Raw genomic sequence first — 54311 nt, forward strand, 5'->3', positions numbered from 1 at the left:
GCGATGGCATTCATAGGAAATCATCCTCAAGACGGCGGAGACGTTGAAACAGCGGCGCGAGGCGGCGAGGCGGCGCGACGCCAACCAGAGCGCCAAGCCGGGCGCGGCACTTGCGGAGCTGGCCCGGCGTGGGCTGTTCGCGCAGGCGCTTGATTTGAAGGCGGCACAGGTCGGCCAGCACATCGTCAAAGGGACCGGGCATCACTTCAGCCGAATAATCTCGGTCGGACGCAGGGCCATCAGCCTGGCTTGAGCCTTGCCGGCCTGTTCGTCGGTCAGCTTGCCGGCGCGGTGCAGATGGTTCAGCGTCAGTTGTGCCTTGACCAGATCAAGCGGCTGATCCTGTCTGCCAAAGTCCGGCCGGCGGGTGCGGCCCGTGTAGCGGCCAGCGGAAAGACTTTTCACCAGGGCGCGGCCCTCGCGGCGTTGGCGGTTAACGGTGGCTTCGAGCTCGGCTAAAAGCCTTTCTGACTCAGTCATGGGGTCATCCTCAGTTGCAGGTACCGGTGGAGGGGCAGCCCAGCCGCACGCGCACGGGTTTTGAGCGCGGCATGCAAGGGCTTGGGAATCTGGATGGTTCGGAACTCGCCCTGGTGGGCCTTGCGAAACCGGGCCTGGCGCTCGCGGCCCTGTTGGCGGCGGCGGGCTTGGCGGTCGTCAGTCACGGGGGGCACCCGTAAAAAAAGGGGCCGCCGACTCCGCGTCAGCCGGCGGCGAGGTTTCCACGGAGATGGCAGGAAGAGCGTGAACCATGCCCCCATTGGGCCGTCACGACATTCGCGTTACTACAGTGATGCTTACAAATCTACGGCAATGACGTATGATTGCCGCACAGGCACACCTTTATCGAACTGCCCGTGTTCACGCGGTTTGCCGCCGACTGTCTGGACGAGGATGAATTGATGGATTTGCAGCGGCATCTTGACGCCAATCCTCACGCGGGGCCGGTTGTGCCCGGTACGGGGGGTGTACGCAAACTGCGATGGTCACGCCCAGGCATGGGTAAACGGGGCGGCCTACGGATTCTTTACTACGTGCAGGATCAACATGGGCGCATCTGGCTCTTGACGGTGCATGGCAAAAGCGCCCAGGAAAACATCAGCCCAACCACCTTGAGGACACTACGGGAGATAGCCGACCATGCCGAAATTATCTGAAGCCGAACTCATGGCCCAAGATGCCCAGCGCGACCTCAACGGGGAGTTGCTACAGGCGATTGAAGAACTGAAAGCCGGTCAGATTGGCCGGGTCAGCGTGATTACCGATGACGGGCGCATTGTGGAATCGCCCGTCGCCAAAATCAGATTCAGGACACGGTTATCGCAGGCCAAATTTGCCGGTCTGCTGGGGGTCTCGACGCGGACGCTTCAGGAATGGGAGCAGGGGCGGCGCAACCCATCAGGCGCGGCCAAGACATTGCTTCGCGTGGCGGAGAAGCATCCCGAAATCTTGCGCGAACTGGCATGATCGGCGACAAGGCTGAAGCAAAAACCGGGCGCATGATCCACATGCCGAGAACGTCATTCATGCCGGCACCACCTTGAACACCGCTTGGACCATATCATTGGGCGAGAACTTCGGCGTCCACCGATTGAGTGCCCGCAGCGTCGCCATATCACTCGGCCCCTCTGCCGCGAGGGCTCGCTCAAGCTGGCGGATGTGCTGGTCATGGATACCCCGCTGCCGCGCCATGGCCTTCAGTTGGCCCCACCAGACGCGGGCCTTGGGAAAGGGGTCTCGGCCAGACAGCTCGCCGGAGATTCGCTGGACCAGAAGTAGGGCGGAAAGCTCCGGAGAGATGCCGAGGACTTCCGTTCCGTCCGAGTCGTAAGTGCCCGTGGGAACAACGTGAAACTGTCGCCCGGCGAAGTAGGCTTTTGCCGGATCGTCGGCAGGGTGTAGTCGTGTGATGCTCATGTGTTGCCTCAAAATGACGGGTCATCGTTGAAATCCTGGCCCCAATGCCCACTCGCAGGAATGAGCATCGAGCCGGGTATTAATGGCGCTACCCCGTTGATTGATTCGAGTCGGTCGGAATACTTTTCCACCAAGATTTCCCGCAACTCGGCCTCGGATTTCCCAACCTCGCCCAACAGACTGCCTCCCCCGCCTGAGTTTCGGAGCTTGAACCGCACCGACGCCCGCGCCACGAAGGCGGCGACATGCTCGGTGGGAACGTCCATGTCGAATTGATAAGCGCCCGCCTGGAGCGTGATCCGCTCTCTGCCCGGTTCGGGCGGCGGCGGCAGCTGGCTCGCGAAGTGGTCCGCCAGGCTGTCCCAGTCGTCGGCCGGATAGTGCGCGAGGCCATCGAGCATCCGCGCCACCTGGTCGTCGCCGTCACCGTGCACCTCTCGACAGACACGTTCGGCGGCGATGGCCAGGCGGGCGGGAAGGGGGTTTTGTAGGTTTCGATGGTAGCCCCCCGCCACGCTTTCAGAATTGGCAGGAGAGGGGGTAGCCGTGGATGAAGCATCAAAAATGCTCCCAGGCGCGGCCTTTGGATGTCTCCAAGCGGTGAATCGGTGTGGCGGTGGTGGGCTTACCTCGCGCAACCTCGCGGGAGGTTTTTGCCGTTTCCGCGAAGTGCCGGGAAATCCTGAAGCGAGAACCCCCGCGTAAACCTCGCGGGTTCGCGGTTCCTATAGGGCCGCGCGGTAGATTCCGCGAAGTGAGAACGCGGCCAAATCCGTTAAATTTGGCGCTGAAATGACGGTACTGCGCGGGCATCTATGCGTCCTCCCGCGAAGTAGGCACTTTGCCAGCCGGGTGCAGATAGGTCTGCCTGCCGCCATGCTTGCCAGATGGCAAAGGCATATCAACCACGCGCATCTGCGCCCGAAGCACGGCTATGGTTTCGCGTATGCGGTCGCGAGACATACCCAGCTTCTGCTTCTGCGCTTCAATGGTTGCGCCGGTGTGATACTCAGGCGGCGAAGATTTCAGGCATGACGCGAGGAAGTTCTCCACCTGGTCACACAGCGCCCGCTTCTCGGCTTCGGGGTCATAGCGCGGACGGTGAGCCTCGGTCACATAGCACGATGACTTGGCGTTGCCCCACTGATTGATACGGACCTCTTGCGGCTTGAGGCCGAATGGATGCTCAGCACCATCAGCAGCATCCTTCACCTTGGCGGTCGTCCATTTCTTGGCGTCTCCATCGGCCCATACGAATAGTGAAGCGTCTAAGCTGCCCCTGAGGCTGGAATGCCCCAATTCCGTGGCGTTGGTGCCGTTGGTCTTGCTGGTCGAGTGATAGATGCTCACGACCAAGCAACTCCCGGCGCGACGAATCCGGTCAATGCCCGCGATGGCCTTGCCCATGTCGGCGCTGTTGTTCAGGTCCATTCCCGCCGTGGCGCGGGTCAGGGTGTCGATGATGACGACCGGGAACGCGTGCCCCGCCGTAAGCGTCAGCAGGTGGTCGATGTCGTCGGGGTTGGCAAGCTCAAAGGGTTCGTTATCGATGACGACCAGCGAGTCCGGTATGGGCTTACCTGAGCCATCGGCGTGCGCCTTGAGTCGGTCGCGGATATGGGCCTCGCCTTCGAGACACACATAGATGACATGCCGCTGTGCCACGCGATAGCCAAACCATGTGCGGTCGCCTCGGGCAATCGCCAGCGCCAAATCCAGCGCCAGAAAGGTTTTACCCGCGCCCGACTGTCCATAGATGCAGGCGCTGCCGGTGGCCGGCAATACGTCCTCCACGGTCTCCTTGGGCGGATCGCGCTGCAGAAGTTCACGATAGGTGCGCGGAATGTATTTGCAGTCCGGCCGCTTGGCCGCGCCGATGGGGTCAATGGTCGACATGGCCAGACCTCCATGCTGCAAGGTCATTCCAATCCGAACCGGCCACGCCCTCGGGAAATTCCGGGATTGACAGTTCCGCCCGTGCGGCCCGTGCGGCGGCTTCGGCCTTGGGCCTGCCTACCGGATCGGAATCGCCCGCGATGATGATGCGGCGATGCGGAAAGATGGCCCTAAGCTCTACCGCTACGTCCATCAGGTTGCCAGCCGAGAACGCCACATATGCGGCTTGCCCGGTCTGCCCCGCGATGGTGGCGGCGGTGGCGTAGCCTTCGCAGACGAACAGCAGATGCCCGTGTGTGTCGCCAGTCCAGTGCATCAGCCCCTTGACACGGCCTCCGGTCATGAACCGTTTCGAGAAACCATCCTCGTGCGATTCGATGCGCTGCAAGCTCCATAGCCGGCCCCAGGAATCGCGCAAGGGAATCAAGAGGTCATTACCCTTCACTCGCAAACCCCACGCTCTGACGCGCTTCCTGTCCAGATACGGATGCCCCTCGCAATCGGTGGCCTGTTCCCATATCCGTGCGGCACGGCTTGCCGCTTCCATGTGGCGAGCGTGTTCCTCGGCCTTGCGTTGGGCCTTGGCCTGCTCCATGCGCTGCTTTGCGCCGGGGTCTGGCTTCCAATTGCCATCGGCTTTCCAGGTGGCCCTGGTGCCGGCCACAAAGTCTTGAAACCACCCAGCGGCCCGACCATCACCATGAAGGACGTAGGCCGCATTTTTGGTTCCGCGCCGATGCCCTTCCACATGGATTCGGTGAAGCTGGCCATCGGCCAATATTGGGTCATGCGTGACAATACCGGCCTCTGCCATTGCTGCGGCGAATGAGCTTTCCGCATCGGCTGTCGGTACGGTAAACTGTCCTTGCACACATTGAAGATTGGCCCTCTCCCCGTCAGCAGCGGGGCGGGGGCTTTGCATATCAGTGGGCATGAGATTCGCCCTCCTTCCGCTTGCGTCCCACCGGGCTTTCGCCCATAGCGGCCAGCGGCATGTCTCGATTCAGGAATTTCTCGACCGACTCCTTGCGCCAGTGGACGCCCCTCTTGCCCGTGCGTATCGGGGTATCCAGCGTGCCCTCACGGACATGCGCCCACAGCTTCGAGTCTGATATTCCTGCCAAGGCCATGATGACCGGACGCGGGACTAGGGCATTACCGGGCAGCAGGGGATACGCCCGCAGCAGGATTTGCATCATTGCGCTGTCTTGAATTCCCGACATTGTTGAACACCTCTTGGGTTGTTGAACTACGTCGAAAACCTTCCCGTCACGACAAGCCACCCGCAAAGCGGAGTCGCCCAAACCATTGATTTTGCTGGGTTTCGCGCTCATAACAGCCCACCCTCAGACTCGACCGGCGCGGCGTACCTCTCGCGTGCTTCGGCCACGTCGGCAACTTCCTGTAGGTACATCGCCAGGCTGCGGAACTCGTGGGCTGCAAGGCGCAACGCCTTTGGCGTAATGGCCTCGCCGTTCAGGTCCTCTATGAGCCGGCGCATGGTCGCGGTGACGTTGTTGGCGGCTTCCTCTAGCTCATGGTCACGCGACATGGGCATCCTCCCGCCGGGTGGAGGCGTCGAAGCTGCAAATCACCAATCCCTCACGGTCGTCCAGGTGCTCAACGGCCCGGCGGGCTGCGGCTTCGGATGCGTACGTGCGGGTGATTGGGCGGGCATAGCTGGCCTCCACGCCATCAACGATGACGGTCTCGACCTTGCCGACGTAGTGCCTCCACCCCTGAAAGCCGCGCGGCTCGATGCGTTCGTGCGTGGCCAGCACGCCCAAGAATCGGGCCAGTGCGGCCAGGTCGGCGTCCCTTTGCAGCACTTCGCCAGCGCCATCGAGGACGGCGTACCGACCCAACCGGCGGCGGGCGGGGGCGTGCTCGCGGGTGATCAGAAGGGAGTGATTTCTCTTCGCCAGTGCGCGGCGAAGTCTTTTGATGACGGTCGATTCCTTGACCCAGTGAAGATCGGACGTGGGGGTATTTGGGCGGATTTCGCCCGTAGATGTGGCGTTGATTGCCATTGTGGTGACTCCTGAGTTAGGGGAGTAACCGCCACGATCTCTTTCCACGGAGATTGGGTGGCGGACTGACGCGGGGTGGAAAACCGGACTCAGGGACCGGCCAGCCGTGAGGCTGCCCGCGCCAGCCGCCATAGACTGACGACCGGACACGAAAAAGCGCCCACGGGTGGCGCTGTTCAATGCGCCTGAGTGTACAGGGTTTCCACGCCCTGCCCAGTTTGCGAACTGGGACAATTCATTCTGTCCCTCGGCGCGGCGGACTGTCAAGCGCGGCGCGTTCATGCCGCACCCCGGCTTTGTTTCACCCGGGCGTCCAGCCAGGCGTCAATTTCTGATTCGATCCAGCCCACGGACCTATTACCCACCAGGATCGGCTTAGGGAATGTGGGGTCGTACTCGGACGGACGTTTGGGATTGGGTCGGGTTTTTGCGTAGATCGAGCTGCGGGACAAGCCGGTCCTAGCCTCGACCTGACGGCGGCGCAGGATGGTGACGCGGGCCTGGGCGTCGCGAATTTGATTTGCAGCCATTGTGTACTTCCTCGGAAGCCGCCGGAAAATGCCGGCATGGCTGCGTATTTTTTACATCGCGGGCCGCCTGAACAGGGGGCGGATGATGGAAAACCCACCCCCTGGTTATGCCGCTATTGGGGGGGGGATTCAGACATTAAAGGGTGGGTGGATCATCGTTCCTAACCCGATGAACCCCAGCAATGTCGCCGGTTTAGAGGGGGGGGGTGGTTTACTTGCCGGGTGTCTTGGCGGCGCCTCCAGTCAACTGCCAGTTCGCTACTTTCGCAACTTCCTCGATGCCGGTCTCATTGGGCTTGCCCTCACCATCGGTCATTTCAAACTCTGCCGCATGCCCGCGTAGCCACTTGACCAGGGCTTGCTTGGGATGTTTCCCAACTGGGTCGGTCACGGCCTGCCATGCGCTCACTGCCGCTGCCAGCTTGGGAGCATAACGGGGATTATTGCAATCCATGAAGCCAAGTGCCTCAGTGGAATCATTTCGGCCAGGCGGCGGTTTGATGGCTAGGCCATCTAGCCAGCGCAAAAAGGAATCCACATATACCGATGAATCATAATAGTGACTCCTGTTCTCATCGCCAGGAGAATAAAACCCCTTTATCTCTCGCCTATGCAATGCGCAGTAAATTGCATTTATTTTCCCAATAATCCCATAGTGTGCAATTCTTGGGCGCTTATGAAACGGCAGCTTTAAGTCTTCTGGAAACCAAAAAAGCTCTGGGTCATCAAGATCAAAGTCAGGGGCAAGTAACGCAGCCTCAATGATAGTCAAGGTTTCGATAGTGCCAGCAGCTTCTAACTCCTTCAGAATATCCATAGCGCCCCTTATCACGCATCTCCCCTGAATCAGATGCCGCGCCAGCCGGGCAAGGGTTTCCCGGTTTTCGTCCCGTCGAACTAGGCGCGGCTAATCGTTATGCCGCCTGGAATGATTTCCCAAACCGGCCAATAATTACTTTCCGCTCATCCTCGATTTGGGCGTCCACAAAATCGGCCCACTATTGCAACATTTCCCGCCGCTGGTCGGCGTACTGCGCCCGGTTGTAGACGCCCCGGATGCCCTTGGTTTCATGGGCCAGGCTTTTCTCGATCCAGTCCGAATTGAAGCCGGCTTCATGCAGATGCGTGGATGCCGTGCGCCGGAAATCGTGGATCACAAAGTCCCGCACATCAGCCTCCAGCGCCCGCACGGCAACATTCAGCGTGCTCTTGGCGATAGGCTGTTTCAGGCTGCGTGAGCTGGGGAATACCCATTCAGAACCGCTCGCCAGCCCCTTCAATTCCTCGAACATGGCCACCGCCTGCCGGGACAGTGAAACAAGGTGCGGTTTGTCTTTCTTCATGCGCTCGCCGGGGATCGCCCATTCCGCTTTCTCAAGGTCAAGTTCTTCCCATCTGGCTTCGATCAGTTCCGATTTCCGCACCATGCACAGAATCAGCAGGTGTAGCGCCAGCTTGTGCGCCCGCTTCATGCTCGACTGGTAGATAGCCCGTAACAGCTTTCCGATTTCCTCCTGGGTCAGGGCTACGTCGCGGCTCTTAGCTTGGGCAATGAATTTCGCCTCGATTGCCGCCGCCGGGTTGAATTGGGTTTTCTCCCGCGCAATGGCATAGGCGAAAAGCCGTTTCAGTACATTGCGGGTTTGCAGCGCCATTTGATCGGCCCCGCGATTCTTTATCTTGTCGGTAATCGCCAGAATGTCGGTCACGGTCACGTCGGCAATCTGTTTGCTGCCAATCGCCGGGATCACGTCTTTTTCCAGCGCACGCAGGATGTTGCGGGGGTTGCTGTTCGCCGGGGTCACAATCTCGGCATACCAGCGCCGGGCAAAGGCTTCCACCGTGTCGGCTTCCTTCGCCGCCTCTTCCTTGATTCTGGCTTTCTCGCGGGTTTTCAAACACCATTCACGGATGAAGGCTTGCGCCAGTTCCTTGACGGCGGGGGCGGCATCCTCGGGGATCGCATCGCCGCGCTTCATTGCCATTGGCGATAGCCCCCGGCCCGCCAGTGCCTTGCAGTCGTCGCGCCAGGTCCGCGCCTCGGCCAGTGAGTAGGTCGGGTAGTCGCCCAGGGTCACTTTCTCTTGCTTGGACTCTCGCCCGCCCAGGCGATAGCGATACCTGAATGTCTTGGCGCCGCCCGGCTGGACCTCGACGTAGAGGCCTTTCTCATCGGCCACCTGGTATCTGGCTTCTGCGGGCTTGAGATTCCGCAGTTTGGTATCCGACAGCGACATCGTGTTTCTCCGTCATCCCATGCGTGCGCCACGAAAATCGGACGATGCCCGTGGCGCACCGTAATTCCGTGGCGCACATGATGAAATCCATGTGGGTTGCGGCCTTCAGCCGGTTTCTGGGGGCAATTCCGTCCATTGGAATGTGATATCACCGCCCCAGAAACAGCCCGCGTGGCACACATTTCAGAACTCCGTGGCGCACACCCTGTTGCCGTGGCGCACATGTGGGCACACATTTTCACGGATTCCACCGGAACACACAAGACAGCTTCGGAACAGGAATTCAGGAACGACAAGGGTTTGACAGCCTTTTCCCGGAACACAACGGACGCCCCGGAACTAAAGCTATTTTCCGATGCAGAAGCTGGAAAAAATGCGGCCCAGCAGGTCGTCGCTGGTGAATTCGCCGGTGATCCCGGAGAGGGATTGCTGAGCCTGGCGCAGCTCTTCCGCGACCAGTTCGGCAGCGCCGTCGTCGAGCCGGGCACGTGCCTGGTCGAGGGCGAGGCGCGCCTGGTCGAGGGCATCTAGGTGGCGGCGGCGAGCGGTGAAGATACCCTCGGCTTCGCTGTCGTAGCCGACGCTGGCCTTGAGATGCGCTAGCAGGCTGTCCAGGCCTTGGCCGGTCTTGAGCGAGACATGCGCCACCATGCCATCCGCTGTGCGGGTCAGGCCCGGTGCCCGGCCGGTCAGGTCGATCTTGTTGTGAACTCGGGTGACAGGGAGATGCGACGGCAGGGTGCCGAGCAGGCCTTCGCTGCTCTCGGGATCGCTGTCGTTGATGAGCAGCAGTACGTGGTCGGCGGATTCGATTTCGGCGCGGGCGCGACGCATGCCCTCCCGTTCGACCGGATCGTCGCTGTCCTCGCGCAGGCCGGCGGTGTCGATGACATGCAGGGGCAGGCCGTCGATCTGGATGAATGCCCGCAGGGTGTCGCGGGTGGTGCCGGCAATGTCGGTGACGATGGCGGTGTCACGGCCGGTGAGGTGATTGAGCAGGCTGGATTTGCCGGCATTGGGACGGCCGGCGATGACGATGCTCATGCCTTCGCGCAGCAGGCAGCCCTGGCGGGCCTGGGTCCGCAGCGTCGCCAGCCGTTGAGTCAGGCCATCGAGCTGTTCGCCGAGGCGCGCTTCGGCGAGGACATCGATGTCCTCGTCGCTGAAGTCGATGGCGGCTTCGACATGCAGGCGCAGCTCGATCAAGGCTTCGACCAGGCCGTCAATCTGACGCGAGAATTCTCCCTGCAGCGAGCGTTGGGCTGATCGGGCGGCGCTGGCGGTGGTGCTGTCAATTAGGTCGGCGATGGCCTCGGCCTGGGCGAGATCGATCTTGTCGTTGAGGAAGGCACGTTCGCTGAATTCGCCGGGTCGCGCCAACCGCCCACCGAGGGCCAGAATCCGCTGCAGCAGCATATCCAGCACCACCGGGCTGCCATGGGCGTGGAGCTCCAGTACGTCTTCGCCGGTGAAGGAACGCGGCGCAGGGAAATACAGGGCCAGGCCCTGATCCAGGCTCTGCCCGTCCGTGTCCAGGAAGTGGCCGAAGTGCGCCTGCCGGGGCGGGATGGTTGTTCCCAGCAGGGCTTCGAGGATCGCGGGTACCTCGCTACCCGAGACACGAATGATGCCGATGCCGCCCCGGCCGGCCGGGGTGGCGATGGCTGCGATGGTCTCCGCGGTGGGCGTCATGCGAGGAGCCCATGGGCGGCGCGCGGCGCCGCCCGGGTTGGTCACGCCCTCAGGCCTTGGCGGCCACGCCGGCGACGATGGTCTTGTTGATGTACCACTGCTGCAGGATGGACAGGAGGTTGTTCACCACCCAGTACAGCACCAGGCCGGACGGGAAGAAGGCGAAGAAGCCGGTGAACATGATCGGGAAGAACTGCATGATCTTCGCCTGCAGCGGATCGGACGGCGGCGGGCTGAGCTTTTGCTGGATGAACATGGATACGCCCATGATCACCGGCAGGATGAAGTAGGGATCCTTGGCGGACAGATCGGTCAACCAGCCGATGAAGGGCGCCTGGCGCATCTCCACGGCTTCGATCAGCACCCAGTAGAGGGAGATGAACACTGGGATCTGCACCAGGATCGGCAGGCAGCCGCCCAGCGGATTGACCTTCTCCTTCCTGTACATCTCCATCATGGCGTGATTGAGCTTCTGCTTGTCGCCGGCGTATTTTTCCTTCAGCTCGGCGAGCTTGGGTTGCAGCTTGCGCATGTTGGCCATGGAGCGGTAGCTGGAGGCCGAGAGGCGGAAGAACAGGGCCTTGAGGGTGATGGTGACGAAGATGATGGCCCACCCCCAGTTGCTGAAGATCTTGTGGAACTGCTCCAGCAGCCAGAAGATCGGCTTGGCGATCAGGGTCAGGGCACCGTAGTCCACGGTCAGGTCCAGGCCCGGCGCGGTGGTTTCCAGCACGCGTTGCAGTTTGGGGCCGGCGAACAGCTGGGCCTGGGCGCTCTTGCTCTCGCCCGGGTTCACGGTCAAGGGCGGCGCGTAGGCGCCGATGACGAAATGATGGTCGGACAGCGCCTTGGTGTAGAAGTTGTTTTCCTGTCCGGTGGCAGGTACCCAGGCGGCGAGGAAGTAATGCTGGATCATGGCAATCCAGCCCTCCTGGGACTTGCGGCTCAGATTGTCGCTGGCCATGTCCTTGAAGGAGATCTTTTCGTATTTTTCCTCGGGGGTATACAGCACGCCGCCGGTATAGGTGCGAACGAACTGGTCCTTGTTCTTGTCGCCCGGATCCTTGCGCTGCAGCTGGACATACTGGCGCGCGCTCCATGAATTCTGCCCGTTGTTGGCAACCTGTTGCTCCAGGCCGATGTCGTAGCTGCCGCGCTTGAAGACATAGGTCTTGGTGACGGTTACACCGGTCGGACCCACCCAGGTCAGCGGGACCCGCAGCTCGCCCTGGCCGTCGGCCAGGCGGTATTGGCCTGCGCTGGCCTGCCAGAGCGTGTGGTGGTTGGGGGAGTTGGCCTCGTCGCCGATGAAGCCGCTCTGGGCGACAAACACCAGATCCTCGTCGGTCAGCAGCCGCACCGGTTTGTCCGGCGTGTCCTTCGCTTGCGGATATTGCAGCAGATCCAGCAGGCGCAGATCGCCGCCCTCGGTGTCGATCTCCACCCGCATGACATCGGTCTCCACCTGCACCCGCTGCTTGCGGATCAGCTCGGCGCCGCCGCCGGCAACGGCCGAACCGGTGGTGCCGGCTGCTTCCCCTGCCGTACCCGGAACATCCGGTCTGGCCGCAGACGCGCCGGTTCCGCTCTGGCCAGCGGGCGCAACCGGCTTGGGTCCGTAATCCAGTTGCCATTGCTGGTACAGCATGACACTCAGGAAGAAGAAGAACACGATCAGTACGAACCTTGCGTTATCCATGGGAGGGGTTTCCGTTTACTTGTCGGGTACGGGATCGATGCCGCCTTCGTGCCAGGGGTGGCACCTGGCAAGGCGCTTGACGGCCAGAACGGTGCCGCGCCAGGCGCCGTAACGCTGGATCGCGGTCAGCGCATAGGCCGAACAGGACGGCTCAAAACGACAATGATGCCCCAACCAGGGGCTGATCAGATAGCGGTAGAGCTGGATGAGGCCGACCAGGAGGTACCGCATTGCTTCACCAGACGTTGCCAGTGTTTCCGCAATGAGCGATGGAGGTGTTCATGATCTGCCTGGGATGCGGGGGAGCGCGCCATGACGACAAAGTCGAAACCGGCCAGCTGTCGCTGATGCAGTCGAAAGGACTCTCGGCTGACGCGCTTGATCCGGTTGCGGTCTGCGGCCTTCCTCACTTGCCGCTTGGAGATGGCCAGGCCCAGCCGCGGGAAGTTGCGTCCATTGGCGCGCGCCATGACGCTGAGGTAGTGATCGGCGGACCGGGTGGCTTCCGCGAAGACCTGCTGGTAATCCTTGGCCTGGGTAAGTCGCAGCGTGCGCGGGAAGCCGAAAGGCGCCGGCAAGATCGTCAGACGGTCAGCCGCTTGCGGCCCTTGGCCCGGCGGGCGTTGATGACCAGACGGCCACCGCGGGTCTTCATCCGGGCGCGGAAACCGTGGGTCCGCACACGCTTGATCTTGCTGGGCTGATACGTTCTTTTCATGATGGAAACCTTGGAAACCGACGATGCAAAAGAGGCAAAATGCTAAAACAGGGAAGAATGGCGTGTCAATCCTGCGGCCGGGCCGATGCTTGGGTTATATTAGCTGGCCTGCCGTGAGACCGATCTGCTCCCCATGCCGATGCCCCTGTTGCTTCCCTCGTTCGTTTCCGCCATCCCGTCATGAGTCAGCTCTGGTCCCAGTGCATGAGTCGCCTGGAAGGTGAGCTGCCGCCGCAGCAGTTCAACACCTGGATTCGCCCGCTGCAACCGGTCGAGAATGGTTCCGAACTCAAGCTGCTGGCGCCCAACAAGTTCGTGCTGGACTGGGTGCGCCAGCATTTCTTCAGCCGTATCGAAGAGGTGCTGAGCGCACAGAATGATCCGGCACCGACCGTATCGCTGGAAATCGGCACCCGTGCCAGCGAGCCCTTGCTGGCGCGCCCTGTCCCTGCGCGCAAGCCGGGCAGTGCCAAGAAGGTGCCCAACAACCTGAATCCCGCGTTCACCTTCGCCGACTTCGTCGAGGGCAAGTCGAACCAGCTGGCCAAAGCGGCCTCCCTGCAGGTGGCGCAGAACGTCGGCCGCGCCTACAACCCCCTGTTCATCTATGGCGGCGTGGGGCTCGGCAAGACCCACCTGATGCATGCCATCGGCAACGAGATTCTCAACGGCAATCCTGGCGCCAACATCGTCTACCTGCATTCCGAGCGCTTCGTGTCGGACATGGTCAAGGCGCTGCAACACAATGCCATCAACGCTTTCAAGGATTACTACCGCAGTGTCGATGCCCTGCTCATCGACGATATCCAGTTCTTTGCCGGCAAGGAGCGTTCGCAGGAGGAGTTTTTTCATACCTTCAACACGCTGCTGGAGAACAAGCACCAGGTTGTCCTGACCTGCGATCGCTATCCCAAGGAAATCAAGGGACTCGAGGAGCGGCTGAAGTCGCGCTTCGGCTGGGGCCTGCCGGTAGCAGTGGAGCCACCCGACCTGGAGACGCGGGTGGCGATCCTGATGAGCAAGGCCCAGCATGCCGGCGTGGACCTGCCCGACGAGGTGGCGTTCTTCATCGGCAAGCGCATACGCTCCAACATCCGTGAACTCGAAGGCGCCCTCCGGCGCGTGATTGCCAATTCCCATTTCACCGGCAAGCCGATCACGCTGGATTTCGCCCGTGACGCGTTGCGCGACCTGATCGCGCTGCAGGACCGGCTGGTCAACGTCGAGAACATCCAGAAGACGGTTGCCGAGTACTACAAGATTCGCGTCGCCGATCTCCTGTCCGCCAAGCGGACCCGCTCGGTGACACGCCCGCGGCAGGCCGCCATGGCGCTGGCCAAGGAGCTGACCAACCACAGCCTGCCGGAAATCGGCCAGCTGTTCGGCGGCCGCGATCACACCACCGTGCTGCATGCTTGCCGCAAGGTGCAGGAATTGAAGGAAAGCGACAGCAAGTTCGCCGAGGACTACAGCAACCTCAAGCGCACGCTCTCGGCGTGATCCCGAGGTTTTTGCCCCGCCGTCGTCGCTCCCGACCGTTCAACCCCAACAGGATCCATGCATGAAGTTCGCCATCGCCCGTGAGACTTTGCTTACCCCGCTCTCGCAGGTCATCGGTGTGGTCGAGAAACGCCAGACCCTGCCGATCCTGTCGAACGTGCTGATGCGGCTCAGCGATGGACGGGTGGAACTGACCGGTACCGATCTCGAGGTGCAGCTGGTGGCCAGTGTGGAGGCTGGCTCAGGCGAGGAGGGCGCGGTCACCGTGCCGGCCCGCAAGCTGCTGGACATCTTCCGTCTGTTGCCGGACCACAGCGAAGTCAGGGTCGAGCAGCGCGACGATCGCCTGGGTATCCGTTGTGGCAGCAGCCGTTTCAGCCTGGCTACGCTGCCGGTGGAAAACTATCCGGCCTTTGATTCGGGCACGACCGAACTCGAAGTCTCGCTGCCGGGCGAGACGCTGCGACAGGCGCTGGACAAGACCCTCTTTGCCATGGCACAGCAGGATGTGCGCTACTACCTTAATGGTCTGCTGCTGGATTTCGAGGGTAGCACGCTCAGGGCCGTCGCCTCGGATGGCCATCGTCTGGCGCTGTTCCAGGAAACGTTGCCCGCCCCCTTCGCCAACAACCGCCAGATCATCGTGCCGCGCAAGGGCGTGCTGGAATTGGTGCGGCTCTTGGGCGATGCCGACGATACGGTGATCCTCCAGATCTCGCCCAATACCGTGCGTGTCAATCTGGGGTCGGTGGTGTTCTCCGCCAAGCTGATCGAGGGCCGCTTCCCCGACTATCAACGCGTCATGCCGCGCGATCTCGACCGCCATTACCGCGTTGAGCGCGATCTCTTCCGCGGGGCGCTGAGCCGGGTTTCGGTGCTCAGTCTGGAAAAGCAGAAGAGCATCAGCCTGGAAGTCCCCGAAGGCGAGGGCGTCATGATCCTGAAAAGCCAGAATATCGAGCACGAGGAAGCCGAGGAGCGCGTGGCGCTGGAGGCCGAGGGTGGCGGTGTGTCGGTCGGCTTCAATGCCGGCTACCTGCTGGATGCGATCGGCCATGCCGATGCCGAGCATGTCCGCCTGTCCTTCACGCCGGCGGCCAACAGCTGCCTGATCGAGGATACGGTCGACACGCGGTACAAGTACGTCGTCATGCCCATGCGGCTCTGAGCCGGGTCGCCCGCGTCCACGGATGAGCCTGGTCAGGCTGGACGTCGTCGGGTTGCGCAACCTTGCGCCGATCAGTGTCGAGCCCCATCCGCGGCTGAATCTTCTGGTCGGCGCCAATGCCAGTGGCAAGACCTCGCTGCTGGAGGCGGTCTACCTGCTGGCCCGGGCGCGTTCCTTTCGCACCAGCCAGATCGGCCAGCTCATCCGGTTCGGTGCCAGCGAGCTGACCGTGGCCGGCCGCGTGGCCGCCGATGCCGATGCCGGCGGCGGCTCCATGCCCATCGGCATCCGTATCGGTCGGCGCGAGCGCGAACTCCAGATCGGCGGTCGCCCGGCGCAGTCCAGCGCCGAGCTGTTGCAGGTGTTGCCCCTGCTGGTCATCCAGCCCGCCGGCATTGCGCTGATCGACGGCGCGCCCAAACTCCGGCGCCAGTTCCTGGATTTCGGCGTCTTTCATCGGCAACCCGGCTATCTCGACGTCTGTCGCCGTTACGCCAAGGCGCTGCATCAGCGCAACGCCCTCCTGCGTGCCGGGCAGGCGGCAGCCCTCAAGCCGTGGGATCGGGAGCTGGCCCGGTACGGTATAATGATGCATGAGGCACGCGGGGACTATCTCGAGCGCCTCACGCCTTTTTTCAACGAAATAGGGGGGCGCTTCTTTTCCGGATCGCATTTCGCCCTGCGTATGCAGCCGGGCTGGGATCTTTCCCTCCCGCTGGCGATGGCGCTGGAAAATGATGTCGCGACGGACCTTCGCCATGGCCATACCCAGTCAGGTCCACACAAGGGGGACTTCTCCGTCCTCCTCGATCAGCGCCCCGTCAGGGCATACGTATCCCGCGGGCAGATGAAGCTGCTGGTGTACGCGCTGCTACTGGCGCAGTCGCGCCTGATGGAAGAACGGATCGGCACTGCAGGTTGCGTTCTGATCGATGACGTCGCCTCGGAGCTAGACGAGAACAACAAGAACATTCTGCTGGAGCTCCTGCGCGGCCGCCCCACCCAGTTTTTCATTACGGCCACTTCGCGCGAGGCCATCGCCGACCGGCTGCCGACGGAATCGGCCGTGTTCGAGATGGCGCAGGGCCGGCTCAGCCAGGCATGACCAACCCATGACCAATCAGATATCCCCCTCCGAATACGACAGTTCATCCATCAAGGTGCTCAAGGGGCTGGACGCCGTGCGCAAGCGTCCGGGCATGTATATCGGCGATACCGACGACGGCACCGGTTTGCACCACATGGTGTTCGAGGTGGTCGACAATGCCATCGACGAGGCGCTGGCGGGCTACTGCAGGAAGATCAAGGTCACCATCCATGCGGATGAGTCGATTACCGTCAGCGACGATGGCCGCGGCATTCCGGTGGACATCCACGCCGAGGAGGGGCGCTCGGCGGCCGAGGTCATCATGACCGTGCTGCATGCCGGCGGCAAGTTCGACGACAATTCCTACAAGGTTTCGGGCGGTCTGCATGGGGTGGGGGTTTCGGTCGTGAACGCCCTTTCCGAAATCCTCACGCTGGAAATCCATCGTGGCGGCAAGATCTACCGGCAGCATTACGCACACGGCGTACCGCAGGCGCCGCTGTCGCCCGTGGGCGACAGCGATGTCACCGGCACCACGGTCCATTTCAAGCCCAGCGCGGAGACTTTCAGCAACATCGAATTCCACTACGACGTTCTCGCCAAGCGCCTGCGCGAGCTGTCGTTCCTCAATTCCGGTGTCCGCATCGTGCTCAGGGACGAGCGCTCGGACAAGACCGACATCTTCGAATTCGAGGGCGGCATCCGCGCCTTCGTCGAGCACCTCAACAAGAACAAGACCCCGCTGTTCGAGAAGGTCTTCTACTTCCAGACCGAGAAGGATGGCATCACGGTGGAGGCGGCCTTGCAGTGGAACGATTCCTACCAGGAGAACATTTACTGCTTCACCAACAATATCCCCCAGCGCGATGGCGGTACCCATCTCGCCGGTTTCCGCGCCGCGCTGACCCGCACCCTGAACCAGTACATCGAGGAGCAGGGCCTGCTGAAGAAACAGAAGGTCGACACGTCCGGCGACGATGCCCGCGAGGGCCTGACCGCGATCCTTTCGGTCAAGGTGCCCGACCCCAAGTTTTCCTCGCAGACCAAGGACAAGCTGGTGTCTTCCGAGGTCAAGCCGGTGGTGGAATCGGCCATGGGCGAGAAATTCCAGGAATTCATGCTGGAGAATCCCGCCATTGGCAGGACCATCGCCAACAAGATGATCGATGCCGCCAGAGCCCGCGAAGCCGCCCGCAAGGCGCGCGAGATGACCCGGCGCAAGACGGCGCTGGATATCGCGGGTCTCCCCGGCAAGCTGGCCGATTGCCAGGAAAAGGACCCCGCGCTGTCCGAACTGTTCATCGTCGAGGGCGATTCCGCCGGTGGTTCCGCCAAGCAGGGCCGTGACCGCCGCACCCAGGCCATCCTGCCGCTCAAGGGCAAGATCCTCAACGTGGAGCGGGCGCGCTTCGACCGCATGATTTCCTCGGAAGAGGTCGGCACCCTGATCACCGCCATGGGCTGCGGCATCGGGCGCGATGAATACAACCCCGACAGGTTGCGTTACCACCGCATCATCATCATGACCGATGCCGACGTGGACGGCTCGCACATCCGCACCCTGCTCCTGACCTTCTTTTACCGGCAGATGCCGGAGCTGATCGAGCGCGGCCACATCTACATCGCCCAGCCGCCGTTGTACAAGGTCAAGAAGGGCAGGCAGGAGCAGTACGTCAAGGATGACAACGAACTCAACGACTACCTGCTGCAGCTGGCGCTGGAAAAGACCCGCCTGCACCCGGACGAGGCCACCCCGCCCATCCAGGGACCGGGTCTGGAAAAACTGGCGCGGGATTACCTGGCCGTGCGCGCCGTCGTCGACCGGCTGGCCCACCGCTATGACGAGACCCTGCTGAACGCCTTCAGCGAGCTGCCCGCCATTGACCCCGCCCGGCTCGCCGACCCGGCCGTCGTCTCGGTCTGGGTGGGGCAGCTGCGCGAGCGGCTCGGTCGCATGGAGGCGGGCGCGCGCTTCGCCCTAGAACCGGAATGTGGCGAGCAGCCGGAGTCCTTCCGGCTGCGCGTCAGCAAGCGCCTGCATGGTGTCTACAAGCATTTCGACCTCTCCGCGAGCTTCTTCCATTCCGGTGACTATCGGCGCCTGGCCGGTTTTGCCGGCATCACGGATGGCCTGTTCGGCCCGGACACGTGCGTGGCCGCCGACGAGCGCCGCGAGCCGGTGACCAACTTTCGCGCCGCTTTCGACTGGATGATGTCGGAAGCCAAGCGCGGCCAGCACATCCAGCGCTACAAGGGGCTGGGCGAGATGAACCCCGAGCAGCTGTTCGAGACCACGCTGGATGCCAGCACCCGACGCCTGCTTCAGGTGCGCATCGAGGATGCCATCGCTGCCGACGAGATCTTCACTACGCTGATGGGCGATCAGGTCGAGCCGCGCCGCGACTTCATCGAACGCAACGCCCTGGAAGTGACGAACCTGGATATCTGACGCATGGCCCATCGGCAACGGCGCGCGGTCATGCCCGATCCGGGGGAAGGTCTCCCGTTTGATGCTCCTTCTGGCCGCCCTTGTGAGCCTGGCGGTTGACGCTGGGCAGCTGCTGGTGGGCTTGCCGGGCCACGGCGCGGTCTATCACCTGCAAACGGGCCTGAAAGGCTGGCTGGCAGAGGGCAGGGCCACCAGCGTATGCCGCGGCTGTTAGGGGGAGGATGCCAGCATCCGGCCATCGGGGGGCTGGCGGCATTCTTGTTGCCCGGCCCTGCCGGCGCAACACCGGGATCGAGCGGCATATGCAGATTATTAGGTTTTGTTTATATTCTTGCGCTAGAATGGAGGCCTGTCGCAAGGTAGCTCCGCGTCATGAATACAGCCCTGATTTATCTGTTCGCATCGCTCCATATCGCCGATGGAGCGCTTACCTACCTCGGCTTGCAGCTCTATGGCCTGGCTGAAGCCAACCCGCTGTTGTCCGGGCTCGCCGCCGAGGTGGGGCTGGGGACGGCCATCATCGGCGGCAAGTCGCTGGAGACGGTCCTTGCCTACCGCCTCTACAAGCGCCGTGTCATCTTCAAGAAACACCCTTCGCTGGTGGCAACGCTGGCACTGGCGGTCCTGTTCTATACGGGTGTGGTCATCAACAATGCCTGGCTGGTCTTCGACGCACCCCCCGTCGCAGCGTCGGTATCGAACGAGATCTGAACAAGGCTTGCCGCCCCGGATGCTCGTCTCCGGCAAGGTCGTGATGCATCATCGCATGGGGTGCCCGGAAATCAGGCCTGTGTCATCCGCCCGGGACAGCCTTGGTCGCGCAATATATTCCGAAAGCGGCCATCCTGCCGGTTGCCCGGGCATCCTTGCCGGGATGATCACCGCAGCGTAGCCGGCGCAAGTCTTCGTGCAGGGAGGAAGGCCAAATCATTAGCTACAACCCCAAATCCTGGTGGGGTCTCATCTTCAAGTTCCACAGGAGCGACACCTTCCGGCGGTTGTTGCCCATCATGCTGACCATCGCGCTGTTCGCGGCCAGCGTGAGATACCTGGACGCCAACATTCTGCCTGGCTATTTCCACACGACCAGTGTGGTCCATTCGCTGTTTGGCTTCGTGATCTCGCTGCTGCTGGTGTTCCGCACCAACACCGCCTACGAACGCTGGTGGGAAGGGCGCAAGCTGTGGGGCCAGCTGGTCAACACCTCGCGCAATCTGGCCCTCAAGCTCGATGCCTGGCTGCCCGAGCGACATGCCGCGCGCACCCTGCTGGCCAATCAGCTGACGCGTTTCCCGGTGGCCCTGAAGGATCACCTGCGCGACCAGCCGTGGGACGAACCGGGGCATATCGTGCACGGGCCCAACGCGGTGTCGGCCGTTCTGTTCGCACAGATCGAGACCTTGTGTCGCCAGGGCGAGCTGACATCCTGGCAGCTGCTTTGCCTCAATCAGGAACTCAGCGCCCTCGCCGACATCTGTGGCGGCTGCGAGCGCATCAAGCGGACGCCCATCCCGTATTCCTACAACCTGTTCATCAAGAAGTTCATCTTCGCCTACATCCTGGCGATGCCCTTCGTCTTCGCGCCGGAGTTCGGCTACTGGACCTGCCTGTTCACGACCTTCATGTTCTATGTCCTGGGCAGCCTGGAAGTCCTCGCCGAGGAAGTGGAAAATCCCTTTGGTACCGACGCGAACGACCTGCCGATGGACGAAATCGCCGCCACCATCGCGCGCAACGTCCGGGAAATTCTGCAGCACCCCCGCGACTGACGGCCGGGCGGGTGCGCGTCGGCGGGATTGCTATAATCGCCGCCCTCTTTCGGTCCCGTGACGCCATCCTAGCCATGCCCGAGCACATCCTCTTTCTCACCGGCAAGCTGGCCGAAAAGCAGTTGCGCCGGACACTGGAGGAGATGGAGCCGGATTTTCTCTGGAAGGTGCAGCCCTTGGGCATCACCGTGGCCGCCCTGATGACGGCCGACATGATCCGTCGCCGGCTGAAGGATACCCAGGGCGCCGACCGCATCCTGGTGCCGGGCCGCTGCCGCGGCGACCTGGTGTCGCTGTCCGCCGACTTCGGCCTGCCGATCGAGCGCGGCCCCGACGAGTTGCACGATCTGCCCGAGTTCTTTGGCAAGCAGGCGCGGCGCCCCGATCTCGGCCGCTACGAGCTGCGCATCTTCGCTGAGATTGTCGAGGCGCCGCAGCTGGACGTGGACGGCATTCTCCGCCGGGCGCGCGACTATCGCCGCGACGGCGCCGACGTCATCGACCTCGGCTGCCTGCCGGCGACCCCGTTTCCGCATCTGACCGCCGCCGTCCAGGCGCTCAAGGCCGAGGGTTTCGGGGTCAGCGTCGATTCCCTGGAGCCGGAAGACCTGGTCCAGGGCGGCCGTGCCGGGGCAGACTTCCTGCTCAGCCTCAGGGAGGACACGTTGTGGGTCGCGGACGAGGTGGCGGCGACGCCGATCCTGATCCCGTCACCGCACGGCGATCTCGACTCGCTCGACCGGGCCATGGCTGTCCTGCAGGCCAAGGGACGGGATTTCATCGTCGATCCGATTCTCGATCCGATCCATTTCGGTTTCACCGACTCCATCCTCCGCTATCACGAGGTTCGCCGCCGCCACCCGCAGGCCGACATCATGATGGGGGTCGGCAACCTGACCGAGCTTACCCACTGCGATACCGCCGGCATCAATGCGACCCTGCTTGGCATCTGTTCGGAGCTGCATATCAGGTCGATCCTGGCGACTCAGGTCAGCAAGCACGCCCGCCGGGCGGTGCGCGAAGCCGATCTGGCGCGGCGCATTCTCTACGCGGCGCGCGAGCTGAACCGCCTGCCCAAGCATATCGACGATCGCCTGATGGCCCTGCACGAACGTTCACCCTTTCCGCTCAGTCGCGGGGAAATCCAGGAGCTGTACGAGGCCATCAAGGATCCCAGCTACCGGATACTGGTAAGCCCCGAGGGCATGCATATCTTCAACCGTGACGGCTTGCACACGGCCGAGGACCCCTTCGCGCTGTACCCGAAACTCGGCGTCGAAACCGACGGTGGCCACGCCTTCTACCTGGGCGTGGAGCTGGCCCGGGCGCAGATTGCCTGGCAACTCGGCAAGCGCTACACCCAGGATCAGCCGCTGGAATGGGGCTGCCAGGTCGATCTGAAGGAGGATCCCACCATCAATCCGCATGCCTACAAGCCATCCGGCCCCACCCTGCACCAGCGGCGCGAACGCGAGGCGCCGGACGGGGACATCCTCCTGCCGGAGGGCAATCCATGATTCGCGAGGTCATCGTCACGTCCCGCTCGCCCGATGGCGAAAGCCATATCGCCCCGATGGGCATTCATGTGACCGGCGAGGACAGGTTGCTGATGCCTTTCAAGCCCTCGCGGACCCTGGACAACGTGCTGGCGACCGGCGTGGCGGTGATGAATTTCACCGACGATGTGCGCGTTTTTGCCGGCTGTCTGACCGGTCGCCGCGCCTGGCCGCTGGTGCCGGCGGTCACGACCGATTGCCCGCGCCTGGCCGGCGCGCTGGCGCATGCCGAGCTGCGACTGCTGCGGCATGAGGACGACCCATTGCGCCCGCGGCTGCATTGCCGCGTCGTGCACGAGGGCAACCATGCGCCGTTCCGGGGCTTCAACCGTGCCCAGTTCGCGGTGCTGGAGGCGGCAATCCTGGTCAGCCGCTTGCACATGCTGCCGACTGAAAAAATCGAGGCGGAGCTGGCCTATCTGCGCATCGGCCTCGACAAGACCGCCGGAGCCGCCGAGCGCAAAGCCTGGGGATGGTTGATGGAACGGATCGAGCAGCATCGGCGGGGTTCGCCATGATCACAGGCATGCTGGCCAGCGTCGCCAACCTGGCCGAGGCGCGGTTGGCGGCAGCCGGCGGTGCCGACATCGTCGATCTCAAGAATCCCGTGGCCGGCGCCCTCGGTGCCCTGCCGATCGCCGATGTGGCGACCATCGTCCGGGTCTTGGGCGGCATGCGGCCGATCAGCGCCACCGTCGGCGATCTGCCCATGGCGCCGGGGGTGGTCGCCCCGGCAATCGCCGCCATGGCCGCGACCGGGGTCGATTACGTCAAGCTGGGTTTCTTTCCCGGTGGCGACTGGCCGGGAGTCACCGACAGCCTGCGGCCGCTGGCCCTGTCCGGCATCCGGCTGATCGGGGTTTTTTTTGCCGACCAGCCGCTGGAACGGCACTGGCTTGACCGTCTGGCGGATGCCGGCTTCACCGGCGCCATGCTGGACACGGCGGACAAGCAGCGCGGTTCGCTGACCCGACTGCGCGACCTGGATTTCCTGCGGGATTTCGTCGACGCCAGCCGGTCCCTGGGGCTTCTCTGTGGTCTGGCCGGTTCCCTGCGGGCGGAGGATATCGAGACCCTGCTTCCCCTGGGGGCCGATTATCTCGGCTTCCGCGGTGCCCTCTGCGGCGGCCGGCGTACCGATGCGCTGGACGCGGCGGCTTTCTCCGCGTTGCGGGACCGCCTGCGGCCCGCCTTTCGAGTACCGTTCGAGGATTTGCCATGCTCTATCGACTGATCCGCCCGGCCCTGTTCCGGCTGGACCCGGAAACCGCCCACGATGTGACTCTCAGGACCCTGGGCGCACTGGATCGGCTGGGGGCGGTGAATCCCCTGCGGTTTGCCGCCGCCGGCTCGCCCCGCACGGTGATGGGTCTGCGTTTTCCCAACCCCGTCGGTCTGGCGGCTGGACTGGACAAGAATGGCGACTGCATCGACGGTCTGGCGGCGCTGGGTTTCGGTTTCATCGAGATCGGCACGGTCACGCCCCGGCCCCAGCCGGGCAATCCCAGGCCACGGCTGTTCCGGTTGCCGGCGGCGGAGGCCATCATCAACCGCATGGGCTTCAACAACGCTGGCGTGGATCGTCTGTTGGCGCGGGTGGCGGCGGCCCGTTACCGGGGCATCCTCGGCATCAACATCGGCAAGAACAAGGACACGCCGGTGGAGAACGCCCTCGACGACTACCGGATCGGTCTACGCAAGGTTTACCCGGCGGCCAGCTATGTGACCGTCAACATTTCCTCACCCAATACGCCAGGGTTGCGCAGTCTCCAGTCGGGTGCTCACCTGGATCAGCTGTTGCAGGGCCTGATGGCAGAACGCGGGCGTCTGGCGGGCGAGCACGGGAGAATCGTGCCCTTGGCCGTCAAGATCGCGCCGGATCTGGATGACGCGGAAATCGACGCCATCGCCGCAACCTTGCTGCGGCACGGGGTGGATGCCGTCATCGCCACCAACACCACCTCGTCGCGGGTCGGCGTCGAATCCCTGCCGCATGGTGGGGAGAGTGGCGGGCTCAGCGGCCGACCGGTCTTCGCGGCGTCGACGGCCGTGGTCGGCAAGCTGGCCTGCCGCCTGGATGGCAGGGTGCCGATCATCGCCTGTGGCGGCATCCTGGGTCTGGAGGACGCACGCCGGAAGCTGGATGCTGGCGCGACGCTGGTGCAGGTTTACTCCGGCCTCATCTACCGCGGTCCGGCCTTGGTCCGCGAACTGGTGCGGGGCTTGTCCCAGATCTGAAAATCAGGATTTTCTTATCTTTCTCATAAGAAGATTTTTGTTTCTTAAGGCGTAACAAACAAGGTAATACATTTGTCATTGTTTTCGTTTAGAGTACAACCCGTACTTCAAGCAACCAAGAGGACAAGCAAATGGAAATCTTCGTACTGGCCAGCATACTCATCGCCGCGGTGGCGACGGTCGATCTTCCGGATCAACGCGTTGCCAACAAGGTCCGTAACGATGACTGATAACCCACCCGCTTATTTACGGACACAGAGCGTCCTTTTCTGAATGGCCCCGCTTGCGGGGCCTTTTTTTGCCCGCCTCACGGGCCATCCTGAGCGGCCTTCGAACCCTCGCACCAGCCTCGGCGACAGTTTTTTCCTGCCGGCGTCCTGCTACTCGAAATCGTCCGGGAAGATGGCGGCGGCGCCATCCAGATTGCCGGTATCACGATAGATCAGCGGCTCCATCGACGGATCGCGCAGCTCGCCCCACAGTACCCGACCCAGCGTCAGCACATGGTCTCCGGCCGGTAGCTCGGCCGTCACCGAACATTCGAACAGCGCCAGGGCATCATCCAGCAGCGGGGCGCCGCTTCTGCCCGGATGCCAGGCGTGGCCGGCCAGCTTGTCCATTCGGCCCGGCGTGCCGAAGTGCGCGGCAAGTGCCAGTTGGGACTTGCCCAGCACGTTCACGGTGAAATGCCCGCCCGCCTTGAGCAGCACATAGGAGGCATGATCGGGATTGACGCTCAGGGCCATCAGCAATGGCTGGAACGAGACCGGCATCACCCAGGCGGCGGTAAAGGCACTCGGCCTGATGGCGTCGGCAACGCCGATCACGTGCACGCCAGTGGTGATGCGCTGGAAGAGTTGGGCCATGGCCTGGCTCATGTGGAACTCCCGGCGGGGTTTGCAGGGCCCCTATAATAAGGCTGGTCACGTATCACTACAGGGCTTTTCCGCATGAAGCAGTTCACCCATTTCGATGAATCCGGTGCGGCACACATGGTGGATGTCGGTGCCAAGGCCGTCACGCAGCGCACGGCCGTGGCCGAGGGGGTCATCAGGATGGAGCCGGATACCCTGGCCATGATCGTGGCCGGGACGCACAGGAAGGGCGACGTGCTCGGTATCGCCCGCATCGCCGGCATCATGGCCAGCAAGAGGACCGCCGACCTGATCCCGCTCTGCCATCCGCTGGCACTGACCCATGTCGGCCTGCGGCTGGAGCCCGAGTCCGGCCATCATCAGGTGCGCGTCACCGCCACGGTCAGGACCAGCGGCCAGACTGGCGTCGAGATGGAGGCGCTCACCGCCGTGCAGGTGGCCCTGCTGACCATTTACGACATGTGCAAGGCCATGGATCGCAGCATGACCATGCAGGACATCCGTCTGCTGGAAAAATCGGGCGGGAAATCGGGCGAGTGGCGCAGATTCGACCGGTCCCCCATTTAGGCTGCCCACGGGGGCCGTTCGTTACCGGTGGTGCGGGCTGACGGCCCCGCTCAGGTTCCGCCGATTCGCGGTTTCCGCTGGTAATCCACGAAGCTGTAGCGCAGGCCGCTCTGCTCGTCCCGATCCACATCCTCGCGGGCGATCTCGCACCATGCCGACCAGTCAATCTCGGGAAAGAAGGTATCGCCGTCGAAGGACTGGTGGATGAGCGTCAGGTAAAGCCGTTCGGCCCGGGGCAGGCAGGCGTGGTAGAGCGCCGCGCCGCCGGCCACCATCAGCTCCGGGGCATCGGCGGCCGCCGCCAGCGCCTGTTCCAAACGGTGAAAGACCTCGCAGCCCTCGGCCCGATAGCCGGTGTCGGCACTCAGTACCAAGTTTCGCCGCCCTGGCAATGGCCGGCCGATCGACTCATGTGTGCGGCGCCCCATCAGGATCGGCTTGCCCAGGGTGATACGGCGGAACCGCTGGAGATCGGCGGAAAGGTGCCAGGGTATGCGGTTGTCGATACCGATGACGCGGTTCTCGCCCATGGCGACGATCAGGGCGATCTTCATGCCGCTCAGGCGCCTTCCAGCACGCTGAAATCGGGCAGGCCCTCCTCGCCATGCAGCTGCTTGAGCGTCGGGTAGTCGACGTAGCCGTGCACGCCGCCGCCATAGAAGGTCGCCTCGTCCGGCGTGTTCAGTTCCGTCTGGGCGCGGAAACGCTCCGGCAGATCGGGGTTGGCGAGGAACGGACGGCCGAAGGCGACGAGGTCGGCCTGGCCTGCTTGCAGGGTGGCTTCGGCCCGCGCGCGCGTGTAGCCGCCACAGACCACCAGGGTGCCCGTGTACCGCGCGCGGATCAGGCTCATCAGGGCGACGCCACGCGGATCGGCGCTGTCGCCGGCCTGATGGCCGCCATGGCTGGGGTCGACCACGTGCAGGTACGCCAGGTCACGCCGGTCGAGCTGTTCGGCGACATGGCCGAACAGGCTTTCCGGATCCTCGTCGCCCATGTCGTTGAAGGTACCCAGCGGCGACAGGCGCACGCCGACCCGGCCGGAGCCGCAGGCCTGGATCACGGCGTCGACCACTTCCAGCAGCAGGCGGGCCCGGTTCGCGGCCGGGCCGCCATAGGCATCGCCACGCCGGTTGGTGCTGGAATTCAGGAACTGGTCGAGCAGGTAGCCGTTGGCGGCATGTATCTCGACGCCATCCAGCCCGGCCAAAAGCGCGTTCCTGGCCGCCTGCGCATACTGCCGGACGATCTCGGGCAGCTCTCCCGTTTCCAGGGCGCGGGGCGTGACGAAAGGCACGAATTCCGGCTCGCCCAGGACATTGGTGATGAAGGCCCTGCCGCTGGGCGCGATGGCTGATGGCGCCACCGGCAGCGCGCCCTTGGGTTGCAGGGCCGGGTGGGAGATGCGGCCGACATGCCAGAGCTGCATGAAGATCAGGCCGTCGGCGTCGTGCACGGCCTCGGCGACCAGGCGCCAGCCCTCGACCTGCTCCGGCGTGTGGATGCCCGGTGTCCAGGCATAGCCCTGGCCCTGTGGGGAAATCTGCGTGGCTTCGGTAACGATCAGGCCAGCCCCGGCCCGCTGGGCATAGTAGAAGGCATTGAGGCGCGTGGGGATGTTGCCGGGCTGTTTGCTGCGGGAGCGGGTCAGCGGCGCCATCACCATGCGGTTCTTGAGCGTGTAGGGACCGATCTCGTAACGGGAGAACAGGGATAGGGGCATGCAATCCTCGGGTGATGCGGAAGGTGGGGATGGGGATGCTTACCAGACCAGGTCGTCCGGAATCTGGTAGGCCGCGTAGGGGTCATCGGCGGCGGGCTGATGATCCCGGGCGGTCGGCTCGTTGAGCAGGACGAGTGCCGCCGGATCGCGCTGACGGATTTTCTCCGCTGTTTCACGTGGAACCATTTCATAGCCTGCATCGAGCCTGACGATGGCCAGCAGGCCATTGGCCAGCTGATCGCGGGTGCGGCTGTCCAGCAGCAGCCTCTTGACCTTGCCGCCGTCGTTGAAATGGAACGGCAGCTCACCCTCGATGCGGGCCAGTCGGTGGGCTTCGATCAGCTGCCTGGCCTGGGCTGCCAGGGCCCGGCGTTCGCTCTCTTCGCGCCGCTGCTGGTTGAGCTGGCGGTCCCGCTCCTGTTTCTCCGCCTGGCGTTGCTGCAGGCTCTGCTGTTGTTCGCTGGCGACGGGCTTGCCGTGCGGCGCGCGCTGTTCCTTGTGTTTCTCGCGCTGGGCCTTCTTGACCTGTTTTTCGTTGACCAGTCCCGACTTGAGGAGCTGATCGCGTAATCCTGCCATGTGGGGTTCTCCTTGTCGTCGGCGCCGCCGCGGTTGCCGGGGGCGCCATGGATGAGGGCATTGTGCGTAAGGCGGCAAGACTAGGCAACCTTTGGAAGGGGATTGTGGCGCCAGGGCAGGCGGCCAGCCATGCTATAGTTTCCGGCCGCCGGAATGGGCGGGCCGGTCACATTATCTTCTTCTCCGGAACCTACAATAGCGCCCGCGCCGGGTTGTGTGCCGCGTGGCCCGATCCGCCGTCCGCCACCTCGATACCCGCAATTCTTCCCCACGATTTCAGCCATGTTGCCCTATCCGAATATAGACCCTGTGGCCGTCAGCATCGGGCCGTTGAAGGTTCATTGGTATGGCCTGATGTACATCATCGGCATTGGTGCCGCCTGGCTCATGGCTCGCCAGCGCGCCCGTCAGCCGGGCTTCCCCTGGAGTGCCAAGCAGATCGAGGACCTGATTTTCTACTGCGCGATCGGGCTGATGCTGGGCGGGCGGCTCGGCTACATCCTGTTCTACAATTTTTCGGCCTTTCTCCATGACCCCATGATGATCGCCCGGGTCTGGGAGGGCGGCATGTCCTTTCATGGCGGGATGCTGGGTGCCTTCGCCGGCATGTGGGTCTTTGCGCGGCAGGTGGGTTGCCGTTTCGCCGATGTGACCGACTTCATCGGCCCCTATGTGCCGCTGGGTCTGTTCACCGGCCGCATCGGCAATTTCATCAACGGCGAACTCTGGGGCAAACCCGCCGATGTGCCCTGGGCCATGGTGTTTCCCACCGGCGGACCGGAGCCACGCCATCCTTCACAGCTCTATGAAGCCTTCCTCGAGGGGGTGCTGCTGTTCGTCATCCTGCAGTGGTACCGCCGTCGCCAGCCGCCGCGGACCGCCGTCAGTGGCATGTTTCTGCTCCTGTATGGCGTCTTCCGTTTCCTGGTCGAATTCGTGCGCCTGCCGGACGCCCACATCGGCTATCTCGCCTTCGGCTGGCTGACCATGGGCATGGTGCTGAGCCTGCCGATGATCCTCGTCGGCCTTCTCGTCCTGGCGCACGCCTACTGGCGCCGGGAACCGATCGCTACCTGAGATGGCGCATCCCGAGCGGCAATATCTCGACCTGCTGGAGACCTTGCTGACGCAGGGCGACCTCCGCCAGGATCGTACCGGCGTCGGCACGCGGGCCCTGTTCGGCCAGACCCTGCGCTTCGATCTGGCGGAGGGCTTCCCGGTATTCACCACCAAGCGCATCTTCTGGAAGACGGCGTTCAAGGAAATGTTGTGGATGCTGGGCGGGGGGCGCAACATTCGCGAACTGCTGGCGCAGAACGTGCGCATCTGGACCGACTGGCCGCTGAAGCGCTACCGTGAGGCCACGGGCGAGGCCATCAGTCAGGAGGCATTCGAGCGGCGCATCCTCGATGACGCCGGATTCGCCCAGGTCTGGGGCGATCTCGGCCCCGTTTACGGTTGGCAGTGGCGGCGCTGGCGCGCCGCCGATGGTCGCGAGATCGACCAGATTGCCGAGCTGGTGGATGGCCTGAAGCGCGACCCGACCTCCCGCCGGCTGCTGTTCGAGGGCTGGAATGTCGGCGAACTGGCCGCCATGGCCCTGCCACCCTGCCACAAGACCTACCAGTTCTTCGTCTCCAGCGCGACCGGCCGGCTTTCCGCCGCGCTGATGCAGCGTTCGGCCGACGCCTACCTGGGCCTCGGCTGGAACATCGCCAACCTTGCCCTGCTGACACACCTTCTGGCCGAGCAGTGCGGCTACCTGCCGGGCGACATCGTCTGGTTCGGCTGTGACGTGCATCTGTATCTCAACCACCAGGAGCAGGCCCGCACGCAGATCGCCCGGGCGCCGCGTCCCTGGCCCCGGCTCGTCATCCGCCGCCGGCCGCCCAGCCTGTTCGACTACACCATCGACGATTTCGAGCTCGTCGGCTACGACCCGCACCCGCACATCGCCGCCGACGTGGCGGTCTGAGCCTGCCGGCATGGCCGGATGCCGGCAGCGTGGCTCCTGACCGCAGGCTTTTCAGCGGTCGGAACGCTCCCCCATACTACGCGCTCCCTTCATTTCAACCGCGAGGGTGCGCCATGCGCCGTCTGCTCCTCCTCTGGCCGCTGTTGCTGGCCGTATCGCTGGCTCATGCCGGATCTCCGGCGGATACCGGTGTCCGGATCGAATCCTTCACGCCGCAGGGCACGGTCAAGGGCATCCGCCAGGTCGTCGCCCGCTTCTCCGCGCCGATGGTGGCGCTGGGCGACCCGCGATTGCCGGCGCCCTTCGCGCGCGATTGCGCCGAAGGCGGGGCCGGTCGCTGGGCCGATCCACGCACCTGGGTGCTGGATTTCGACCGCGACCTGCCCGGCGGCATTGCCTGCCGGCTGACGCTGGGTTCCGGACTCAAGGCGCTGGACGGCCGGCTGCTGCTCGGCGAGCGGGAATTCCGTTTCGATACCGGCGGTCCGGCGGTGAAGGGCAGTCTGCCGGAGGAGGGCAGCGAACGGATCGACGAGCAACAGGCCTTCCTGCTGGCCGTGGACGCGCCGGTTGATGCGACATCGGTCGCGGCGCATGCCTGGTGCGAAGTCACGGGCCTGGGCGAGCGCATCGGCGTCGACCTGCTGGACGCGGCGGCCCGCGAGGCTGTGCTGCGGCAGCGACGCGAACTGGGGTATGACTATTACAGCCTGCTGTCGCCGGATGATCCCGAGGCGGCCATGCAGTGGGACGAAACGGCATTGCGGCGGGCCGAAGCCGGCCTTCTGGCCCTGCGCTGTCGCCGGACCCTGCCGCCCGACACCGACGTCCGGCTGGTGTGGGGGCGGGACATCCGCTCGGCCACGGGGCTTGCGACGCGCGAGGACCGGGTGCTGGCGTTCAAGACCCGGCCGGCCTTCAGCGCCCGGTTGCGCTGTCAGCGCGTCAATCCGCAAGCGGCCTGCCTGCCCATGCTGCCACTGGAGCTGCGCTTTACCGCCGAGGTACCGGCCGCACCGCTGAAGGCGGTGCGTCTGCTCGATGCCTCGGGCAAGGCCTATCCTGCCGATCCCATCGACCCGGCCACCCAGCCGCTGGTGCGCGAGCTGACCTTCCGGGGTCCGTTCCCGGAGCGGGCACGACTGACGCTCCAGCTGCCGGCCGACCTGCGCGATGATGCCGGTCGCGCGCTCGAGAACGCCGCCAGCTTTCCCCTGGCCGTGTCCCTGGACGAATACCCGCCGCTGGCCAAGTTTTCCGGCGCTTTCGGCATCCTGGAAGCCCATGAGGGTGGCGTGCTGCCGGTGACGTTGCGCAACCTGGAGCCGCAAGTCGCCGGTCAGCAGCAGGCCGTGGCGGGCGTACCCGGCCAGCTCCAGCGACTCGGCGAGACCGATGCCGATATCGTCCGCTGGCTGGAGCGGGTCAAGCAGGCCGGTGAATCCCGCGGCGAATGGGTGCCGTCGGGGCCGGGCGATGCGGAGACCTGGCGCGAGCAGACGGGTTCCGTCTCCGTGTTTGCCGGGAACGACCGGCCCACGGCATTCGCCCTGCCCAAGCCGCTGGGCGAGAAGGCCTTCGAGGTGGTCGGCATTCCGCTGGGCCGGCCGGGCTTCTATGTCGTCGAACTGGCCAGTCCCAGGCTTGGCGCCTCATTGCTGGGTGACTCGCGCACCCGCTATGTCGCCACCGCCGCGCTGGTGACCAACCTTGGCGTCCACTTCAAGTGGGGGCGCGAGGGCTCACTGGTCTGGGTGACCAGCCTGGATCGGGCCGAACCGGTGGCCGATGCCGAACTGCGGGTCAGTGACTATTGCTCGGGCAGGACGCTGTGGCAGGGGCGTACCGGGCAGGATGGCACGGCGCGGGTCGAAGCCGGCGTGCTCGGCAGGCCGCACGCCGGCCAATCCTGCGGGGAGGGCAGCCCCAGCCCGCTGTTCGTCAGTGCGCGGCTGGGCGACGATCTCGGCTTTACCGCTTCGTCGTGGAACCGGGGCATCCAGCCCGGCGACTTCAACCTGACCGTGGGCGATTACCTCGGGCCGGAGATCGTCCACACCATCCTCGACCGGCCGCTGTTCCGCGCCGGCGAAACCGTATCCATGAAGCATGTGCTGCGGCGTCACACGCTGTCGGGGTTCGACCTGCCCGCCGGTTTCCGGCCGGCGTTCGTCGAAATCACCCACGCCGGCAGCGATCAGCAGGTTCGCCTGCCGGTTGCCATGGACGCGCAGGGAGTTGCCGAATCCAGCTGGGCGATTCCGCGCGATGCCCGCCTCGGCCTGTACCAGGTCGCGTTGACCAGCGCCGATCAGGGCCAGCGCTTCGAGTCCGGCGCGTTCCACGTGGAACAATTCCGCCTGCCGACCATGAAAGCGGTGATCCAGCCGCCGGCTGGGGAGCAGGTCAATCCCGGCGAGATTCCACTGGACCTGTATCTCGCCTATCTCAGCGGCGGTGGCGCCGCGCAGGCGCCGGTCAAGCTGCATACCCTGGCCGAGCCGCGGGGCATCGAATTCAAGGGCTACGAGGATTACACCTTCGGCGGCGAGACCATACGCGAGGGCATCAGCCGTGCAACGGACGATGCCGAAGTCCCGGAAGCCGGTCCGACGCGCCGGCCGGCGGAAGTGCTGCCGCTGGTGCTGGACGCCCAGGGCGCCGCGCGCACCCGCATCAAGGCGCCGTCTCTCAACGGCCGGGCCCAGGATCTGCTGGTCGAGATGGACTACCAGGATGCCAATGGCGAGGTCGAGGCGGTGACCCGGCGCATCCCGCTGTGGCCGGCAACCGTCAATCTGGGGGTCCGCACCGATGGCTGGATCGCCAGCCCCGACGGCGTGCGGCTGCGCACGCTGGCGCTGGACCTGAAGGGGCAGCCGGTTGTCGGCCAGCCGGTCGAGGTGACGCTGTTCGCGCGCAAGACCTATTCGTGGCGCAAGCGGCTGATCGGCGGGTTCTATGCCTATGACAATCGCATCGAGGTAACGCGCCTGGAAAGCCGCTGCGAGGGCCGGACCGACACCCAGGGTTTGCTGCTGTGCGAACTCAGGCCCGGTGTCGCCGGGGAAGTGCTGCTGCAGGCGCGGACCCGCGACCGGCAGGGCAACGAGGTAAGCAGCGCTACCAGTCTCTGGATTGCCGGCGAGGACGATACCTGGTTCGAGGGCGGTTCCACGGACCGCATCGACCTGATCCCCGAGCGTCAGGAATACCAGCCCGGCGAGACGGCCCGCTTCCAGGTGCGGATGCCGTTTCGCCAGGCGACCGCCCTGGTGACGGTCGAGCGCGAGGGGGTGGCCGAACATTTCGTCACCGCGCTCAACGGCAAGTCGCCAACGGTCGAGGTGCCCATGCTCGGTCAGCATGCACCGAATGCCTATGTGTCGGTACTGGCCGTGCGTGGCCGGGTGACCGCGCAGGATGCCTGGTGGTCCCGGCTGGCCGAGCACTTGCATCTGCCCGGCGTGCCGGAGACCGCGCCGCCGCCGAGCGCCCTGGTCGATCTCGGCAAGCCGGCTTACCGGCTGGGGAACGCCGAGGTCCGGGTGGGCTGGCAGGCGCACCGCCTGGACGTCCGCGTGGAGCCGGCGGCCCATGTCTACCGGCCGCGCGAAACGGCCCGCGTGCGGGTCCATGTTGGATCTGCTGACGGCGCGCCCCTGCCGGCCGACACCGAGCTGGCCCTGGCGGCGGTGGACGAGGCCCTGCTCGAGCTCAAGCCCAATCCCTCCTGGCGCCTGCTGGACGGCATGATGGCGACGCGGCCCATCGAGGTCTATACCGCCACGGCGCAGATGCAGGTGGTCGGCAAGCGCCACTATGGCCGCAAGGCGGTCCCGCACGGTGGCGGTGGCGGCCGACAGGCAGCGCGCGAGCTGTTCGACACCCTGCTGCTGTGGCGTGGGCGTCTGCCGCTGAACGGGCGCGACGCCATCGATGTCGACATCCCGCTGAACGACTCGCTGAGCGCCTTCCGCGTGGTGGCGGTGGCGCAGGGTGGACTGGGTCGCTTCGGTACCGGCAGTGGCACGTTCCGCACCAGCCAGCCGCTGATGCTGGACTCGGGCTTGCCGCCGGTGGTGCGCGAGGGCGACCGCCTGAGCGCCATCTTCACCGTGAGGAATGCCGGCGAACAGCCGATGAGCACGCAGATCCAGGCCCGGGTGAGCGCCACGCCGGCCGGCGCGGCGGTGCTGCCCGTGCCAGCGCCGCTGGCCATCGACATCCCGCCGGGTGGTGCCCGCGAGGCGGTCTTCGCGCTGAGCGTGCCGGCCGGTGTCTCGCGACTGGACTGGTCCGTCAGTGCCACTGATCGCGGCGGGCAGGGCAGCGACCTGCTCAAGGTCGGGCAGGCGGTGCTGCCGGCCATGCCGGTGCGCACGCTGCAGGCGACCCTGGAACAGCTCGCTGGCGAGCGCCGCCTGCCGGTGCAGCAGCCCGCGGGCGCCATGCCCGGGCGTGGTGGTATCCGCGTCGCGCTGAGCCCTCGTTTGGGCGACGCCCTGGCAGGGGTAACGGACTACATGCGCCACTATCCCTATTCGTGCCTGGAGCAGAAGGTCTCGGTGGCCGTCGCCCTGCGCGACCGGGCGCGCTGGGGCGAGGTGCTGAACCAGTTGTCCGTTTCCCTCGATCCCGACGGCCTGCTGCGGTACTTTCCCAGCGACCGCTTGGTGGGCAGCGACAGCCTCACCAGTTACGTGCTGGCGATCGCCGACGAGGCCGGCTGGCCGCTGCCGGAGCGGCCGCGCGAGCGCATGCTGGAGGGGCTGAAGAAGTTCGTCGGCGGCCGGCTGGTCCGCGCTTCCGCCATCGGCGTGCCCGACCTCACGCTGCGCAAGCTGTCGGCCATCGAGGCCCTGGCCCGCCACGGAGAGGCCTCGCCGGAACTGCTCGACTCCCTGACGCTGGACCCGAACGACTGGCCGACCTCCGCCCTGCTCGACTGGCTGGGCATTCTGCAGCGGGTCGAGGCGATTCCCGGGCGCGCGACCCGCCAGGCCGAGGCCGAGCAGATCCTGCGCACCCGCCTGACCTATCACGGCACCACCCTGGGTTTCTCCACCGAAGATCGCGACCGACTGGGCTGGCTGATGCGCTCGCCCGACCAGAACGCCGTGCGCCTGCTGCTCATGGCACTCGACCAGCCTGGCTGGCAGCCGGAACTGCCGAAGCTGGTGCGCGGCGCGCTGGGCCGCCAGCGGGACGGGCGCTGGAACATGACCACGGCCAATGCCTGGGGCGTGCTGGCCATGGAAAGGTTCGGCGCGAAATTCGAATCGGCACCGGTGACCGGGCAGACCGAGGCCCGTCTGGGCGATGAACTGCGGCGCTGGGACTGGAGCGGCGCTGCGGGTGGCGGCAGTCTGGCCTGGCCGTTGCCGGAGCAGCCGACCGTCCTGCGGCTGCATCAGCAGGGAACTGGCAAACCCTGGGCGGTGGTGCAGGTGCAGGCGGCCCTGCCGCTGACAGAGCCGCTGCTTTCGGGCTTCGGCGTCAGGCGCAGCCTGCGCGCGCTGGAACAGAAAAGGCCCGGCGTCTGGACGCGCGGCGATACCCTGCGGGTGACGCTGGAACTGGAGGCGCAATCCGACAGCACCTGGGTGGTGGTCGACGATCCGGTACCGGCCGGGGCCACGATACTCGGCCGGGGTCTGGGCGGCGAATCGACGCGGCTGACCCGGGACGAGCGCAGCGAGGGCCAGGTCTGGCCGGCCTGGGAGGAGCGCCGTCAGGATGCCTATCGCGCCTACTATCCGTTCGTGCCGAAGGGGCGCTGGACGGTGGAGTACACCGTGCGGCTGAGCAATCCCGGTACCTTTGTCCTGCCGCCCACGCATGTCGAAGCGCTGTACGCGCCGGAGATGTTCGCCGATGCGCCCAACGCGCCGCTGGCGGTGCTGCCACCGTGAGGCGCCGGTGGCGCGCCATCGCCGGCCTGATCCTGGGGCTGCTGGTGCTGCCCGGCGCGACGCTCTGGCTGGCCAGCCGGTTCGTCGCACCGCCGTCCTTCACCGAGGTGCGGGCCGCCTGGGTTCCCTCGGAGGCCTGGCTGCTGGATCGGCACGGCGAGCCGCTGCAGAGCCGGCGCCGGGACAGCAGCGTGCGGCGACTCGCCTGGACGCCCCTGGCCGAGCTGTCGCCGGCCCTGATCCGGGCCATCCTGCTGGCCGAGGACCGGCGCTTCCCGCGCCATGGCGGACTGGACCTCCGGGCGCTGCTGGGTGCGCTGGGCGGCTATTTCCGCGAAGGCCGCCGGCGGGGCGCCAGCACTCTGACCATGCAGCTGGCCGGTCTCCTGGAGCCCTCGCTCGGCCGTCCGGGCGCCGGTCGCGATCTTGGCCAGAAGCTGCGGCAGGCGGCTTACGCCCTGGCGCTGGAGCGGCACTGGCGCAAGGCGGACATTCTCGAGGCCTATCTCAACCGGGTCGGTTTTCGCGGCGAACTGCAGGGTATCGCCGCCAGCGCCCGGGCGCTGTTCGGCAAGCATCCCTCGGGATTGGACGAGAGCGAATCGATCCTGCTCGCGGCGCTGTTGCCGGCACCCAACGCCGATCCTGTCCGGCTCGGCAGGCGGGCCTGCGCCATTGCCCGCGAGGGCGGGTTCCTCAGCCGATGCACCCGTTTGCAGGCGCTGGCGGCCGCGACGCTGGCGCATCCGCCGGCCGCCGGGCTGCGCGAAGTCGAGCTGGCGCCGGCGCTGGCCCGTCGCCTGCTGGCAAAACCCGGCGACCACGTCGTGACGACGCTGGATACCGCCATCCAGCGGCGGGTCCTGTCGGTGCTCGAACGCCAGCTCGCCGGGCTGACGGGCCGCAACGTGCGGGATGCCGCGGCGCTGGTGATGGACAATGCCAGCGGCGAGGTGCTGGCCTATGTCGGCTCGGCCGGGGCGGCGTCGACGGCGGCGGCGGTGGATGGTGCCGCCGCACGGCGGCAGGCCGGCTCGACGCTCAAGCCTTTCCTCTACGGGTTGGCGCTGGAGCGGCGCTACCTGACGCCGGCCTCGATCCTGGACGATTCGCCGGTCAACCTGGAAACCGCCAGCGGACTCTATATCCCGCAGAATTACGACCATGCCTTCAAGGGCCCGGTCAGCGTCCGCACCGCGCTGTCGGCCTCGCTGAACGTGCCGGCGGTGCGGACGCTGGTGCTGGTCGGCGTCGAGGCCTTCCGTGACCGGCTGGTGGCGCTGGGTTATGCCGGCCTGACCGAAAGTGGCGAGCACTATGGCTTCTCGCTGGCGCTGGGATCGGCGGACGTCAGCCTGCTGGAGCAGGTCAATGCCTACCGCACCTTGGCCAATCGCGGTATCTGGAGTCCGCCGCGCTTCCGCATGGGCGCGGCGGACGCGGGAGGCCGGCGCCGGGTGATGCAGGAAGCGGCAACCTTCCTGGTGGCCGACATCCTCGCCGACAATGCCAGCCGCGCCGTCACCTTCGGTCTCGACAGTCCGCTGGCGACGCGCTTCTGGAGCGCCGTCAAGACCGGCACCAGCAAGGACATGCGCGACAACTGGTGCATCGGTTTCGGCGCCCGCTACACGGTCGGTGTCTGGGTCGGCAATTTCGAGGGCGATGCCATGCGGGATGTTTCCGGCATCAGCGGTGCGGCGCCGGCCTGGGCGGCGATCATGGCCGGGCTGGAGGGCGAGGGGCCGGTGCGGTCAGCACCGGATGGCGTGGTGCGGGAGGCGGTGCGCTTCGAGCCCGCCGTGGAACCGGCCCGCCAGGAATGGTTTCTGGCCGGTACCCAGGCGGCGGTGATCCGCCACGGCGGCTTCGCGCGTGGCCGGGTCATCGAGTCACCCCCGGACGGCGTCATCGTTGCGCTGGACCCGGACATTCCGGCGGCGAATCAGCGTCTGCCGTTCAGGGCCAGTGGTGGCGAGGGAGCCGAGTTTGTTCTCGACGGCCGGGCGGTCGGCACCGCCGGCGGCGAGATCGCCTGGTTGCCGGCACCCGGCCTGCATCGCTTGCAGCTCAGGCGCCGGAGCGATGGGCGGGTGCTGGATACCGTCGATTTCTCGGTGCGTCCGCCGGCGCACTGATGCCGGCGTGCGGACCGGTCCACCGGCTCAGCTGGCCGGGGGGGTATCCGCCGGCAGCGTATGGAAGAGGGCGAACGGCTTCAGTTCGCCGGAATCGACCATGGCGTCCAGCTCCAGCACGACCTGCCGGTGGTCGCGATCGAGCACGTCGTAGACCTCGCGCAATTTCTCGCGGCGGCGTTTGATCTCGATGGCCATGACGGCCAGGACAACGGCCGACAGGGTGGTGGTCAGTAGGGTGGATATGCCGTCCATGTGGAGCGCTCCGGTCTCGGATGTGAGGGGGAAATGATGAGGGCGGGTCCGTTGGCCGGCTCACGCCCCGAGGGCTTCCTGGGCGCCGGCGCGGATGACTTCCAGCGTACCGGCGAAGCCGTCGCGATGCAGCTTTTCGCGAATGTCGCGCTCGATGTCGGCGCTGTGCCGGTGCGTGACGAGGAAGTGCAGGAATTCCTGCAGGGTGCTCAGCACCTGTTCCGGCTTGCGCAGCAGGCCCAGGTTCAGGTGGAAGCCGTGGAATTCCTCGCCGCCTTGCTGGCAGGATTGATGCAGGTCGCGGACCAGGATGATCGGATCCTTGCCGACCAGCACGGGATTGTTGCGGATGATGCGCTGGGATTGCTGGCGCGTCAGCACATAGAACGGATCGCCCTGCTGGAACGACAGGATCATGCTGAAGTTGTCCCGCAACACCTGGGCCGCCGCCGACTTCCAGCCGGCATCGATGATGAAGATGCGGAAGCGCGCCGGCACAGCCGGCGGCCGGACGGCACTGGCTACTGATGGCGGTACTGGCCGGGACGGGCGGCGCCGCGCGCGGGGCGGTTGCGTGTCGTCGGAGGTGGTCATGACGGTTTCTCCTGCCGGCTGGCGGCATTGCGGTTTCCGGGCGTGCCGCCAGTATGCCGGGTTTCCGCGAGGCCTTGCAGGGGCGCAGCGAAGATGCGGCTCACGGTGGCTGGCGCTCTTCCGGCATCCTGTCGGGTGTGGCCTGGCGGAAGCCCAGATAGCGGCCCGTCTGGCGCTCGAAGATCAGCGTGACCGGCCGTTCGTCGATCTTGAAGGTGTCGACGAAACCACCGATGCCGGGCACGAAACCCTTGCCGTCGATGCCGGACAGCGCCGAACCGTAGCGATCGATGCGGTAACCGGCGTACTTGCGGTCCTCGCTCTGCCAGACGGCATAGGGCTTGCCGAATTGCCGCACCACGTCCTCGTAGGTGACCGGCCGGCGATCCAGGCTCTGGAGCTGCTCAAGGGTCGGTGCAACCGTGCCGCCGGTCGCGGCGCAGCCCCCGGCGAGCCCGGCCCAGGCGATCATGGCCAGGTAGGCGCGCGCGATGCCGGGCGCCGTCAGGCCGCCGATCCGGCCTACTTGCATCCCACCACCTCGACATTGGTGGCGCCCAGCACGGTCACGCTCTTGTTGGACGGGTCGCCGCCCAGCACCGTCATGCCGTTCGACGACGAGGCCAGATGCGCCTTGCAATGCGTCCGGATGGTCAGTCCGCCGAGGACGTTGACGTTCGAGATGAAGCAGTACCAGCCGTTCGGATTCAGCAGCTGCATGGTCGAACCGCCAAGGACGTTGACACCGGTGTCCACCAGCACCAGCTCGGGTTTCCGGGTTGGCGTCAGGTCGTCGATGTTCTGGCCGATGCCGAACACCTTGACGGAAGACGACAGCGTCCGGTAGCGGGGGTTCTTGCCGAAGGGATGCTCACCCCAGGCATTCAGGCAGCTGCCGATGTAGCCATCGTATTCGCTGGCAGGAAGCGCTGGCATGGCCAGGCTGATCCCGGCAAGCAGCAGGGCGGTCTTGATCGATGTCAGGCTGGGATTCATGGGTGTTGTTCCGTTTGGCGGTCTGGAAAACGGGCGATCCTGGCCGGCAGCTGCCGGCCGATGTCCCGCATTCTAATGGCCTTCCGCGGCTGGCGGGCGAATCGCGCATCGATCGCGGCTTCGGCCGCGCCGCGGCAGGCTCGGGGCGGCGTCCTGCCCTGGCCGGGCTGCGGGAACGTGCAATCCGGCCTAAGATGGAGCGTGACCGGGACCAATCCGCTCCACCCCTTGCCCGCCAGGAGAGCCCCATGCTTACCATCGCCTATGTCAGTGCCGCCGTGGAACCGTTCTCCCAGGACGACTTGCTGGCCTTGCTGGCGCAGAGCCGCCGGGACAACGCCGCGCATGGCGTCACCGGTTGCCTTCTGTACAAGCAGGGCGAATTCATGCAGTTCCTGGAAGGCGAGGAAGCCGAGGTGCGGCAGCTGTTCGAGAACATCAAGCGGGATCGGCGTCACCATTGCATCTTCCAGTTCCTGGACCGCCAGACGCAAACGGCAGCCTTCGGGGATTGGTCGATGGGCTTCTTCGACCTGTCCGGGGCATCCGACAAGGTTCCGGGTTACAACGACTTCATGAATCGCATGTACACCCTGAACGAGCCGGCCGCGGCCGACAATGCCTACATCCGGGTATTGCAGAGGTTTCGCGATGGCGTGCCCCTGGACCCGGCCCAGTTCCCGGATCGGACGGACGAGTTGAATTAAGGCCCCGGCGCTTCCATATCCGAGGGTCCGGCCGTCCGGCCGGAATCCGTAACGAGACCATGGAGGAAACGATGTCTGCCCCAGGACGCCCCGAGTGGGTTTACCGTGTACAGCGCCAGGGTCTGACCCCTGCCGTGCTGGAGAAATATCTGACCGCCGGCTGGCCGATCCAGGCGATCGCCGAGGATCGGCACCTGGATGTCGAGGATGTGATCGCGGCGATGAAGCGCTGGGACATGGAGGTCAGCAACGCCGCCTGAGCCTGTCCACGGCCCAGGTGTCCCTGCCTTGCCGCCCCGCCGGGTTCCGCCCGAGGCCGTGCTGGCTACAGGCACCCACCGGCGGGGCGTCGGGTGTCAATGCCAGCCGCCGTACTGCTTGGTGGGATCGCCCTTGAAGCCGGCCGAGCCGCCGCTGCCGCCGGTACTCTTGCGCTGCGAGATGGCCGCGCCGGCCGCCTTGGCGAGGTTGGCCTCGCTCAGGCCGCCGAGCTTGAGGGCGGTATTGACCACCAGCGTCGTGACCGGGCTGATGTCCTGCTCGCTGACGAGATCGCTGGTGACGGCGGCCTTCAGGGGCTCCGCGGCGCCATCGATGCGGGCGCTCAGCACCACCGGAAACGCGGTGCCCGGGGGCAGCGCGAGGCGGTAATGGGCATCGCCGCCGAGTTCAGTACCGGCGACGACCTTGCCGTTCCGGTCGGCGGCCTCGATGCGGGCCTGGGTCACCGGCGTTTCGTCATCCAGCACCAGGCCGGTGATACGGGTTTCCGCGGCGCTGGAAGCGGCCGTCGTGGAGGACGATTCGCCGCAGCCGGTCAGGCCGAGCGTGGCGAGCAACAGGGTTGGGAGCAGTCTTTTCATGGTGCGGGACCGGGTGATTGGGGGAAGAGCCGCCATCCGCGGACGCGACCGGTTGCCCGGGAGGGCAGTAGTCCTCGCGAGGCTCCCGCGATGCCGGATGACGGGCCGCAGGATTATCGCCCACCCGGGTGCGATGTCCATCGCCCGCCGCCGCCGGGCGTCCGTTCCTGGCGGGGATCCCCCGCGTTCAGTGCCGGGTGGCTTCCCGCTCCCCGAATACCCGCAACCGGCAAGGTTTCAGGAACACGGCTTCGCCCCGCCTGAGTTCGAGGTGCCGCAGGCGATCCCGGGCCAGCTCCACCTCGACGATGCCCTGGCCGTCGCGGCGCTCCAGTTCGACCCGGACGGTTGCGCCCAGCGGCCGGATGTCCTGCACCGTGGCCGCGATACCATCCGCGTCCGGCGCCTCGCGCAGGATGTCGATTTCGTGCGGTCGCGCATAGAAGGCCGCCCGCTCCAGTTGCGGCGGACCGTCGTCCAGCCGGATGCGTGCCCCGCCCAGGCTGGCGTGGCCGTCGTGGACGCGGCCGTGGAACAGGTTCACATCGCCCAGGAACTCGTAGACGAACGGTGTCGCCGGATGGTCGTAGACCGCCTCCGGCGTGCCGATCTGCTCGATCCGGCCGGCATTCAGCACCACCACCCGGTCGGCCACCTCCAGTGCTTCCTCCTGATCGTGGGTCACGAACACGCTGGTGACATGCAGCTCGTCGTGCAGCCGCCGCAGCCAGCGCCGCAGGTCCTTGCGCACCTTGGCGTCGAGCGCGCCGAACGGCTCGTCCAGCAGTAGCACCTTGGGTTCCACCGCCAGCGCCCGGGCCAGGGCGATGCGCTGGCGCTGGCCGCCGGACAGCTGCGGCGGGTAGCGGTCCGCCAGCCAGTCCAGCTGTACCAGCTGCAGGAGCCGGTGCACCCGCTCGCGGATCTCGGCCTCGGCCGGGCGGCTGGCCCTGGGGCGCACGCGCAGGCCGAAGGCGATGTTCTCGAACACCGTCATGTGCCGGAACAGCGCATAGTGCTGGAACACGAAGCCCACCTGCCGCTCGCGCACATGGCGGTCGGTGGCGTCCTCGCCGTGGAACAGCACCTGTCCGGCATCCGGCGTTTCCAGCCCGGCGATGATGCGCAGCAGCGTGGTCTTGCCGCAGCCGGAGGGACCCAGCAGGGCCACCAGCTCGCCACCCTCGATCTCCAGGTGGATGTCGCGCAGCGCCCGGAACGGGCCGAAGGATTTCTGGATGTTGTGCAGCGTGATGCTCATGGCGGATTCAGGCGTGTGGGTCAAGGTCGGAGGCATCCTGCCGCAGATGCCAGGCCAGGAAATGCTTGGCGGCCAGGGTCACCAGCGCCAGGCAGGCCAGCAGCGAGGCCACGGCGAAGGCAGCCGCGGCGTTGTATTCGTTGTAGAGGATCTCGACGTGCAGCGGTAGCGTGTTGGTCAGCCCGCGGATGTGGCCCGAGACCACCGACACCGCGCCGAATTCGCCCATGGCCCGGGCGTTGCACAGCACCACCCCATAGAGAAGCCCCCAGCGGATGTTCGGCAGGGTGACATGGCGGAAGGTCTGCCAGCCGGAAGCGCCCAGCACCAGCGCCGCCTCCTCTTCCTCCGTCCCCTGCGCCTGCATCAGCGGGATCAGCTCCCGCGCGACGAAGGGGAAGGTGACGAAGATCGTCGCCAGCACGATGCCGGGCACGGCGAAGATCAGCTTGATGTCATGCGCCTGCAGCCAGGGGCCGAACCAGCCCTGCAGGCCGAACAGCAGCACGTAGATGAGTCCCGACACCACCGGCGACACCGAGAACGGCAGATCGATCAGGGTGATCAGCAGGCTCTTGCCGGGAAATTCGAACTTGGCAATGCACCAGGCCGCCGCTACCCCGAAGACCAGATTCAGCGGCACCGCGATCAGCGCGGTGATCAGCGTCAGCCGTGCCGCCAGGAGGGCATTCTCCTCGGTCAGCGCCGACCAGAAGACCGCCAGGCCCTTGCTGAATGCCTGGCTGAACACCACCGCCAGCGGCAGGAACAGGAACCCCAGCAGGAAGGTCAGCGCCAGCGCGATCAGCGTCCAGCGCACCCAGGCAGGCTCGCCGCGGGCCGGGTTGCCGGCCCGGGCGGGACGGTTGACGGCAGCAATGGCGATGGTCGACATGGAGGTTTCCTCGCGGCAAGGGGCGTCAGGAACGGCGCGCCGGCTCAGATCCGGCGCAGGTGGGCCCAGCGTTGCAGGGCATTGATGGTCAGCAACAGGCCGAAGGACACCACCAGCATCGACACCGCCAGCGCCGTGGCCCCGGCATAGTCGTACTGCTCCAGCTTGGTGATGATCAGCAGCGGCGTGATTTCCGACACCATCGGGATGTTGCCGGCGATGAAGATGACCGAACCGTACTCGCCGACCGCGCGGGCAAAGGCGAGCGCGAAACCGGTCAGCAGGGCCGGCGCCAGTGTCGGCAGGATGACGCGGGTGAAGGTCTGCCAGCGGCTGGCGCCGAGACTGGCCGCAGCTTCCTCCAGCTCCGCCTCGAAATCCTCCAGCACCGGTTGCACCGTCCTGACCACGAATGGCAGGCCGATGAAGGTCAGCGCGATGACGATCCCGAGCGGCGTGTAGGCGATCTTGATGCCGTGCGGCGCCGCCAGCTGACCGATCCAGCCCTTGCTGGCGTAGAGGGTCGCCAGCGCGATGCCGGCCACCGCGGTGGGCAGGGCGAACGGCAGGTCGACCAGGGCGTCGACCAGACGCTTACCGGCGAATTCGTAGCGCACCAGCACCCAGGCCACCAGCAGACCGAAGACCGCGTTGATCGCGGCGCCCGCCAGCGCGGCCCCGAACGTCAGGCGATAGGAGGCCAGCACCCGCGGCTGGGTGATCGCCTCCCAGAAGCCGCCCCAGCCCAGCGTGGCGGCCTTGAAGAAGGTGGCCGACAACGGGATCAGCACGATCAGGCTCAGGTACAGCAGCGTGAAGCCCAGGGTCAGGGTAAATCCCGGCAATACACCCCGTCTTCTTGCCCCGATGGTCATGGCGCGCGTCCTCGTGGTCGTCGAATGGGCCACCACTGTAGCCATCGGCGAGACGCGGCGGAAAGACCGTGTGGTTATTTGCTTATGCCGGAACCGGGCCCGCGGGTCGGCCCGATCCGGATGAGGCTTTTATTCCGGAAAGAAATATCTATCGATCCAAATATTCTTTTTCATTCGTCCTCTCGCTGGCTAGGCTTTTCCCACGAGCCGCCCGCCGGGTCCCGGAGACCGGGGCGGCATGGCATTTCACGGGGAATCAAGGGGCTGAGCCAACATGAAAAAACAGCGATGGGCACATTGGATCGCCGCAGGAGCCGGGTCTTTCACGCTCGGTCTCGCCCAGTCGGCACAGGCGCTGACCGACAGCGAACGCTTCGAACGACTGGAAAAGCACATCGAGCGGCTGGAGCATCGTCTCGAACAGTCCGAGGCGGAGAACACCCGGCTGCGCAGACAAGCCCCGCCGGCCGGCGCGCATGAGCATAAGGCACGCTATCTCGCCGCGGAGCCTGCCGCCAGCGGCGAAACCGCGCTGGTCAAGGACCGGCAGCTCCAGCAGCTCGACCAGAAGGTCAAGCTGCTGGAGCGGAAATACGAGGTCGACAAGGAAGAGGCCGACAAGAAATGGGGCAAGCTGCCCAAGGTGGTCGAGCTGGGCAGCCAGGGGCTCAAGGTGGTGTCCTCGGACGAGAACTTCATCATGTACATCAGGGCCCTGATCCAGGCCGACGCCAGTTTCTACTTCGACGACAACCGCTGGCTGCCCAGCGACACCAACGGCTCCAACCTGCCGAACAACTTCTACATGCGGCGCATCCGTCCCATCATCGAGGGCACGGTCTGGAAGTACATCGACTATCGCATCATGCCGGACTTCGCGCCGGGACCGTCCGGCACCACCACGCCCAAGATTTTCGACGCCCTGGTGGACTTGCGCTACTTCCGCGAGGCCAGCCTGGCCGCCGGCATCATGAAGGCCCCGGTCAGCCTGGAGCGCTTGCAGAGCGCCACCAACCTGAGCTTCGTGGAGCGTGCGTTCCCGACCCAGCTGGCGCCCAACCGCGAGATGGGCTTCCTGCTGCACGGCGAGTTCGACCGGCCCGACTACCCCAGCGACTTCAACGCCACCGGCCGCAACATGACGGTGACCGGCAACTTCCCGATGTACATGTACCCCAATTTCTTCAGCTATCAGGTCGGTGTTTACAACGGCAGCAGCAACAACGGCAGCCTGTATTCGGACAACAACGACTCCAAGGACTTCCAGGGCCGCATTTTCTCGCACCCCTTCATCCACAGCGGCATCGAGCCGCTGGAAGGGCTGGGCATCGGCATGGCGGGTACCTATGGCGATCCCAACGACGTCGCCCTGTCCAGCTTCCAGAGCCCCGGCTTGCAGAACATCTTCACCTACAACGCGGCGACCAAGGCGGATGGCACGGCCTACCGGCTCTATCCGCAGGGTTACTGGATCTGGGGGCCGTTCAAGCTGGTGGGCGAGTACGCGCTGGCCAATCAGGACATCGCCAACCAGGTGATCAAGGATTTCCGCAGCGACAACAAGTATTCGATGAACCAGAACATCGAGGCCTGGAACGTGACGCTCGATTACGCCCTGACCGGCGACCAGAACGTGTTCCTCAACCAGGGCATCAAGCCACGGCACAGCTTCAATCCCTTCGAGGGGGAGTGGGGTTCGTGGGTGCTGGCCGCGCGCTGGTCGCCGATCGACTTCGACAACGCGACATTCCAGAACGTCGGCACGGCGAAGAGTCCGATCTACCCGTTCGCCGATCCGCGCAGCTCGGTCTCGGCCGCGACGACCTGGGCGCTGGGCGCCAACTGGTGGCTCAACCCGAACGTCAAGCTGATGTTCGACTACTCGCAGACCAGCTTCGACGGCGGCGCGACCACCTACGACCCCAAGGGCAGGTCCACTGGCGCGATCGTCGACCGGGAGACCGAAAAGGTTTTCCAGACCCGTGTCCAGCTGGGCTTCTGAGGCGTGCCCGCCAGCGGTTTTCCCTCGTCTCCGGCGGTAAAGGAGAGCTCCCGGCCCCGGCCGGGGGAATCCCGACGGGCCGCCCGACCATTCCTGACCGATCGATCAAGAGAGCATCATGAACAGATTACCCCTGATTGTCCTGCCTGGCCTGGTGGCCTTCGTCCTCACCCTGCCTTGGCTGGCGCATCCGGCCTGGGCCGACCACGTCGAGCTGCTCAACGTCTCCTACGACCCGACCCGCGAGTTCTACGAGGAATACAACCGGGCCTTCGCCAGGTACTGGAAGGCCAAAACCGGCGACGACGTCACCGTCAAGCAATCACACGGCGGCGGCGGCAAGCAGGCCCGGGCGGTGATTGATGGCCTGGATGCCGATGTCGTCACCCTGGCGCTGCACTATGACGTGCATCAGCTGCACGAGAAGGGCAAGCTGATACCCGAGCGCTGGCACGAGCGGCTGCCGCACAACAGTGCGCCCTACACCTCGACCATGGTGTTCCTGGTGCGCAAGGGCAATCCGCTGGCGATCCACGACTGGGACGATCTCGCCAAGCCCGGCGTGGCGGTGGTCACCCCCAACCCCAAGACCTCCGGCGGCGCCCGCTGGAACTTCCTCGCTGCCTGGGGCTACGGCCTGAAAAAGCTCGGCAGCGAGCCGGCCGCCCGCGATCTGGTGACCCGCATCTATCGGAATGCCCCGGTGCTCGACAGCGGCGCGCGGGGTTCCACCATCACCTTCGCCGAGCGGGAAATCGGCGACGTGCTGATCACCTGGGAGAACGAAGCCTACCTGGCCCTGAAGGAATACGGTGCCGACACGTTCGAGATCGTTGCTCCCTCCATCAGCATCCTGGCCGAACCGCCGGTGACCATCGTCGATGCTGTCACGGCGCGGCATGGCACCAAGGCCGTGGCCACCGCTTACCTGGAATACCTCTACAGCCCGGAAGGCCAGGCGATCGCCGCAAAGCATCACTACCGGCCACGGGACAAGGCGATCCAGGCCAAATATGCCGAAAATTTCGCCAGCGGTATCCAGCTGTTCACCCTCGATGAGGTGTTTGGCAGCTGGAGCGCCGCGCAGAAGAAGTTCTTCGCCGATGGCGGCATCTTCGACCAGATTTACGGCGCGGCCCGCTGACCGCAGGAGACCGACATGCCCCTGGAGCATCTGATCCACAACCTCAACCGGCAACTGGTCGTCGATCACGGCCTCGACCTTCCGCCCCTGCGCTTCGACGGGCAGCGGGTCCACGGACGCTTCGGCGACATGAGCTTCACCAGCGATTTCAAGCCGATCCGGCTGGGCCATGACCCCGCCGTCGTCAGCGGGCACGATGCCGGCCCGCTGCGATTCACGCTGGCCACGGTCGGTGCCGCGACGGAGCGGTTCCTGAACGGGGCGATGCCCGACATCGTCAGCCTCGACCGGCTCAGCCGCACGGTGCACATGCTGAACTACCTGGTCCTGGACCGCCCGGCCGGCAGCCTGTTCCTGCATGTGCATCCGCACCATGTGCTCGCGGTTAAGCGTGATCATGGCGCCTATTTCGAGGACATCATCCACCAGTGCGGCCTGCCGCTGCGCCGCATCGTCATCGGGCTGAGCCTGGGCGCCGCCTATCAGAGCCAGCTGCCGCTGCTGATGGAACGCTTCCGCGGCTATCGCGAGCGCGGCTATGCGACCGCCCTGAAGTTTGCCGACGAGGTCGGCGAGACGTTCGTCGAGCGCTTCCGTCGCGAGCTGCTGCACCGCTTCGCCCCCGACCATGTGCGCTTCAGCGCCCGTTTCTTTGCCGACGCCTATGCCGGCGCGGGCGGGCAGCGGCGGCTGGCGGCCCTGCTCGCCGCCGTGCGCGGTGCCGACGGACAGATCCTGATCGACGACATCCGTACCGTCGGCGAGGCGCAGCGACTGGCGGCGCTGCGGCCGGAGTACGTGCAGGGCGAGTGGTACGAGCGCGAGGCGGAGCCGGCCGCCGGACCGCGTCTCGCGGCAGCCGGCTAGGGCCGCAGATGGGACTATCATGCCCCCCTGATCCCATGCCGGCAGGTCGACCATGAAGCTTCAGCAACTCCGCTACATCTGGGAAGTGGCCCGCAACAATCTCAATGTGTCTGCGACCGCCGAATCCCTGTATACCTCGCAGCCGGGCATCAGCAAGCAGATCCGCCTGCTGGAGGAGGAGCTCGGCCTCGAGATCTTCTCCCGCAGCGGCAAGCAGTTCGTTGCCCTGACGCCCGCCGGCAAGGCGATCGTGGCGGTGGCCGGCGATATCCTCGCGCGGGTCCAGGACATCCGCCAGATCGCCGAGGAAAACCTGGACCAGGGGGCCGGCCGCTTCGCCATCGCCACCACGCATACCCAGGCGCGCTACGCGCTGCCGCCGGTGATCCGCGCCTTCATGGAGCGCTATCCGCGGATCGAGCTGCACATCCACCAGGGCACGCCGGCGCAGATTGCCGAGCTGGCCTCGCGCGGACTGGTCGACGTCGCCATCGCGACCGAGGCCAGCGAGCTGTTCGACAACCTGGTCAAGCTGCCCTGCTACCAGTGGAACCGCAGCGTGCTGGTGCCCAGGGAGCATCCCCTGACCCGGCTGGAAACGCTGACCCTGGAAGACCTGGCCCACTATCCGATCGTCACCTACACCTTCGGCTTCACCGGCCGCTCGCAGCTGGACCAGGCCTTCAATCAGGCCGGTTTGCAGCCCCAGCTGGCGCTGACGGCGGTCGATGCCGACGTCATCAAGACCTACGTGCGACTGGGACTTGGCGTCGGCATCGTGGCGCACATGGCCTACGATCCGGTCGTTGACGCGGATCTGGTGGCCATCGAGGCCAAGCACCTGTTCGAGCCGAGCACGACCAAGATCGTCCTGCGCCGCGACATGTACCTGCGCACCTTCCTCTACGATTTCATGCAGCTGTTTGCACCCCATCTCACCCGTGACGTAGTGGATCGGGCCATGGCCATCCGGGATCCCCAGGAGTGGGAGAAACTGTTCGGCAGCATGGCGCTGCCGGTGTACTGAGGACGAATGGCGCGGAGCGGCGGTGCCGGGCCAGCAGCCTCAGCGGCCCGGGAGCGCCTTGCCGTTCCCGGGCCTGGCGGCGGCAGGGTCGAGGAAGACAGTCCGGTGATGCAGCATGCCGCGGAACCAGTACAGGACCATCACGACGATGGCGGTGAGCGCGCCACGGAAGAATTCCTGATGTTCGCGCACCAGGGCCAGCACCTCGTCCAGTGCCTGCCAGGAGAGTTCCCGGTACAGCAGGTAGACGGCCACGCCGATGACGAACAGGCCGAAGCCGCGGCGCAGGCCCTGGTTGCTGACGCGGGTCGACAGCAGGCTGCCGATCAGGCTGCCGACCATCGCGGCCACGGTGATGGTGGCGGCGAACGGCAGGTCGATGTGCACATGGCTGCTGTAGCCGGCCAGGGCGGCGGCCGAGTTCATGACGATGATCAGCAGCGAGGTGCCGATGGCGGCGCGCATCGGCAGACCGCCGAGGATGTTGAGGGCCGGCACGATGACGAAGCCGCCGCCGACGCCGACCAGACCCGTGATCGAGCCGACCAGGAAGCCGTCGAACAGCACCGCCGGCAGGTTCAGGCGCGTCGGACAGATCGAGCCGTCCGCCGCCGGCGCGCTGCGCTCGCGGCGTCCGGCCAGCAGGCTGATCGCGGTGCCGAGCATGACCAGGGCAAACATCAGCAGCAGGACGTTGCCCGGCACGAAGGCCGCCAGCCGCCCACCCAGGTAGGCGCCGAGCATGCCGGACAGGCCGAACACCCAGCCGTTCTTCCAGCAGACCCGTTGACCGCGGGCGTGGCTGATGACGGCGATGAGGCTGGTGAGGCCGACCACGATCAGCGAGGTGGCGATGGCCGTCTTGGTTGCCAGGCCCGCCACGTAGACCAGCACCGGCACCATCAGGATCGAGCCGCCGCCGCCAAGCAGTCCCAGCAGCAGGCCGACCATCAGGGTGATGCCCAGCAGGGCGAGCAGACTCATGCGCAGTCGGCTGGCAGGGCGCTGGCCGCGGGCCGGTTCAACCCTGCCGGACCTGGCTTCCGCCCAGCCCGCAGGCCTGGTTGGCCGGCAGGGCCGCGTCGATGTGCTTCGGGTAGGGCAGGTTCAGCTGGCGCATGATGGCGATGAATTCGTCACGCGTCCTGCCGCCACCGAGGCGGGCATTCTGCTGCATTTCCTGGCGGATGGTCGAGACGGTATGGCCCTGGTAGTCATGGCCGGGGTACACCAGCGTGTCCGGCGGCAGGGTGAAGAGTTGCCGGCTGATGCTGTCGTACAGCTGCCCGGCATCCCCCTGCTGGAAATCCGTCCGGCCGCAGCCGCCGATGAGCAGGGCATCGCCGGTGAAGACGCGGTCGGCCATCACGTAGCTGACGCAGCCGGAGGTGTGTCCCGGCGTGTGCCGGACCTCCAGTTCGAGATCGCCGGTTTCCAGCACCACGCCGTTGGTCACCATCAGGTCGGCGCACGGCGCGCCGGCATCCCGGTGCACCACGGCCTTGCTGCCGACGCGCTCGCGCAGCAGGCCGGCGCCGGTGACGTGATCGGCATGCACGTGGGTTTCCAGGGTGTAGACCAGCCGCAGTTGCAGCGTGTCCAGCAGCGCCAGGTAGTGTTCCACCTCGCTGGCGACGGTGTCGATCAGGATGGCCCGGCGCGTGCGTGGGCAGCCGAGCAGGTAGGTGTAGGTGGAGGTTTCGGGCTCGAAAAGCTGACGAAAGATCATGGCCGGCTCCGCATCATTCATTAGCGAAGCCTGATAATAAACGATTTCGCGTTTTTGTGCCGGGTCAGCCGCTGTCGGGATGGCGAGGGGCGCTGCCCTGGCCGTGGTGGTTCTCGTCTGCCGCGTGGTGACCCGCGCGCGGGGGTTTGGCCGGGTAGATTTCGAAGCGGCCCTCCCTGAGCAGGTCGATGAACTCGGTCCAGGGCATCAGCTGCAGCGGTTCGAATTCGTGGACCCAGCCATCGCGGGACTGGTACAGCTCGACCATGCCGGTCTCCTTGTCGTAGCCGACGATGTGAAACTTGGCGCGCGTCTTGGTATCTCTGGCGGTGTGTTTGCTCATGCGGAACTGTCCTTCGGTGGGAAACGGCCGGGCGGGTGAAGGCTGCCATGCACTCACGGCCATGGGCCGCCGAGTACGCGCTTTTCGTTGCCGCGCAGGGTGATCTTCTTGACCACGCTGCCATCTTCCTCGTCGATATCCTCGGGTGCGAATCCGAACTGGTAGGACTCCTCGTCCTTGCCCAGCCACTGCACCTTGGCAACGATCAGGAAATCGCCATTGGCGACCCGGTCGAAGGCGAAGTTGCCCTTGTCGTCGCACTCGGTCTTGCGGGTTGCGGCCAGGAAGGCTTCCTGGCCCTCGAAGCGCATGGCGTTGCCCCGGTTGGCGAGCCGGTAGCCGATATCGGTCACCGGCTTGCCATAGTAGCGCAGTGCCCACTCGCGGGCGTAGTCGGTATACGGGATCAGCATGACCTCGCGTCCCGCACAGGAGACGAAGGTGTCGGGAAAGCCCAGCGCCCGGCCGCGATCGGGTTCGTAGAGGATGGTGCCGGCGATCCGGTTGGTGCCCGGTTGCAGCAGGTTGGCAGCCTCCTGGGCGTCGAAGTTCACCGGCAGGCGGACCAGCTCCGGCGCGCAGGCGGCCAACATCAGGCAGGCCATCGCCGCCGTGACGGAACGTGAGGCAGGATTGTTCATGGGAGCATTCGGGCTGTTGGCGCGGCGCGCCGATTTTGGCAGAAAAATACCTGCGAAAGATACCGTGTCCATGTTACGGCCGTGTGACCGGATCCCCCGCGTGGCGCGGGGACGGGTCGTCAGAGGTCGAGCAGCCGTCCGGTCAGATAGGCCTCGGTGAGGGTCCGGCGAGGCTGGGTGAACAATTCGCGGGTCGGCCCAATCTCGATCAGCCGGCCCTGGTGCAGAAAGCCCATCCGCTGCGAAACCCTGGCTGCCAGGTTCACCGACTGGGTGGCGAGGATCAGGGTCCGGTGTTCGGCCAGTTCGCCGATCAGGTTCTCGAAGCGTCCGGCCTCCAGCGAGTCCATCCCGGCCGTCGGTTCGTCCAGCAGCAGCACCTCCGGTTGCAGGGCCAGGGCGCGCGCCAGACACAGGCGCTGTTGCTGCCCGCGACTCAGGCTCAGTGCCGGCGCGCCCAGCTTGTTGCGCAGCAAGTTCCAGAGATCGACCTGGCGCAGGGCGGTCTCCACGATCTGTTCCTGTTCCAGGATGCCGCAGGCGCGGCCATGGAGGCAGGCCGCATAGGCAATGTTCTCCTGGATGCTGCGCGGAAACGGGTTGGGCCGGGACGACACCATGCCGATGCGCGTGCGCAGGACGGTCAGGTCGATGTCCCTGCCGTAGAGGTTGCGTCCGCGAAACAGGATTTCGCCGCCGACCCTGAAGCCGGCGATGCCGTCGTTCATGCGGTTGAAACAGCGCAGCAGGGTGCTCTTGCCGGCGCCGGCCAGGCCGGTGACGGCCAGTATTTCCCGCGCGCCGATCGCGAGATCGATGTCCACCAGCGCCGGCGTCTGGCGGAAACCCGCCTGCAGGCCGCGGCAGCGCAGCAGTGCCGTATCGGCCGCGGGGGGCGGGCGCCTGGCCGGCGGCGCGTCTCCCGCCCTGCCAAAGGCCGCGCTTGGCGCTGGTTCGGTCACCTGTGCGTCGAACCCGGTCAACGATTGGCGCAGCAGAAGTCTCATGCGTCGGGCCGTGGCGAAAATGACAACGGTAGTCGCCGTCTGCGACAGAAAGATGACGATTTGGTGTCGGTTAGGTGTCCTTGCGGCCAGCCGCAATCCGTCCGCCGTTGCCATGAGCCTGTCACAAACCCATGGAAGAATTCACCGCGAATCAGACGCTTGGGAGGTGACCATGAGTTTTCTGGGCGGTGATGAACTCACCGATTATTACCTGCAGTCGGGCTGCGCGATCGAGGAGCCCTGGGACGACTGGGACGAGGACGAGGGACTGGAGCTGAGCGGCCGGGACGAGCTCGAAGCCGGCAAATAGCCGAGCAACCGCGATGGCGGGGAAAACCGGGGGCGTGCGGTCGCGAGACCGGGAGCAGGGTGGACGAAAGGAAAGGCCAGACGGCCCTGGCGTCGGTGGAGTGCCGACCTCAGGGCCGCGGCAACGGGCGGTTCTTACTTGACCGCCGCCATCGGTTTCAGCGCCTTGGCGGCTTCCGCCACCGCCTTGCGCTGGTCGTCGGGCAGCGCGATCAGGCCCTTGTCGGTCAGGTAGCCTTCGGGGCCTATGGCCTTCTCGCTGGTGTATTCGGCCAGGAACTCCGGAATGCCCGGGATCACGCCGGCATGCGCCTTCTTGACATAGATGAACAGCGGTCGCGAGACCGGATACTTGCCCTCGGCGATGGCGTCATAGGTCGGCGCCTGGCCATCGATGGGGGCGGCCTTGAGCTTGTCCTCGTTGAGGCTCAGGTAGCTGTAGCCGAACACGCCCGCGGCGTCGGGATTGGCTTCCAGCTTCTGCACGATCAGGTTGTCGTTCTCGCCCGCCTCGATATAGGCGCCGTCCTCACGCACG

The 54311-nt window shown here is 65.4% G+C and carries 60 protein-coding genes (1 of these 60 running past the window's edge); 24 read left to right on the plus strand and 36 right to left on the minus strand.

Annotation, left to right across the window (positions count from 1 at the left end; all coding sequences use genetic code 11):
• Positions 1-10: 10 nt before the first annotated feature.
• Genes ACYQ1H_RS06065 through ACYQ1H_RS06075 form a run of 3 tightly spaced genes read right to left on the minus strand, consistent with a single transcriptional unit; the run spans position 11 to position 665 of the window.
• On the minus strand, positions 11-202 hold the full coding sequence (locus ACYQ1H_RS06065; RefSeq protein ID WP_460027146.1) for a hypothetical protein: 192 nt from the start codon (positions 200-202) through the stop codon (positions 11-13).
• Positions 202-480: a hypothetical protein gene (locus ACYQ1H_RS06070; protein ID WP_460027147.1), complete on the minus strand. Its 279-nt coding sequence runs from the start codon at positions 478-480 to the stop codon at positions 202-204. The genes ACYQ1H_RS06065 and ACYQ1H_RS06070 overlap by 1 nt, the downstream gene beginning before the upstream one ends.
• On the minus strand, positions 477-665 hold the full coding sequence (locus ACYQ1H_RS06075; RefSeq protein ID WP_460027148.1) for a hypothetical protein: 189 nt from the start codon (positions 663-665) through the stop codon (positions 477-479). The genes ACYQ1H_RS06070 and ACYQ1H_RS06075 overlap by 4 nt, the downstream gene beginning before the upstream one ends.
• A gap of 192 nt (positions 666-857) precedes the next feature.
• On the opposite strand from ACYQ1H_RS06075, the gene ACYQ1H_RS06080 reads away from it, so the two are divergent.
• Entirely contained in the window at positions 858-1157 is a 300-nt protein-coding gene (locus ACYQ1H_RS06080; protein ID WP_460027149.1) for a type II toxin-antitoxin system RelE/ParE family toxin, read from the plus strand.
• Entirely contained in the window at positions 1141-1467 is a 327-nt protein-coding gene (locus tag ACYQ1H_RS06085) for a helix-turn-helix domain-containing protein (protein WP_460027150.1), read from the plus strand. Before ACYQ1H_RS06080 ends, ACYQ1H_RS06085 begins: the two co-directional genes overlap by 17 nt.
• A 57-nt stretch (positions 1468-1524) precedes the next feature.
• Here ACYQ1H_RS06085 and ACYQ1H_RS06090 read toward each other — a convergent pair whose 3' ends face one another.
• The 15 genes from ACYQ1H_RS06090 to rpmH all read right to left on the minus strand — a co-directional run bounded on the left by ACYQ1H_RS06090 (position 1525) and on the right by rpmH (position 12719).
• Positions 1525-1917 (minus strand): hypothetical protein, encoded by a 393-nt coding sequence (locus ACYQ1H_RS06090; protein ID WP_460027151.1) that lies wholly within the window; start codon positions 1915-1917, stop codon positions 1525-1527.
• Positions 1918-1925: 8 nt separating this feature from the next.
• On the minus strand, positions 1926-2432 hold the full coding sequence (locus tag ACYQ1H_RS06095; protein ID WP_460027152.1) for a hypothetical protein: 507 nt from the start codon (positions 2430-2432) through the stop codon (positions 1926-1928).
• A gap of 298 nt (positions 2433-2730) precedes the next feature.
• Positions 2731-3813, minus strand: a complete 1083-nt coding sequence (locus ACYQ1H_RS06100; protein WP_460027153.1) for an AAA family ATPase — start codon at positions 3811-3813, stop codon at positions 2731-2733.
• The gene (locus tag ACYQ1H_RS06105) at positions 3800-4747 is read right to left on the minus strand and encodes a toprim domain-containing protein (RefSeq protein ID WP_460027154.1); all 948 of its coding nucleotides are present in this window, start codon (positions 4745-4747) and stop codon (positions 3800-3802) included. The genes ACYQ1H_RS06100 and ACYQ1H_RS06105 overlap by 14 nt, the downstream gene beginning before the upstream one ends.
• Entirely contained in the window at positions 4737-5147 is a 411-nt protein-coding gene (locus ACYQ1H_RS06110) for a helix-turn-helix transcriptional regulator (RefSeq protein WP_460027155.1), read from the minus strand. The genes ACYQ1H_RS06105 and ACYQ1H_RS06110 overlap by 11 nt, the downstream gene beginning before the upstream one ends.
• Positions 5144-5365, minus strand: a complete 222-nt coding sequence (locus ACYQ1H_RS06115) for a hypothetical protein (RefSeq protein ID WP_460027156.1) — start codon at positions 5363-5365, stop codon at positions 5144-5146. Before ACYQ1H_RS06115 ends, ACYQ1H_RS06110 begins: the two co-directional genes overlap by 4 nt.
• A complete protein-coding gene (locus ACYQ1H_RS06120; RefSeq protein WP_460027157.1) occupies positions 5355-5843 on the minus strand; it encodes a hypothetical protein in 489 nt (162 codons plus the stop codon). Before ACYQ1H_RS06120 ends, ACYQ1H_RS06115 begins: the two co-directional genes overlap by 11 nt.
• Positions 5844-6121: 278 nt before the next feature.
• Positions 6122-6373, minus strand: a complete 252-nt coding sequence (locus tag ACYQ1H_RS06125; protein ID WP_460027158.1) for a helix-turn-helix transcriptional regulator — start codon at positions 6371-6373, stop codon at positions 6122-6124.
• 211 nt (positions 6374-6584) lie between these two features.
• Positions 6585-7190: a hypothetical protein gene (locus ACYQ1H_RS06130; protein WP_460027159.1), complete on the minus strand. Its 606-nt coding sequence runs from the start codon at positions 7188-7190 to the stop codon at positions 6585-6587.
• A gap of 181 nt (positions 7191-7371) precedes the next feature.
• Positions 7372-8610, minus strand: a complete 1239-nt coding sequence (locus tag ACYQ1H_RS06135) for a tyrosine-type recombinase/integrase (protein WP_460027160.1) — start codon at positions 8608-8610, stop codon at positions 7372-7374.
• Between the two features lie 345 nt (positions 8611-8955).
• Complete coding sequence (gene mnmE / locus ACYQ1H_RS06140) at positions 8956-10302, minus strand: tRNA uridine-5-carboxymethylaminomethyl(34) synthesis GTPase MnmE (RefSeq protein ID WP_460027161.1); 1347 nt, start codon at positions 10300-10302, stop codon at positions 8956-8958.
• Positions 10303-10351: 49 nt separating this feature from the next.
• Positions 10352-12001, minus strand: coding sequence for a membrane protein insertase YidC (gene yidC / locus ACYQ1H_RS06145; RefSeq protein ID WP_460027162.1), 1650 nt, complete (start codon positions 11999-12001; stop codon positions 10352-10354).
• Between the two features lie 15 nt (positions 12002-12016).
• On the minus strand, positions 12017-12232 hold the full coding sequence (yidD, locus tag ACYQ1H_RS06150) for a membrane protein insertion efficiency factor YidD (RefSeq protein WP_460027163.1): 216 nt from the start codon (positions 12230-12232) through the stop codon (positions 12017-12019).
• A complete protein-coding gene (gene rnpA / locus ACYQ1H_RS06155; protein WP_460027164.1) occupies positions 12187-12579 on the minus strand; it encodes a ribonuclease P protein component in 393 nt (130 codons plus the stop codon). The genes yidD and rnpA overlap by 46 nt, the downstream gene beginning before the upstream one ends.
• 5 nt (positions 12580-12584) lie before the next feature.
• On the minus strand, positions 12585-12719 hold the full coding sequence (gene rpmH, locus ACYQ1H_RS06160) for a 50S ribosomal protein L34 (protein WP_460027165.1): 135 nt from the start codon (positions 12717-12719) through the stop codon (positions 12585-12587).
• A gap of 180 nt (positions 12720-12899) precedes the next feature.
• Here rpmH and dnaA point away from each other — a divergent pair, with 180 nt between their 5' ends.
• The 10 genes from dnaA (at position 12900) to ACYQ1H_RS06210 (ending at position 24486) form a co-directional block, all read left to right on the plus strand.
• Positions 12900-14219, plus strand: coding sequence for a chromosomal replication initiator protein DnaA (dnaA, locus tag ACYQ1H_RS06165; protein WP_460027166.1), 1320 nt, complete (start codon positions 12900-12902; stop codon positions 14217-14219).
• A 61-nt stretch (positions 14220-14280) separates the two neighbouring features.
• Positions 14281-15387, plus strand: coding sequence for a DNA polymerase III subunit beta (dnaN, locus tag ACYQ1H_RS06170; RefSeq protein ID WP_460027167.1), 1107 nt, complete (start codon positions 14281-14283; stop codon positions 15385-15387).
• Positions 15388-15409: 22 nt separating this feature from the next.
• Positions 15410-16492, plus strand: coding sequence for a DNA replication/repair protein RecF (gene recF, locus ACYQ1H_RS06175; RefSeq protein WP_460027168.1), 1083 nt, complete (start codon positions 15410-15412; stop codon positions 16490-16492).
• Between the two features lie 7 nt (positions 16493-16499).
• Entirely contained in the window at positions 16500-18923 is a 2424-nt protein-coding gene (gyrB, locus tag ACYQ1H_RS06180) for a DNA topoisomerase (ATP-hydrolyzing) subunit B (protein ID WP_460027169.1), read from the plus strand.
• Positions 18924-19295: 372 nt separating this feature from the next.
• Positions 19296-19634: a DUF5658 family protein gene (locus ACYQ1H_RS06185; protein ID WP_460027170.1), complete on the plus strand. Its 339-nt coding sequence runs from the start codon at positions 19296-19298 to the stop codon at positions 19632-19634.
• A 218-nt stretch (positions 19635-19852) separates the two neighbouring features.
• Positions 19853-20692 (plus strand): bestrophin family protein, encoded by an 840-nt coding sequence (locus ACYQ1H_RS06190; RefSeq protein WP_460027215.1) that lies wholly within the window; start codon positions 19853-19855, stop codon positions 20690-20692.
• Between the two features lie 74 nt (positions 20693-20766).
• Positions 20767-22209, plus strand: a complete 1443-nt coding sequence (locus tag ACYQ1H_RS06195) for a DUF6513 domain-containing protein (RefSeq protein WP_460027171.1) — start codon at positions 20767-20769, stop codon at positions 22207-22209.
• Positions 22206-22766: a DUF447 domain-containing protein gene (locus ACYQ1H_RS06200; protein WP_460027172.1), complete on the plus strand. Its 561-nt coding sequence runs from the start codon at positions 22206-22208 to the stop codon at positions 22764-22766. The genes ACYQ1H_RS06195 and ACYQ1H_RS06200 overlap by 4 nt, the downstream gene beginning before the upstream one ends.
• Positions 22763-23482, plus strand: coding sequence for a (5-formylfuran-3-yl)methyl phosphate synthase (locus ACYQ1H_RS06205; protein ID WP_460027173.1), 720 nt, complete (start codon positions 22763-22765; stop codon positions 23480-23482). Before ACYQ1H_RS06200 ends, ACYQ1H_RS06205 begins: the two co-directional genes overlap by 4 nt.
• Positions 23467-24486 carry a quinone-dependent dihydroorotate dehydrogenase gene (locus ACYQ1H_RS06210; RefSeq protein WP_460027174.1) on the plus strand — a complete coding sequence of 340 codons (1020 nt, stop codon included), beginning with the start codon at positions 23467-23469 and terminating at the stop codon, positions 24484-24486. Before ACYQ1H_RS06205 ends, ACYQ1H_RS06210 begins: the two co-directional genes overlap by 16 nt.
• Positions 24487-24866: 380 nt before the next feature.
• Here the strand turns inward: ACYQ1H_RS06210 and ACYQ1H_RS06215 are convergent, their stop codons facing one another.
• On the minus strand, positions 24867-25364 hold the full coding sequence (locus ACYQ1H_RS06215; protein ID WP_460027175.1) for a flavin reductase family protein: 498 nt from the start codon (positions 25362-25364) through the stop codon (positions 24867-24869).
• 72 nt (positions 25365-25436) lie between these two features.
• Here ACYQ1H_RS06215 and moaC point away from each other — a divergent pair, with 72 nt between their 5' ends.
• Positions 25437-25928 carry a cyclic pyranopterin monophosphate synthase MoaC gene (moaC, locus tag ACYQ1H_RS06220; RefSeq protein WP_460027176.1) on the plus strand — a complete coding sequence of 164 codons (492 nt, stop codon included), beginning with the start codon at positions 25437-25439 and terminating at the stop codon, positions 25926-25928.
• A 50-nt stretch (positions 25929-25978) separates the two neighbouring features.
• Here moaC and ACYQ1H_RS06225 read toward each other — a convergent pair whose 3' ends face one another.
• Genes ACYQ1H_RS06225 through ACYQ1H_RS06235 form a run of 3 tightly spaced genes read right to left on the minus strand, consistent with a single transcriptional unit; the run spans position 25979 to position 28230 of the window.
• On the minus strand, positions 25979-26482 hold the full coding sequence (locus ACYQ1H_RS06225) for a dihydrofolate reductase (protein ID WP_460027177.1): 504 nt from the start codon (positions 26480-26482) through the stop codon (positions 25979-25981).
• A 5-nt stretch (positions 26483-26487) separates the two neighbouring features.
• Positions 26488-27651, minus strand: coding sequence for an alkene reductase (locus tag ACYQ1H_RS06230; RefSeq protein ID WP_460027178.1), 1164 nt, complete (start codon positions 27649-27651; stop codon positions 26488-26490).
• Positions 27652-27690: 39 nt separating this feature from the next.
• Positions 27691-28230 (minus strand): DUF2058 domain-containing protein, encoded by a 540-nt coding sequence (locus ACYQ1H_RS06235; RefSeq protein WP_460027179.1) that lies wholly within the window; start codon positions 28228-28230, stop codon positions 27691-27693.
• 282 nt (positions 28231-28512) lie between these two features.
• Here ACYQ1H_RS06235 and lgt point away from each other — a divergent pair, with 282 nt between their 5' ends.
• The 4 genes from lgt (at position 28513) to pbpC (ending at position 38258) form a co-directional block, all read left to right on the plus strand.
• Positions 28513-29307 carry a prolipoprotein diacylglyceryl transferase gene (lgt, locus tag ACYQ1H_RS06240; protein ID WP_460027180.1) on the plus strand — a complete coding sequence of 265 codons (795 nt, stop codon included), beginning with the start codon at positions 28513-28515 and terminating at the stop codon, positions 29305-29307.
• Position 29308: 1 nt separating this feature from the next.
• The gene (locus tag ACYQ1H_RS06245) at positions 29309-30205 is read left to right on the plus strand and encodes a thymidylate synthase (protein WP_460027181.1); all 897 of its coding nucleotides are present in this window, start codon (positions 29309-29311) and stop codon (positions 30203-30205) included.
• Between the two features lie 113 nt (positions 30206-30318).
• Positions 30319-36120: an alpha-2-macroglobulin family protein gene (locus tag ACYQ1H_RS06250; protein ID WP_460027182.1), complete on the plus strand. Its 5802-nt coding sequence runs from the start codon at positions 30319-30321 to the stop codon at positions 36118-36120.
• Positions 36117-38258, plus strand: coding sequence for a penicillin-binding protein 1C (gene pbpC, locus ACYQ1H_RS06255; protein ID WP_460027183.1), 2142 nt, complete (start codon positions 36117-36119; stop codon positions 38256-38258). Before ACYQ1H_RS06250 ends, pbpC begins: the two co-directional genes overlap by 4 nt.
• 27 nt (positions 38259-38285) lie before the next feature.
• On the opposite strand, the gene ACYQ1H_RS06260 is transcribed toward pbpC, so the two are convergent.
• From ACYQ1H_RS06260 to ACYQ1H_RS06275, 4 genes are all read right to left on the minus strand, one after another.
• On the minus strand, positions 38286-38513 hold the full coding sequence (locus tag ACYQ1H_RS06260; protein ID WP_460027184.1) for a hypothetical protein: 228 nt from the start codon (positions 38511-38513) through the stop codon (positions 38286-38288).
• A 60-nt stretch (positions 38514-38573) separates the two neighbouring features.
• Positions 38574-39107: a hypothetical protein gene (locus ACYQ1H_RS06265; RefSeq protein ID WP_460027185.1), complete on the minus strand. Its 534-nt coding sequence runs from the start codon at positions 39105-39107 to the stop codon at positions 38574-38576.
• 100 nt (positions 39108-39207) lie between these two features.
• Positions 39208-39639 carry a hypothetical protein gene (locus ACYQ1H_RS06270; protein WP_460027186.1) on the minus strand — a complete coding sequence of 144 codons (432 nt, stop codon included), beginning with the start codon at positions 39637-39639 and terminating at the stop codon, positions 39208-39210.
• On the minus strand, positions 39630-40103 hold the full coding sequence (locus tag ACYQ1H_RS06275; RefSeq protein WP_460027187.1) for a hypothetical protein: 474 nt from the start codon (positions 40101-40103) through the stop codon (positions 39630-39632). The genes ACYQ1H_RS06270 and ACYQ1H_RS06275 overlap by 10 nt, the downstream gene beginning before the upstream one ends.
• Positions 40104-40351: 248 nt before the next feature.
• Here ACYQ1H_RS06275 and ACYQ1H_RS06280 point away from each other — a divergent pair, with 248 nt between their 5' ends.
• Together ACYQ1H_RS06280 and ACYQ1H_RS06285 are read left to right on the plus strand one after the other, a co-directional pair.
• Positions 40352-40810: a BLUF domain-containing protein gene (locus ACYQ1H_RS06280; protein WP_460027188.1), complete on the plus strand. Its 459-nt coding sequence runs from the start codon at positions 40352-40354 to the stop codon at positions 40808-40810.
• Positions 40811-40881: 71 nt separating this feature from the next.
• Positions 40882-41070: a hypothetical protein gene (locus ACYQ1H_RS06285; RefSeq protein ID WP_460027189.1), complete on the plus strand. Its 189-nt coding sequence runs from the start codon at positions 40882-40884 to the stop codon at positions 41068-41070.
• A gap of 96 nt (positions 41071-41166) precedes the next feature.
• On the opposite strand, the gene ACYQ1H_RS06290 is transcribed toward ACYQ1H_RS06285, so the two are convergent.
• From ACYQ1H_RS06290 to cysT, 4 genes are all read right to left on the minus strand, one after another.
• Positions 41167-41673: a hypothetical protein gene (locus tag ACYQ1H_RS06290; RefSeq protein ID WP_460027190.1), complete on the minus strand. Its 507-nt coding sequence runs from the start codon at positions 41671-41673 to the stop codon at positions 41167-41169.
• Between the two features lie 187 nt (positions 41674-41860).
• Positions 41861-42934 (minus strand): sulfate/molybdate ABC transporter ATP-binding protein, encoded by a 1074-nt coding sequence (locus tag ACYQ1H_RS06295; RefSeq protein ID WP_460027191.1) that lies wholly within the window; start codon positions 42932-42934, stop codon positions 41861-41863.
• A 7-nt stretch (positions 42935-42941) separates the two neighbouring features.
• Complete coding sequence (cysW, locus tag ACYQ1H_RS06300; protein WP_460027192.1) at positions 42942-43829, minus strand: sulfate ABC transporter permease subunit CysW; 888 nt, start codon at positions 43827-43829, stop codon at positions 42942-42944.
• 44 nt (positions 43830-43873) lie between these two features.
• Positions 43874-44704 carry a sulfate ABC transporter permease subunit CysT gene (cysT, locus tag ACYQ1H_RS06305; protein ID WP_460027193.1) on the minus strand — a complete coding sequence of 277 codons (831 nt, stop codon included), beginning with the start codon at positions 44702-44704 and terminating at the stop codon, positions 43874-43876.
• Positions 44705-44978: 274 nt separating this feature from the next.
• Between cysT and ACYQ1H_RS06310 the strand changes: the two genes are divergently transcribed.
• The 4 genes from ACYQ1H_RS06310 to cysB all read left to right on the plus strand — a co-directional run bounded on the left by ACYQ1H_RS06310 (position 44979) and on the right by cysB (position 49744).
• Complete coding sequence (locus ACYQ1H_RS06310) at positions 44979-46706, plus strand: porin (RefSeq protein ID WP_460027194.1); 1728 nt, start codon at positions 44979-44981, stop codon at positions 46704-46706.
• Between the two features lie 118 nt (positions 46707-46824).
• A complete protein-coding gene (locus tag ACYQ1H_RS06315; protein ID WP_460027195.1) occupies positions 46825-47850 on the plus strand; it encodes a sulfate ABC transporter substrate-binding protein in 1026 nt (341 codons plus the stop codon).
• A 15-nt stretch (positions 47851-47865) separates the two neighbouring features.
• Positions 47866-48717: an EAL domain-containing protein gene (locus tag ACYQ1H_RS06320; RefSeq protein ID WP_460027196.1), complete on the plus strand. Its 852-nt coding sequence runs from the start codon at positions 47866-47868 to the stop codon at positions 48715-48717.
• Between the two features lie 52 nt (positions 48718-48769).
• Complete coding sequence (gene cysB / locus ACYQ1H_RS06325) at positions 48770-49744, plus strand: HTH-type transcriptional regulator CysB (RefSeq protein ID WP_460027197.1); 975 nt, start codon at positions 48770-48772, stop codon at positions 49742-49744.
• 39 nt (positions 49745-49783) lie between these two features.
• Here cysB and ACYQ1H_RS06330 read toward each other — a convergent pair whose 3' ends face one another.
• The 5 genes from ACYQ1H_RS06330 to ACYQ1H_RS06350 all read right to left on the minus strand — a co-directional run bounded on the left by ACYQ1H_RS06330 (position 49784) and on the right by ACYQ1H_RS06350 (position 53464).
• Positions 49784-50728, minus strand: coding sequence for a sulfite exporter TauE/SafE family protein (locus ACYQ1H_RS06330; RefSeq protein WP_460027198.1), 945 nt, complete (start codon positions 50726-50728; stop codon positions 49784-49786).
• Between the two features lie 37 nt (positions 50729-50765).
• Positions 50766-51473, minus strand: a complete 708-nt coding sequence (locus tag ACYQ1H_RS06335) for an MBL fold metallo-hydrolase (RefSeq protein WP_460027199.1) — start codon at positions 51471-51473, stop codon at positions 50766-50768.
• Between the two features lie 64 nt (positions 51474-51537).
• Positions 51538-51816 carry a hypothetical protein gene (locus ACYQ1H_RS06340; RefSeq protein WP_460027200.1) on the minus strand — a complete coding sequence of 93 codons (279 nt, stop codon included), beginning with the start codon at positions 51814-51816 and terminating at the stop codon, positions 51538-51540.
• A gap of 53 nt (positions 51817-51869) precedes the next feature.
• Positions 51870-52457 (minus strand): hypothetical protein, encoded by a 588-nt coding sequence (locus ACYQ1H_RS06345; protein WP_460027201.1) that lies wholly within the window; start codon positions 52455-52457, stop codon positions 51870-51872.
• 119 nt (positions 52458-52576) lie between these two features.
• The gene (locus ACYQ1H_RS06350; RefSeq protein WP_460027202.1) at positions 52577-53464 is read right to left on the minus strand and encodes a phosphate ABC transporter ATP-binding protein; all 888 of its coding nucleotides are present in this window, start codon (positions 53462-53464) and stop codon (positions 52577-52579) included.
• A gap of 172 nt (positions 53465-53636) precedes the next feature.
• On the opposite strand from ACYQ1H_RS06350, the gene ACYQ1H_RS06355 reads away from it, so the two are divergent.
• Entirely contained in the window at positions 53637-53774 is a 138-nt protein-coding gene (locus ACYQ1H_RS06355) for a hypothetical protein (protein WP_460027203.1), read from the plus strand.
• A gap of 134 nt (positions 53775-53908) precedes the next feature.
• On the opposite strand, the gene ACYQ1H_RS06360 is transcribed toward ACYQ1H_RS06355, so the two are convergent.
• A protein-coding gene (locus tag ACYQ1H_RS06360; protein WP_460027204.1) for a PstS family phosphate ABC transporter substrate-binding protein crosses the window boundary here: on the minus strand, positions 53909-54311 show its end. 659 nt of this gene lie beyond the right edge of the window; only the last 403 of its 1062 coding nucleotides appear in the window; its start codon lies beyond the right edge, outside the window — the gene reads right to left on this strand; its stop codon occupies positions 53909-53911.

The sequence above is a fragment of the Methyloparacoccus murrellii genome, from assembly GCF_054657115.1.

Bases quoted from the DNA above. Each gene is read 5' to 3' on its own strand.
- ACYQ1H_RS06310 (WP_460027194.1), top strand. From the start codon at position 44,979: ATGAAAAAACAGCGATGGGCACATTGGATCGCCGCAGGAGCCGGGTCT.
- ACYQ1H_RS06265 (WP_460027185.1), bottom strand. From the start codon at position 39,107: ATGACCACCTCCGACGACACGCAACCGCCCCGCGCGCGGCGCCGCCCG.
- ACYQ1H_RS06350 (WP_460027202.1), bottom strand. From the start codon at position 53,464: ATGAGACTTCTGCTGCGCCAATCGTTGACCGGGTTCGACGCACAGGTG.
- ACYQ1H_RS06085 (WP_460027150.1), top strand. From the start codon at position 1,141: ATGCCGAAATTATCTGAAGCCGAACTCATGGCCCAAGATGCCCAGCGC.
- ACYQ1H_RS06340 (WP_460027200.1), bottom strand. From the start codon at position 51,816: ATGAGCAAACACACCGCCAGAGATACCAAGACGCGCGCCAAGTTTCAC.
- ACYQ1H_RS06205 (WP_460027173.1), top strand. From the start codon at position 22,763: ATGATCACAGGCATGCTGGCCAGCGTCGCCAACCTGGCCGAGGCGCGG.
- ACYQ1H_RS06270 (WP_460027186.1), bottom strand. From the start codon at position 39,639: ATGCAAGTAGGCCGGATCGGCGGCCTGACGGCGCCCGGCATCGCGCGC.
- ACYQ1H_RS06285 (WP_460027189.1), top strand. From the start codon at position 40,882: ATGTCTGCCCCAGGACGCCCCGAGTGGGTTTACCGTGTACAGCGCCAG.
- ACYQ1H_RS06250 (WP_460027182.1), top strand. From the start codon at position 30,319: ATGCGCCGTCTGCTCCTCCTCTGGCCGCTGTTGCTGGCCGTATCGCTG.
- ACYQ1H_RS06315 (WP_460027195.1), top strand. From the start codon at position 46,825: ATGAACAGATTACCCCTGATTGTCCTGCCTGGCCTGGTGGCCTTCGTC.
- ACYQ1H_RS06245 (WP_460027181.1), top strand. From the start codon at position 29,309: ATGGCGCATCCCGAGCGGCAATATCTCGACCTGCTGGAGACCTTGCTG.
- ACYQ1H_RS06105 (WP_460027154.1), bottom strand. From the start codon at position 4,747: ATGCCCACTGATATGCAAAGCCCCCGCCCCGCTGCTGACGGGGAGAGG.
- ACYQ1H_RS06320 (WP_460027196.1), top strand. From the start codon at position 47,866: ATGCCCCTGGAGCATCTGATCCACAACCTCAACCGGCAACTGGTCGTC.
- yidC (WP_460027162.1), bottom strand. From the start codon at position 12,001: ATGGATAACGCAAGGTTCGTACTGATCGTGTTCTTCTTCTTCCTGAGT.
- moaC (WP_460027176.1), top strand. From the start codon at position 25,437: ATGAAGCAGTTCACCCATTTCGATGAATCCGGTGCGGCACACATGGTG.
- ACYQ1H_RS06090 (WP_460027151.1), bottom strand. From the start codon at position 1,917: ATGAGCATCACACGACTACACCCTGCCGACGATCCGGCAAAAGCCTAC.
- ACYQ1H_RS06290 (WP_460027190.1), bottom strand. From the start codon at position 41,673: ATGAAAAGACTGCTCCCAACCCTGTTGCTCGCCACGCTCGGCCTGACC.
- ACYQ1H_RS06070 (WP_460027147.1), bottom strand. From the start codon at position 480: ATGACTGAGTCAGAAAGGCTTTTAGCCGAGCTCGAAGCCACCGTTAAC.
- ACYQ1H_RS06110 (WP_460027155.1), bottom strand. From the start codon at position 5,147: ATGAGCGCGAAACCCAGCAAAATCAATGGTTTGGGCGACTCCGCTTTG.
- ACYQ1H_RS06330 (WP_460027198.1), bottom strand. From the start codon at position 50,728: ATGAGTCTGCTCGCCCTGCTGGGCATCACCCTGATGGTCGGCCTGCTG.
- ACYQ1H_RS06065 (WP_460027146.1), bottom strand. From the start codon at position 202: ATGCCCGGTCCCTTTGACGATGTGCTGGCCGACCTGTGCCGCCTTCAA.
- cysW (WP_460027192.1), bottom strand. From the start codon at position 43,829: ATGTCGACCATCGCCATTGCTGCCGTCAACCGTCCCGCCCGGGCCGGC.
- recF (WP_460027168.1), top strand. From the start codon at position 15,410: ATGAGCCTGGTCAGGCTGGACGTCGTCGGGTTGCGCAACCTTGCGCCG.
- ACYQ1H_RS06225 (WP_460027177.1), bottom strand. From the start codon at position 26,482: ATGAAGATCGCCCTGATCGTCGCCATGGGCGAGAACCGCGTCATCGGT.
- dnaN (WP_460027167.1), top strand. From the start codon at position 14,281: ATGAAGTTCGCCATCGCCCGTGAGACTTTGCTTACCCCGCTCTCGCAG.
- dnaA (WP_460027166.1), top strand. From the start codon at position 12,900: ATGAGTCAGCTCTGGTCCCAGTGCATGAGTCGCCTGGAAGGTGAGCTG.
- ACYQ1H_RS06295 (WP_460027191.1), bottom strand. From the start codon at position 42,934: ATGAGCATCACGCTGCACAACATCCAGAAATCCTTCGGCCCGTTCCGG.
- ACYQ1H_RS06210 (WP_460027174.1), top strand. From the start codon at position 23,467: ATGCTCTATCGACTGATCCGCCCGGCCCTGTTCCGGCTGGACCCGGAA.
- cysB (WP_460027197.1), top strand. From the start codon at position 48,770: ATGAAGCTTCAGCAACTCCGCTACATCTGGGAAGTGGCCCGCAACAAT.
- ACYQ1H_RS06130 (WP_460027159.1), bottom strand. From the start codon at position 7,190: ATGGATATTCTGAAGGAGTTAGAAGCTGCTGGCACTATCGAAACCTTG.
- ACYQ1H_RS06185 (WP_460027170.1), top strand. From the start codon at position 19,296: ATGAATACAGCCCTGATTTATCTGTTCGCATCGCTCCATATCGCCGAT.
- ACYQ1H_RS06120 (WP_460027157.1), bottom strand. From the start codon at position 5,843: ATGGCAATCAACGCCACATCTACGGGCGAAATCCGCCCAAATACCCCC.
- mnmE (WP_460027161.1), bottom strand. From the start codon at position 10,302: ATGACGCCCACCGCGGAGACCATCGCAGCCATCGCCACCCCGGCCGGC.
- yidD (WP_460027163.1), bottom strand. From the start codon at position 12,232: ATGCGGTACCTCCTGGTCGGCCTCATCCAGCTCTACCGCTATCTGATC.
- ACYQ1H_RS06195 (WP_460027171.1), top strand. From the start codon at position 20,767: ATGCCCGAGCACATCCTCTTTCTCACCGGCAAGCTGGCCGAAAAGCAG.
- ACYQ1H_RS06215 (WP_460027175.1), bottom strand. From the start codon at position 25,364: ATGAGCCAGGCCATGGCCCAACTCTTCCAGCGCATCACCACTGGCGTG.
- ACYQ1H_RS06230 (WP_460027178.1), bottom strand. From the start codon at position 27,651: ATGCCCCTATCCCTGTTCTCCCGTTACGAGATCGGTCCCTACACGCTC.
- lgt (WP_460027180.1), top strand. From the start codon at position 28,513: ATGTTGCCCTATCCGAATATAGACCCTGTGGCCGTCAGCATCGGGCCG.
- ACYQ1H_RS06280 (WP_460027188.1), top strand. From the start codon at position 40,352: ATGCTTACCATCGCCTATGTCAGTGCCGCCGTGGAACCGTTCTCCCAG.
- ACYQ1H_RS06355 (WP_460027203.1), top strand. From the start codon at position 53,637: ATGAGTTTTCTGGGCGGTGATGAACTCACCGATTATTACCTGCAGTCG.
- ACYQ1H_RS06275 (WP_460027187.1), bottom strand. From the start codon at position 40,103: ATGAATCCCAGCCTGACATCGATCAAGACCGCCCTGCTGCTTGCCGGG.
- ACYQ1H_RS06115 (WP_460027156.1), bottom strand. From the start codon at position 5,365: ATGTCGCGTGACCATGAGCTAGAGGAAGCCGCCAACAACGTCACCGCG.
- ACYQ1H_RS06260 (WP_460027184.1), bottom strand. From the start codon at position 38,513: ATGGACGGCATATCCACCCTACTGACCACCACCCTGTCGGCCGTTGTC.
- ACYQ1H_RS06135 (WP_460027160.1), bottom strand. From the start codon at position 8,610: ATGTCGCTGTCGGATACCAAACTGCGGAATCTCAAGCCCGCAGAAGCC.
- ACYQ1H_RS06125 (WP_460027158.1), bottom strand. From the start codon at position 6,373: ATGGCTGCAAATCAAATTCGCGACGCCCAGGCCCGCGTCACCATCCTG.
- ACYQ1H_RS06235 (WP_460027179.1), bottom strand. From the start codon at position 28,230: ATGGCAGGATTACGCGATCAGCTCCTCAAGTCGGGACTGGTCAACGAA.
- ACYQ1H_RS06200 (WP_460027172.1), top strand. From the start codon at position 22,206: ATGATTCGCGAGGTCATCGTCACGTCCCGCTCGCCCGATGGCGAAAGC.
- ACYQ1H_RS06335 (WP_460027199.1), bottom strand. From the start codon at position 51,473: ATGATCTTTCGTCAGCTTTTCGAGCCCGAAACCTCCACCTACACCTAC.
- cysT (WP_460027193.1), bottom strand. From the start codon at position 44,704: ATGACCATCGGGGCAAGAAGACGGGGTGTATTGCCGGGATTTACCCTG.
- rpmH (WP_460027165.1), bottom strand. From the start codon at position 12,719: ATGAAAAGAACGTATCAGCCCAGCAAGATCAAGCGTGTGCGGACCCAC.
- gyrB (WP_460027169.1), top strand. From the start codon at position 16,500: ATGACCAATCAGATATCCCCCTCCGAATACGACAGTTCATCCATCAAG.
- ACYQ1H_RS06100 (WP_460027153.1), bottom strand. From the start codon at position 3,813: ATGTCGACCATTGACCCCATCGGCGCGGCCAAGCGGCCGGACTGCAAA.
- ACYQ1H_RS06345 (WP_460027201.1), bottom strand. From the start codon at position 52,457: ATGAACAATCCTGCCTCACGTTCCGTCACGGCGGCGATGGCCTGCCTG.